Origin of the sequence: Microvirga sp. KLBC 81 (assembly GCF_003075415.1) — a bacterium.
GTDB lineage: Bacteria > Pseudomonadota > Alphaproteobacteria > Rhizobiales > Beijerinckiaceae > Microvirga.
The window spans coordinates 1-57,671 of record NZ_QDAH01000025.1; the positions used below are offsets into that span (position 1 = coordinate 1).

At 59.6% G+C, this 57,671-nt stretch carries 48 protein-coding genes (1 of these 48 running past the window's edge); 36 read left to right on the forward strand and 12 right to left on the reverse strand.

Going from position 1 to position 57,671, the window contains the following annotated elements; genetic code table 11:
* The coding region (locus DC522_RS16295; RefSeq protein ID WP_116529728.1) for an aldehyde dehydrogenase family protein at positions 1-1,071 on the forward strand (1,071 nt) is incomplete at its 5' end.
* A gap of 85 nt (positions 1,072-1,156) precedes the next feature.
* Positions 1,157-1,909 (forward strand): SDR family NAD(P)-dependent oxidoreductase, encoded by a 753-nt coding sequence (locus DC522_RS16300; protein ID WP_116529729.1) that lies wholly within the window; start codon positions 1,157-1,159, stop codon positions 1,907-1,909.
* Between the two features lie 169 nt (positions 1,910-2,078).
* Here the strand turns inward: DC522_RS16300 and DC522_RS16305 are convergent, their stop codons facing one another.
* The 4 genes from DC522_RS16305 to DC522_RS16320 all read right to left on the reverse strand — a co-directional run bounded on the left by DC522_RS16305 (position 2,079) and on the right by DC522_RS16320 (position 6,648).
* Positions 2,079-2,867 (reverse strand): DUF2189 domain-containing protein, encoded by a 789-nt coding sequence (locus tag DC522_RS16305; RefSeq protein ID WP_116529730.1) that lies wholly within the window; start codon positions 2,865-2,867, stop codon positions 2,079-2,081.
* A 144-nt stretch (positions 2,868-3,011) separates the two neighbouring features.
* Positions 3,012-3,962, reverse strand: coding sequence for a zinc-dependent alcohol dehydrogenase family protein (locus tag DC522_RS16310; protein ID WP_116529731.1), 951 nt, complete (start codon positions 3,960-3,962; stop codon positions 3,012-3,014).
* Between the two features lie 61 nt (positions 3,963-4,023).
* Complete coding sequence (locus DC522_RS16315) at positions 4,024-5,400, reverse strand: FAD-binding oxidoreductase (RefSeq protein ID WP_116529732.1); 1,377 nt, start codon at positions 5,398-5,400, stop codon at positions 4,024-4,026.
* Between the two features lie 48 nt (positions 5,401-5,448).
* The gene (locus tag DC522_RS16320; protein WP_116529733.1) at positions 5,449-6,648 is read right to left on the reverse strand and encodes a mandelate racemase/muconate lactonizing enzyme family protein; all 1,200 of its coding nucleotides are present in this window, start codon (positions 6,646-6,648) and stop codon (positions 5,449-5,451) included.
* Between the two features lie 442 nt (positions 6,649-7,090).
* On the opposite strand from DC522_RS16320, the gene DC522_RS16325 reads away from it, so the two are divergent.
* The 4 genes from DC522_RS16325 to denD all read left to right on the forward strand — a co-directional run bounded on the left by DC522_RS16325 (position 7,091) and on the right by denD (position 11,019).
* On the forward strand, positions 7,091-7,588 hold the full coding sequence (locus tag DC522_RS16325) for a TRAP transporter small permease (protein ID WP_116529783.1): 498 nt from the start codon (positions 7,091-7,093) through the stop codon (positions 7,586-7,588).
* Positions 7,585-8,868 (forward strand): TRAP transporter large permease subunit, encoded by a 1,284-nt coding sequence (locus DC522_RS16330; protein ID WP_116529734.1) that lies wholly within the window; start codon positions 7,585-7,587, stop codon positions 8,866-8,868. Before DC522_RS16325 ends, DC522_RS16330 begins: the two co-directional genes overlap by 4 nt.
* 36 nt (positions 8,869-8,904) lie before the next feature.
* A complete protein-coding gene (locus DC522_RS16335; RefSeq protein ID WP_116529735.1) occupies positions 8,905-9,915 on the forward strand; it encodes a TRAP transporter substrate-binding protein in 1,011 nt (336 codons plus the stop codon).
* A 123-nt stretch (positions 9,916-10,038) separates the two neighbouring features.
* The gene (gene denD, locus DC522_RS16340; RefSeq protein ID WP_116529736.1) at positions 10,039-11,019 is read left to right on the forward strand and encodes a D-erythronate dehydrogenase; all 981 of its coding nucleotides are present in this window, start codon (positions 10,039-10,041) and stop codon (positions 11,017-11,019) included.
* 48 nt (positions 11,020-11,067) lie between these two features.
* On the opposite strand, the gene DC522_RS16345 is transcribed toward denD, so the two are convergent.
* Positions 11,068-11,385 (reverse strand): hypothetical protein, encoded by a 318-nt coding sequence (locus tag DC522_RS16345; protein WP_116529737.1) that lies wholly within the window; start codon positions 11,383-11,385, stop codon positions 11,068-11,070.
* A 338-nt stretch (positions 11,386-11,723) separates the two neighbouring features.
* Between DC522_RS16345 and DC522_RS16350 the strand changes: the two genes are divergently transcribed.
* From DC522_RS16350 to DC522_RS16375, 6 genes are all read left to right on the forward strand, one after another.
* Positions 11,724-12,194, forward strand: coding sequence for an HU family DNA-binding protein (locus DC522_RS16350; protein ID WP_116529738.1), 471 nt, complete (start codon positions 11,724-11,726; stop codon positions 12,192-12,194).
* Between the two features lie 486 nt (positions 12,195-12,680).
* On the forward strand, positions 12,681-15,812 hold the full coding sequence (locus tag DC522_RS16355; RefSeq protein WP_116529739.1) for an AAA family ATPase: 3,132 nt from the start codon (positions 12,681-12,683) through the stop codon (positions 15,810-15,812).
* A gap of 5 nt (positions 15,813-15,817) precedes the next feature.
* Complete coding sequence (locus DC522_RS16360) at positions 15,818-17,092, forward strand: YcaO-like family protein (RefSeq protein WP_116529740.1); 1,275 nt, start codon at positions 15,818-15,820, stop codon at positions 17,090-17,092.
* Positions 17,089-18,471 (forward strand): TfuA-like protein, encoded by a 1,383-nt coding sequence (locus DC522_RS16365; RefSeq protein ID WP_116529741.1) that lies wholly within the window; start codon positions 17,089-17,091, stop codon positions 18,469-18,471. The genes DC522_RS16360 and DC522_RS16365 overlap by 4 nt, the downstream gene beginning before the upstream one ends.
* Before the next feature lie 44 nt (positions 18,472-18,515).
* Entirely contained in the window at positions 18,516-18,965 is a 450-nt protein-coding gene (locus DC522_RS16370; RefSeq protein ID WP_116529742.1) for a hypothetical protein, read from the forward strand.
* A gap of 17 nt (positions 18,966-18,982) precedes the next feature.
* On the forward strand, positions 18,983-19,465 hold the full coding sequence (locus DC522_RS16375; protein WP_116529743.1) for a hypothetical protein: 483 nt from the start codon (positions 18,983-18,985) through the stop codon (positions 19,463-19,465).
* Between the two features lie 6 nt (positions 19,466-19,471).
* On the opposite strand, the gene DC522_RS16380 is transcribed toward DC522_RS16375, so the two are convergent.
* Complete coding sequence (locus DC522_RS16380; RefSeq protein ID WP_116529744.1) at positions 19,472-20,680, reverse strand: hypothetical protein; 1,209 nt, start codon at positions 20,678-20,680, stop codon at positions 19,472-19,474.
* 303 nt (positions 20,681-20,983) lie between these two features.
* On the opposite strand from DC522_RS16380, the gene DC522_RS16385 reads away from it, so the two are divergent.
* Complete coding sequence (locus DC522_RS16385) at positions 20,984-22,861, forward strand: tetratricopeptide repeat protein (protein ID WP_245444233.1); 1,878 nt, start codon at positions 20,984-20,986, stop codon at positions 22,859-22,861.
* 147 nt (positions 22,862-23,008) lie between these two features.
* On the opposite strand, the gene DC522_RS16390 is transcribed toward DC522_RS16385, so the two are convergent.
* Complete coding sequence (locus DC522_RS16390; protein WP_133239298.1) at positions 23,009-23,194, reverse strand: hypothetical protein; 186 nt, start codon at positions 23,192-23,194, stop codon at positions 23,009-23,011.
* 289 nt (positions 23,195-23,483) lie between these two features.
* On the opposite strand from DC522_RS16390, the gene DC522_RS16395 reads away from it, so the two are divergent.
* The 13 genes from DC522_RS16395 (at position 23,484) to DC522_RS16455 (ending at position 43,514) form a co-directional block, all read left to right on the forward strand.
* Positions 23,484-26,189: an Ig-like domain-containing protein gene (locus tag DC522_RS16395; protein ID WP_116529746.1), complete on the forward strand. Its 2,706-nt coding sequence runs from the start codon at positions 23,484-23,486 to the stop codon at positions 26,187-26,189.
* A gap of 186 nt (positions 26,190-26,375) precedes the next feature.
* Positions 26,376-28,514, forward strand: a complete 2,139-nt coding sequence (locus DC522_RS16400; RefSeq protein WP_245444235.1) for a CHASE2 domain-containing protein — start codon at positions 26,376-26,378, stop codon at positions 28,512-28,514.
* A gap of 124 nt (positions 28,515-28,638) precedes the next feature.
* Positions 28,639-29,469, forward strand: a complete 831-nt coding sequence (locus DC522_RS16405) for a universal stress protein (protein WP_116529748.1) — start codon at positions 28,639-28,641, stop codon at positions 29,467-29,469.
* Between the two features lie 68 nt (positions 29,470-29,537).
* Positions 29,538-29,912 (forward strand): SPW repeat protein, encoded by a 375-nt coding sequence (locus DC522_RS16410; RefSeq protein WP_116529749.1) that lies wholly within the window; start codon positions 29,538-29,540, stop codon positions 29,910-29,912.
* Between the two features lie 39 nt (positions 29,913-29,951).
* Positions 29,952-30,248: a hypothetical protein gene (locus DC522_RS16415; RefSeq protein WP_116529785.1), complete on the forward strand. Its 297-nt coding sequence runs from the start codon at positions 29,952-29,954 to the stop codon at positions 30,246-30,248.
* A gap of 135 nt (positions 30,249-30,383) precedes the next feature.
* Positions 30,384-31,616 (forward strand): 3-methyl-2-oxobutanoate dehydrogenase (2-methylpropanoyl-transferring) subunit alpha, encoded by a 1,233-nt coding sequence (locus tag DC522_RS16420; RefSeq protein WP_116529750.1) that lies wholly within the window; start codon positions 30,384-30,386, stop codon positions 31,614-31,616.
* Between the two features lie 3 nt (positions 31,617-31,619).
* Positions 31,620-32,633, forward strand: a complete 1,014-nt coding sequence (locus DC522_RS16425; protein WP_116529751.1) for an alpha-ketoacid dehydrogenase subunit beta — start codon at positions 31,620-31,622, stop codon at positions 32,631-32,633.
* Position 32,634: 1 nt separating this feature from the next.
* A complete protein-coding gene (locus tag DC522_RS16430; protein WP_116529752.1) occupies positions 32,635-33,951 on the forward strand; it encodes a dihydrolipoamide acetyltransferase family protein in 1,317 nt (438 codons plus the stop codon).
* A gap of 4 nt (positions 33,952-33,955) precedes the next feature.
* Positions 33,956-35,353, forward strand: coding sequence for a dihydrolipoyl dehydrogenase (lpdA, locus tag DC522_RS16435; RefSeq protein ID WP_116529753.1), 1,398 nt, complete (start codon positions 33,956-33,958; stop codon positions 35,351-35,353).
* Positions 35,354-35,603: 250 nt separating this feature from the next.
* Positions 35,604-37,544 carry an autotransporter assembly complex family protein gene (locus tag DC522_RS16440; protein ID WP_116529754.1) on the forward strand — a complete coding sequence of 647 codons (1,941 nt, stop codon included), beginning with the start codon at positions 35,604-35,606 and terminating at the stop codon, positions 37,542-37,544.
* A complete protein-coding gene (locus tag DC522_RS16445) occupies positions 37,544-41,842 on the forward strand; it encodes a translocation/assembly module TamB domain-containing protein (RefSeq protein WP_116529755.1) in 4,299 nt (1,432 codons plus the stop codon). The genes DC522_RS16440 and DC522_RS16445 overlap by 1 nt, the downstream gene beginning before the upstream one ends.
* A gap of 238 nt (positions 41,843-42,080) precedes the next feature.
* Positions 42,081-42,731, forward strand: a complete 651-nt coding sequence (locus DC522_RS16450; protein WP_116529756.1) for a hypothetical protein — start codon at positions 42,081-42,083, stop codon at positions 42,729-42,731.
* A 462-nt stretch (positions 42,732-43,193) separates the two neighbouring features.
* Positions 43,194-43,514, forward strand: a complete 321-nt coding sequence (locus DC522_RS16455; protein ID WP_116529757.1) for a hypothetical protein — start codon at positions 43,194-43,196, stop codon at positions 43,512-43,514.
* Positions 43,515-43,795: 281 nt separating this feature from the next.
* Here DC522_RS16455 and DC522_RS37090 read toward each other — a convergent pair whose 3' ends face one another.
* Together DC522_RS37090 and DC522_RS16465 are read right to left on the reverse strand one after the other, a co-directional pair.
* A complete protein-coding gene (locus DC522_RS37090; protein WP_116529758.1) occupies positions 43,796-44,398 on the reverse strand; it encodes a PAS domain-containing protein in 603 nt (200 codons plus the stop codon).
* Between the two features lie 148 nt (positions 44,399-44,546).
* Entirely contained in the window at positions 44,547-44,780 is a 234-nt protein-coding gene (locus DC522_RS16465) for a hypothetical protein (protein WP_116529759.1), read from the reverse strand.
* 436 nt (positions 44,781-45,216) lie between these two features.
* On the opposite strand from DC522_RS16465, the gene DC522_RS16470 reads away from it, so the two are divergent.
* The 6 genes from DC522_RS16470 to DC522_RS16500 all read left to right on the forward strand — a co-directional run bounded on the left by DC522_RS16470 (position 45,217) and on the right by DC522_RS16500 (position 51,106).
* Entirely contained in the window at positions 45,217-47,862 is a 2,646-nt protein-coding gene (locus tag DC522_RS16470) for an EAL domain-containing protein (RefSeq protein ID WP_116529760.1), read from the forward strand.
* A gap of 571 nt (positions 47,863-48,433) precedes the next feature.
* Positions 48,434-49,096 (forward strand): response regulator transcription factor, encoded by a 663-nt coding sequence (locus DC522_RS16480; RefSeq protein ID WP_116529762.1) that lies wholly within the window; start codon positions 48,434-48,436, stop codon positions 49,094-49,096.
* Positions 49,097-49,421: 325 nt separating this feature from the next.
* Positions 49,422-49,526 (forward strand): hypothetical protein, encoded by a 105-nt coding sequence (locus DC522_RS35970; protein ID WP_245444237.1) that lies wholly within the window; start codon positions 49,422-49,424, stop codon positions 49,524-49,526.
* Positions 49,527-49,606: 80 nt separating this feature from the next.
* A complete protein-coding gene (locus DC522_RS35975) occupies positions 49,607-49,804 on the forward strand; it encodes a sensor histidine kinase (protein WP_165820187.1) in 198 nt (65 codons plus the stop codon).
* A 475-nt stretch (positions 49,805-50,279) separates the two neighbouring features.
* The gene (locus DC522_RS16495) at positions 50,280-50,726 is read left to right on the forward strand and encodes a CBS domain-containing protein (protein WP_116529765.1); all 447 of its coding nucleotides are present in this window, start codon (positions 50,280-50,282) and stop codon (positions 50,724-50,726) included.
* 86 nt (positions 50,727-50,812) lie between these two features.
* A complete protein-coding gene (locus DC522_RS16500; protein WP_116529766.1) occupies positions 50,813-51,106 on the forward strand; it encodes a hypothetical protein in 294 nt (97 codons plus the stop codon).
* Between the two features lie 174 nt (positions 51,107-51,280).
* On the opposite strand, the gene DC522_RS34860 is transcribed toward DC522_RS16500, so the two are convergent.
* Positions 51,281-51,418, reverse strand: coding sequence for a hypothetical protein (locus DC522_RS34860; protein ID WP_165820188.1), 138 nt, complete (start codon positions 51,416-51,418; stop codon positions 51,281-51,283).
* A 301-nt stretch (positions 51,419-51,719) separates the two neighbouring features.
* On the opposite strand from DC522_RS34860, the gene DC522_RS16505 reads away from it, so the two are divergent.
* From DC522_RS16505 to DC522_RS16515, 3 genes are all read left to right on the forward strand, one after another.
* Positions 51,720-52,154, forward strand: a complete 435-nt coding sequence (locus tag DC522_RS16505; RefSeq protein ID WP_116529767.1) for a hypothetical protein — start codon at positions 51,720-51,722, stop codon at positions 52,152-52,154.
* Positions 52,151-53,086 (forward strand): cation diffusion facilitator family transporter, encoded by a 936-nt coding sequence (locus DC522_RS16510; protein WP_205769656.1) that lies wholly within the window; start codon positions 52,151-52,153, stop codon positions 53,084-53,086. Before DC522_RS16505 ends, DC522_RS16510 begins: the two co-directional genes overlap by 4 nt.
* Positions 53,087-53,558: 472 nt before the next feature.
* Positions 53,559-54,893 (forward strand): hypothetical protein, encoded by a 1,335-nt coding sequence (locus tag DC522_RS16515; protein WP_116529768.1) that lies wholly within the window; start codon positions 53,559-53,561, stop codon positions 54,891-54,893.
* A 191-nt stretch (positions 54,894-55,084) separates the two neighbouring features.
* On the opposite strand, the gene DC522_RS16520 is transcribed toward DC522_RS16515, so the two are convergent.
* The gene (locus DC522_RS16520) at positions 55,085-55,552 is read right to left on the reverse strand and encodes a cupin domain-containing protein (RefSeq protein WP_116529769.1); all 468 of its coding nucleotides are present in this window, start codon (positions 55,550-55,552) and stop codon (positions 55,085-55,087) included.
* A gap of 221 nt (positions 55,553-55,773) precedes the next feature.
* Positions 55,774-56,166, reverse strand: coding sequence for a hypothetical protein (locus DC522_RS16525; protein WP_116529770.1), 393 nt, complete (start codon positions 56,164-56,166; stop codon positions 55,774-55,776).
* A 227-nt stretch (positions 56,167-56,393) separates the two neighbouring features.
* Here DC522_RS16525 and DC522_RS16530 point away from each other — a divergent pair, with 227 nt between their 5' ends.
* Positions 56,394-57,671: the 5' portion of an ATP-dependent RecD-like DNA helicase gene (locus DC522_RS16530; RefSeq protein ID WP_116529771.1), read on the forward strand. 921 nt of this gene lie beyond the right edge of the window; only the first 1,278 of its 2,199 coding nucleotides appear in the window; the start codon lies at positions 56,394-56,396; its stop codon lies off the right edge, out of view.

Here is a 57,671-nt window from a genome sequence, read left to right on the forward strand (position 1 = left end):
CCGGTCGGCGTGGTCGGCCTCATCACCCCCTGGAACTTCCCGATCGCCATTCCGGCCTGGAAGATCGCCCCGGCGCTGGCCTATGGCAACACGGTCGTGTTCAAGCCGGCTGAGCTCGTGCCCGGTTCCGCGCATGCCCTGTCCGAGATCATTGTTCGCGCCGGCGTGCCCGCGGGCGTGTTCAACCTGGTGATGGGCAAGGGCTCGGTGGTCGGCGAGGCGATGCTGCAGAGCTCGAAGGTCTCGGCCATCTCGTTCACCGGGTCGGTGCCGACCGGGCGCCGGATCGCTCAGACCTGCGTCACGGTTGATCCGATGAAGAAGGTCCAGCTCGAGATGGGCGGCAAGAACCCGATGGTGGTGCTCGACGACGCCGACCTAAAGGTGGCGGTGGAATGCGCCATCAACAGCGCGTTCTTCTCCACCGGCCAGCGATGCACGGCCTCCTCACGCCTGATCGTGACGGAGGGCATCCACGACCGCTTCGTGGCCGCCATGCAGGAGCGGATGCAGGGGCTCGTGATCGACGATGCCCTCAAGAGCGGCACGCAGATCGGCCCGGTGGTGGACCAGAGCCAGCTCGACCAGGATCTCCAGTATATCAAGATCGGCCAGGAGGAAGGCGCCCGGCTCGTGGCGGGTGGTGAACTTCTCAAGCGCGATGCGCCCGGCTTCTACCTGTCGCCGGCCCTGTTCACGGAGGTGGACAACACGATGCGGGTGGCACGCGAGGAGATCTTCGGACCCGTGGCCACCGTCATTCGGGCCAAGGACTATGACGAGGCGCTCGAGCTGGCCAACGACACGCCGTTCGGCCTGTCGTCGGGCATCTGCACCACCAGCCTGAAACATGCCGGCCACTTCAAGCGCCATGCGGAAGCCGGCATGGTGATGGTGAACCTGCCCACCGCCGGCGTGGATTACCACGTGCCGTTCGGCGGCCGCAAAGGTTCGTCCTACGGCCCGCGCGAGCAGGGCCGTTATGCCCAGGAGTTCTACACCATGGTGAAGACGGCCTACGTCTTCGACGGTAACGGACCCTACGTGCCGAAGACGAAGGGCAGCGAGTAAATTCTCGCCCAAGACCCTGGTATCGGGGCGTTGCAGGGCTCGTGCCCTGCAACGCCAAGACTGTCTCAGACGAAACGAGAGTTCCATGACCCAGACGATTTACGGCTCCTTGAAAGGTAAGACGATCCTCATCACCGGCGGTGCCAGCGGCATCGGCGAGAGCATCGCTCGGTCCTTCCATGCTCAGGGCAGCAAGGTCGCTATCCTTGACTACAATGCCGAGGCCGGCGAGGCACTGGCGAAGGAACTCGGCGAGCGGGCGCATTTCGAGCATAACGACGTGCGCGACATCCCGGCTCTTCAGGCGGCCATCCGACGCGCCAGCGAAAGGCTCGGGCCTATCGCCATCCTCGTCAACAATGCTGCGCGCGATGATCGTCACACCATCGATCAGGTCACACCAGAATACTGGCGCGAGCGCTTCGCCACCAACCTCGACCATCAGTTCTTCGCAGCTCAGGCCGTGCTGCCGGATATGGAAAAGGCGGGCGGCGGCTCGATCATCAACATGGGTTCGACCAGTTACATGGTGAGCGACGATTCCTTCGCGGCCTACAAGACCGCCAAATCTGCCGTGGTCGGCCTTACGCGCGCCTTGGCCCGCGAGCTGGGCCCCAAGAACATCCGCGTGAACTGCATCGTACCGGGCTGGATTATGACCCAGCGCCAGATTGATCTCTGGCTCACCCCTGAAGGCGAAAAGGAGCTGCTGAAGCGCCAGTGTGTGAAGCGCAAGCTCGTGCCGCAGGATATCGCCAACTTCGCCCTGTTCCTCGGCTCGGATGATTCTAGTGCCATGTCGGCCCAGACCTACCTGGTCGACGGCGGCTGGGTCTAGAGCACTTTTGGGTGAAGTGGCTCCGGTTCACCGTCGAGAAAGGCGGCCCAGCCAAAAAGAGAGCCGATTCCAGGCTAATGGAATCAGCTCTAGGACGGGAAACTCTATTGTCTTTATCAAAAGGGCCGGCATCATGTGTCGGCCTTCGTCGTGAAGGTCGTCTGTCCCTCTAAGCGACAAGCTTCCGATAGAGATGCCAAGTCGTGTAGCCGAGAACCGGCAGCACCACGAGCATGCCGAGGAACATCGGGAGTGCGGCAATGAACAGCAATACCGCGACGCACAATGCCCATCCCAGCATCGGGACCGGATTGCTGACGACCGAACGGAAGCTCGTGATCATGGCGGTGATGAAATCTACCTCACGATCCAGGAGGAGCGGGAAGGAGACGACGGTGATCGAAAAAGTGACGGTCGCCAGGACAGCACCGATCACATGGCCGACTGCCAGGAAGGCCAGGCCCTCCGGTGTCGAGAAGAAGACACCAGGAAACGATGATCCCGCGGGCAGGCCATGGAGGCCGAAGAACAGGGCAATCAGCAGGCGGACCTGATACATCCAGATGATGAAGATGAAGACCGTGACAAAGGCCATCCAGGAGATTTCTTTGCCTCCTTGGGTCAAAATGGCGCTGAAGACAGCGCGCCAACTCGGCTTCTCCCCGCGTTCCCGGAACCGGCTGACCTCGTAAAGGCCTACCGCAACGAAGGGACCGATCAGCGCGAAGCCGGCCGCAAGGGGATAGACCAGGTAAATAAGGTCCCAGAGGAGGGCGCATCCGAGGATGACCAAGCCTCCCGCAGTGTAAATCGCCCCGAAGAACAAGCCGAACGTCGGATAGGCTTGGAAGTCCCGAAGCCCTGCCGCGAGCGCATCGACCAGATCGTTGAAGCCGATGTGCCGAATGACCGGCTCCTGAGGCCGGCCTGATGTCACAGTCTGCTTATTCTCTGCCATTGATCCCTCCCATGATCCGTTCCGGATTTTTATTGGTTAGGGATAGATTGGCTCCGAACGAGAAGTGGAGCAAGCGCGCCAATGCGTTGACCAGATGGCGGGAGAATCGCCCGAATTTGAGCCGAGGATGTTCCCGTTAAATTTTCATCGTTCGACTTGAAGGATGATCTTTCCCCGCCCGTGCCCTGAGTCCAGTCGCTCATGAGCCTTTGCAACATCCTCGAGCGGAAGCACGGTATCTACAACGACCTTTGCCTGCCGGCGCTCGAACAGCGGCGTCATTTCACGCAACCTTGCGCCCTCTCGTGTCAGGAAGGTACCGAACAGCGTTTGGTTCTTGGTGTAGAGGGCGCTCAGGTCACCGTCGGGTGGAAGGATCGTAGCGATCCGGCCGAACGGTCGTGTCACCAGGGTGCTCATGGAGACATTGCCGCCAGCTGTGTCGAACGACGCATCGACGCCGCGGCTGGCGGTTCCACGCATGATCTGATCGGCCACATCGGCATCGTGGTAATCAATCGCCAAATCGGCCCCAAGCTCGTGCAGGGCAGGGTGATTAGCCTTGCTGGCCGTTGCGACGACCCGCGCCCCTGCGGCTTTGGCGAACTGGATGGCGAAGGAGCCAACACCTCCGGCGCCCCCGTGGATGAGCACAGTCTCGCCGGGCCTGACGTTCAGGCGCCGAACGATGGCCTCCCAGGCCGTGCCTCCCGCCAACGGAATCCCCGCAGCTTCGACATGGCTAAGGTTAGCAGGCTTGTGTGCGACGATTCTGGCAGAAGCGACCGTGTATTCGGCATAGCTCCCGTGGGGATTGCCGAAGATCTCAGGCGTGTAGAACACTTCGTCACCGACTCGGAACCCGGTGACACCGGGTCCGACTTCCTCGATGACGCCTGAGACATCGTAGCCGAGCACGGCCGGGAAGGGGATTTGAGCCCAGGAGCCCGCCTGTCGAATCTTCGCGTCAACAGGATTGGTGCCGGAGGCGACCACCCGCACGACGACCTCTCCCGGACCTGGAGCCGGGCGCTCCCGTTCCTGCAACTTGAATACGTCAGGACCGCCGAACTGGGTGATCACCATCGCGCGCATGCTGCTTTCCTCTGCGTGTCAGATGCTTTGAGGTCTCTGTTGGTTGTACGGGTGGTGTTACTCAGAGCACCCGTCCCGGGTTGAGGATCCCTTCCGGATCGAGGATCTGCTTCATCTTGGCCATCAAGGCGAGCTCAGGCTCGGTTCGGCTTCGATTGAGATAGGGCCGCTTGATGCGTCCAATGCCGTGCTCGGCCGAGATCGAGCCGCCAAGTCTGGAGACCATGTCGTAGACGAGGTTCTGGACGCCTTCCTTGGTATCGCTCGTCATGTCCTTGATGGCTACGTTGATGTGGATGTTGCTGTCGGCCACATGACCGAACACGACCCAGACCGCATCCGGATATTGGCGGGGCATCTCTTGGCGCAGATGTTCCACGGCCTCTGTCATGCGATCGAGAGGCACGCTGACGTCGAAGCGAATTTCCTCCGGCAGAAAGCGCCCATACTCGTAAGGCGTTTCACGATAGGCCCAGAAGCGGTTGCGGTCGGCCCGCGATTGGGCGACGACAGCATCCTTGATAAGGTCCTGCTCGTAGAAATCGCTCAAAAGCGTGGAGAAGGCTTCGCTTCCTGCGGGCTCTTCGCCCATATCGGCTTCGATCAGAAGCGTCAGGTCATGGTCTTCTTCGAAAGCTGGCGACAGGCCGCAGATCTGTGTCGCGACCATCATGAATTCCCGCCACATGGCCTCGAAGACGAGCAGGCGTCCCGGATAGGATTGCTGGAACCTGCGCAATACCGCGAGGGCATCATCGAAGCTGCTGACGGCGCACAGGGCCGTTTGCACGCCTTGTGGCTTCGGATGAAGGCCGATCACGACCCGGGTGATAACGCCCAAGGTTCCCTCGCTGCCGATGAAGAGCTGCGTCCAATCGTATCCGGCATTGTTCTTCAGCATCTTGTTGAGCGAGCGGACGACGGTGCCATCCGCGAGCACCGCTTCCAAGCCGAGCGTGTTGCGTCGGGCCATGCCGTAGCGCAGCACTTGGTTGCCGCCCGCATTCGTGGCAATGTTGCCACCAATGGTACAGCTGCCGCGCGCGCCGAGATCAATGCCACAGAGAAAGCCCGCATCCTCGGCAGCCTGCTGCACAACGGCGAGAGGGGTGCCTGCAAGAGCCGTGAGTGTGGCGCTGGCCGGGTCGATCTCCTCGATGCCGGTCATGCGCTCGAGAGACAACGCAATTTCACCGCTTTGGGGATGAGCGCCGCCTGCAAGGCCAGTCAATCCGCCTTGGGTAACCACCGGCTGGCGGTGTTCATGGCAGATCCGTAGTGCTGTCGCGACATCTTCCGTGGTCTGGGGAAGAATCAAGGCCTGCGGGGCAACGGGCTGCAAACCGCTCGCATCGGCATGGTTGCGGGCAGGGATGTCGGCCCCAAGACGAACCTGGGGTCCGAGGGCGGCGACGAGGGCTTCAATTACATTGCTCATTGAATTCACACTTTGAAACTATGGAGCGTGCATTCGGGCCGGGCACGATCAGGAAGCGTCCGTCATGCGCACGATGGCATCCGGCCGTTTCCAGAGATCCGGCAGTAATTCAAGCCCGAGACCCGGCTTCATGTTCACTGTCACTTCTCCGTTGGAGACTGTCGGCAGCTCCGTCACGAGTTCGGTATACCAGCCTGTATAGAACGCGCGGACACTTTCCTGGATCAGCGCGTTGCGGGCATGAAGCGAGAAATGGCAGGAGGCAGCATAGACGACCGGGCCTGTGCAATCGTGAGGGGCCACCGGGACATGCCAGGCTTCCGCCAAGGCTGCGATCTTGCGGGCTTCCGTGAGACCGCCGCACCAAGACAGGTCGAGCATGGCTACGCCGGCAACTCCGGTCTCAAGGTACTCCCGGAAGGCATGTGTATAGGACAAAGTCTCCGAGGCGCAGACCCAGGCTTTCGAGTGCTGCGCGTACTCCTTCAGGTCACCGATATTGTCGAGGCGGAAAGGATCCTCGTGCCAATAGGTGTTGAACTCCGCAAGAGCTCCGGCCAGTTTCTTGGCCATCGGTAGGCTCCACAGGGAGTGGAACTCCACCATGATGTCCATCTTGTCGCCGACGGCCTTGCGGATCTTGGCAAAGGGTTCAAGCGCGGTTCGTAGCTCGTCAGGTGAAATGTCATAGCCCTGACTGCGCTCCGCGGCGACGTCGAAGGGCCAGATCTTCATCCCGGTGATGCCCTGCTCCAGCAGCGAGTGAGCCAAGTCGTCGGCATGATGCAAAAAGGCTTCAAGATCCTCGTAGTCTCCCTCTGCCTGTCCAATGCCCCAGTTCGCCACTTTCTGAGCGCGGCTGTCGCGAATGTATCGGTAGCCGGCGCAGGTGTTATACACCCGGATCCTGTCGCGCGAGCGGCCGCCGAGCATGTCGCAGATGGGCTTGCCGTGCGCCTTGCCGAAGATGTCCCACAGGGCGATGTCGATGGCCGAGTTGCCGCGGGTTTCCACGCCCGCCGAGCGCCAGCCGAGATAGTTTTGAAGATCGCGGTTGATGCCTTCGATCTGGAGCGGATCGCGGCCGATCAGCTTCGCCGCGACGGTTTCGTGGATATAGGCTTCCACCGCCGCAGCCCCCATGAAGGTTTCTCCGAGGCCGATAAGTCCTTCATCCGTGTGGAGGCGAATCCAGACAATGTTCGCGAACTCCTGGAGCCGAATGGTTTCGACGCGGGTGATCGTCATTGGATCCTCTTATGTCTAATTCTAGACCACGGTGGCGAGCAGAAGAGATTGGCTGCTCACTTGTTGTGCAATCCATATGCACGTGACCTCCATGATATCCACCGACGCGAAGAATGCAGGCAGGTAGCCATAAGTATAGTATGAAACAAAGAAACATCTCGTGTGGCTCTCATGGCGGCTGTGCCATACTAGGCAAGGGGATTGCAAAGAGGAGAGGGTGAAACCTTCTGTGGAAGCCTTATCCTGGAGATCCTTGCGTAAGATGCGCTCATCTGCTCAAGATGCGCTCTCAGACGGATGCTTGAGCACGGGAACATCTTCGCCGGCGGACTGACTTGAATAATCACCCCTGGCGAACAGAATAATAGCGAACCGGCAAAGCAGGTTGGGAGGAAATGTGAACAGGGTCGGGGCCTTCTTCTTCAAGGGCTTGGAAGGAATCATGGTCCTTCTGTTAGCCAGCATGGTTGTCATGGTCTTTGGCAACGTCGTGCTGCGTTATCTCTTTGATACGGGCATCGACATTTCCGAAGAGCTGTCGCGCTTCTTCTTTGTCTGGTTGACCTTCATCGGCGCCGTGGTCGTTGGACGCGAGAACGCGCATCTGGGTGTTGAGACCCTGGTGTCGAAGCTTGGCGATAATGGCCGCAAAGTCTGCATGGTCCTGTCCGATCTGTTCGTGATCCTATGTTGCGCCGTCTTCTTTTGGGGAACCTGGCTGCAGGCCGAGATCAACGCCTCGAACTATGCCCCCATTACCGAAATCTCCATGCTCTGGGTTTATGGCATCGGCTATTTCACGAGTCTCGGCTTAGGAGCGATGGCTCTGTTCAGAATTCTGCGCGTGCTCACCGGACGTATCAGCGAGCATGAGCTCCGGGCGTTTGCCGGTGATTACAGTGATGATGAAGCGCATGCCCTGAGGGAGCGTCTCGAGTGACGATCGTCGTTTTTCTCGTATCCCTGCTTGGGGCCATGGCACTCGGCATGCCGATCGCCTTCTCACTCATCGTCTGCGCGCTTGCTCTCATGCTTTGGCTCGGCAATTTCGACAGCCAGATCGTGGCGCAGAACCTGATCATCGGCGCGGATAACTTCCAACTCCTCGCGGTTCCGTTCTTCCTGCTCGCCGGCGAGATTATGAATGTCGGCGGCTTGTCGAAGCGCATCGTCAATTTCGCGCTCGCGTGCCTGGGGCATATCCATGGTGGGCTTGGCTATGTCGCTATCGTCGCAGCGCTGATTCTCGCCGCCCTGTCAGGCTCGGCTGCCGCGGATACGGCGGCGCTCGCGGCCATCCTGATCCCGATGATGCGCAATGCTGGCTATGATATCCCGCGCTCTGCCGGCCTCATCGCCGCTGGCGGCATTATTGCACCCGTGATCCCGCCGTCCATCGGCTTCATCGTCTTTGGCGTTGCTGCCAACGTGTCGATTTCGCAGCTGTTCCTGGCGGGCGTCGCTCCCGGCGTGATGATGGGGCTTTCTCTCGTCGTCGCGTGGTGGATCGTCAGCCGGAAAGACAAATTGAAGACCACCCCTCGAACCACCATGCGGGAGCGGGGAAAGGCCTTTGTCGATGGCTTTTTCGCTCTCCTCATGCCCGTGATGATCCTCGGCGGCATCAAGTGGGGTATTGTTACGCCGACGGAAGCAGCTGTGCTGGCGGCCGTCTACGCTCTCATCATAAGCATGTTCGTTTATCGCGAGCTGAAGCCGTCCATGCTCTATGGGATCTTCCTGACGGCCGCCAAAACAACGGCCGTGGTGATGTTCCTCGTAGCGGCGGCGCTGGTTTCTGCCTGGCTCATCACCCAGGCGAATATTCCGGCGGAGATCGGGAGCCTGATCCAGCCGCTCATGGGCAATAAGACCCTGCTCATGTTCGCGCTGATGTTCCTGGTGGTCATCGTGGGCACGGCGCTAGATTTCTCGCCGACGGTGCTGATCCTAACGCCGGTCCTGATGCCTATCGTCAAGCAGGCGGGCATCGACCCGGTCTATTTCGGCGTCCTGTTCATCATCAACAATGCAATCGGGCTGATCACGCCGCCGGTGGGCATCGTGCTCAACGTGGTGAGCGGAGTCGCCCGCGTCCCGATGGGAGCTGTGATCAAGGGGGTCAATCCTTTCCTGATCGCGCAGCTCATAGTGCTCGTCCTGCTCATCATCTTCCCAGACCTGGTGATGGTGCCCCTGTCATGGCTGCGGGGGCGGTGAGCAGAAGGGAAAGAAGAACCGAGAGAGGAAACTATCATGAAGACATTGAAATTCGCACTCGCTGCAGGCGTCGCCATGACGCTCCTGTCCGCAGTGCCGGCCGCCGCGCAGTTCACGGAACGCAATATCCGCCTGTCCAACGGCGTGAATGAGGATCATCCCAACGGCAAAGGCGTCGAGAAGTTCAGAACCTGTCTCGCCGACAAGTCCGGCGGCAAGCTGAAGGTCCAGGGCTTCTGGGGCAACGCTCTCGGCGGTGACCTCCAGGCGACCCAGGCCCTTCGTTCGGGCACGCAGGAGATGGTCGTCACCTCCAGCTCGCCGCTCATTGGTATCCTGCCGGATCTCGGCGTCTTCGATCTGCCGTTCCTTTTCGCCAACGAGAAGGAGGCCGACACCGTCCTCGATGGTCCGTTCGGGAACTACATCAATGGTAAGCTCGAGACGGTCGGCCTCGTCAATCTGGCTTATTGGGAAAACGGCTTCCGCAATCTCACGAATTCCCGCCGCCCGGTGGAGAAGTGGGAAGACTTCAAGGGCCTGAAGGTCCGCGTCATGCAGAACAACGTGTTCCTCGACACGTTCAAGAACATGGGTGCGAATGCCGTGCCGATGGCCTTCGGCGAGGTGTTCACGGCTCTCGAAACCAAGGCCATCGACGGCCAGGAGAACCCGTTCGTGACCATCGACACCTCCAAGTTCTACGAGGTGCAGAAATACCTGTCGGTCACCCGCCACGCCTATACGCCGTTCCTGGTGCTCTATTCCAAGAAGCTGTGGGACGGGCTGTCGAAGGACGAGCAGGCGGCCCTGAAGGAATGCGCCGTCGTTGCCCGCGACGAGCAGCGCAAGGCCTCCCGCGAGCTGGGTCAGGCCTCGCTCGAGAAGATCAAGGGTGAGGGAGTCATCGTCAACGAGCTCAACGAGCAGGAGGCCAATCGCATGCGCGAGCAGGCTAAGCCTGTATGGGAAAAGCACGCCTCCACCATCGGTCCGGAGACCGTGAAGATGATGCAGGACGAACTGGATAAGATTCGCAAAAAGTAAAGCATCCCGATCCAAGTCACACGATACTGCCCGGGATGCTGACGCCCCGGGCAGTTTACCTGTCCTTTCCTTCTGACCCGGGTGCCCGTGTTACGCCGGATGTTTTGAACGAAGTTTTTGATCATGCAGATTCTTATTCTCGGGGCGGCCGGCATGGTCGGCCGCAAGCTTACCGAACGACTCTTCAAGGAAGGGCAGCTGAACGGGCAGGCGATCACGCGCATGGTCCTGCACGACGTGGTGGAACCTCAGGCGCCACAGGCTCCCTTCGAGATCACGACGCTCACCTCCGATTTTTCCCAACCAGGTGAGGCGGAGAAGCTCGTAGCAGGCCGGCCCGACATCATCTTCCATCTCGCCGCCATCGTGTCCGGCGAGGCCGAAGCTGATCTGGAGAAGGGCTACCGGATCAATCTCGACGGGACACGCTATCTGTTCGATGCTGTTCGGCATATCGGCGATGGTTATTACCCACGCCTTGTTTTCACATCCTCTATCGCGGTCTTTGGTGCTCCGTTTCCGGAGGCGATCGGTGACGAATTCTTCCTCACGCCGCTTACCAGTTACGGAACACAAAAGGCCATCGGTGAATTGCTGCTGGCCGATTATACGCGGCGAGGCTTCTTCGATGGCATCGGCATCCGTCTGCCTACGATCTGCGTCAGGCCGGGCAGGCCCAACAAGGCGGCCTCAGGCTTTTTCTCGGGCATCATTCGCGAACCCTTAAGCGGACAGGAGGCCGTGTTGCCTGTGCCGGAGGATGTGCGACACGCCCATGCGTCGCCACGCTCCGCCGTTGGCTTCCTCATGCATGCGGCTACCATCGATACTGCGAAGATCGGTCCCCGGCGCAATCTGACGATGCCGAGCGTCTCGGTGACCGTAGCGGAGCAGATCGAGGCCCTGCGGCGCATTGCGGGCGAGAAGGTGGCCGCGAGAATCCGCCGTGAGCCCGATCCTGACATCATCCGCATGGTGTCGGGATGGGCGCGCCGCTTCGACGCCAGCAGAGCCGAGAGCCTCGGCTTCCAAGCAGAGAAGAGCTTCGACGAGATCATCCGCCAGTACATTGAGGACGAACTTGGCGGCAAGATCGTGAGCTGACGGCTGCAGTGGCGGTGCCATGATAAGCGCCACCCAGCCAGCGTATGCTCAGCAGTTGGTCTCCTGCTTTGTGGTCGTGCCCGTCACATCGGTCTTTTGCTGTGTGGTCGTCGAGCATCCGACAGTTCCTGTCGTGCCAACATCCCGATGTTCAATGGTGACATTCTGCTGATCCGGGCCGGATGCCGCGCCACCAACGGCGCCGCCGACGCCAGCCCCAACTGCTGCTCCAACGGGTCCTCCAACTGCGGCACCAGCCGCGCCACCGGCCGCCGCGCCCGCTGCGGCGCCTCCGGTCTCTGCCATGGCCAGCGTTGGGAATATCAAGCTCGCTGCAACGAGAGTGACTTTCATGCTGATACGCATCGGTGCTTCTCCATGTGAGCCAACCGCGGACTGCGTTTCCTGCTCACTTAACGGCAGTCGCATCAGTGCGTTTCAGCTTGGCTTGTCCGGTGCAGTTGGTGATTCTGACCTCCGATGGGAAGGGGCTCCGGACAATAGCGGCGGAAAGGCCTATTGGGGCCTGATCGGTGGTATCTTGGCGGGCTCTACTGGCCTGTAACGACATCGATCAAGGTTATTGACGTGTTTTTGCGACATTTGCCTTGTGGAAACACGATTCTGACAACTTGGAACTTTGTTCCCAAGCACTATGCAGATAATGCTATTTAGTATGCACGTGGCCTCGAAAGGAGTTTCCAGTGGCAAAAGCAGCAACGAAGAAAGCGCCGGCCCGCAAGGCCGCAGCTACAAAGACCGCAGCAAAGAAGACCACCGCCAAGGCGGCAGCTAAGGCAGTTGCCAAGAAGCCCGCCAAGGCGGCCGCTTCCAAGACCACGGCAAAGGCTGCCGTGAAGGCCGTGAAAAAGGCAGCCAAGGGGCCGGCGACAACGAACGGTATCCTGACGCTGCGTCACATCGCTGAGGCGTTGTCCGAGATGCACGAGCTTCCGAAGCGCCAAGTGAACGAGATGATGACCCAGGTCATCGACTTCATTGCCAAGAGCCTGAAGAAGGGTGAGAAGATCCGCCTCACGGGCCTCGGCATCCTGCAGGTTCGCAAGCGCGCCGCTCGCATGGGCCGCAATCCGCAGACCGGTGAACCCGTGAAGATCAAGGCTTCGAAGAAGATCGCCTTCCGCGCTGCGAAGGACCTCAAGGAGTCCATCTAAGCCTCAAGGCAGCGGTGCTGCATACCTGCCGCACCGCTGCCATACCGAGCTGTTCCTGCATACACCATTGCTTCCTGCAGTCAGCGGCCCATGCCGACGATAATTCCTGCTGATCAGCTAGGCGAAGCTGTACTGGTTCGTTCGGCCTGGAGGCCTCGAGCCCTTAAATGAACTTTAAAGAAACTTTGGCTTCCGAGCGGCTATAGCACTCCCGAGCTGGCTTCGATAACTCCGCCGGCCTCTGAGTTTTCCCTAAATCTCAAGCTCTATCTAGAGCATCGTGCGGAACCGCAGGTCCGCGTCAGCGAAAAGTGGATCCGGTTTTCCGCTCAAATGATGCGCTATCTCTAGAAGGGAGCATCGGATGGGTCCCAAAAGTGCAAATCCACTTTTGGGTCCGATGCTGTAGACGGCTCTGTGAGAATGAGCCGCCTGACACCTCCTGAATGAATCGTGCTATATTGCGCTGCAACGGGGTCGCAGCGGATGCCACAGCACATCCTATCGGCGCAATTGGCGAGTACGGCCGAGAGACGGCAGGTCACTGCGCTCGCGTATGATCTCGTCGGCTCTACCCGCCTTGCCGAGCGGCTTGATCCGGAGGATATGCACGAACTCCTCCAGGGCTTCCACCGGATGTGCACTGCCGCCGTCGAGGAGTTTGGGGGCAAGGTCAACCGGTACATTGGCGATGGTGGGATGGCCTATTTCGGCTATCCAACGACTTATGAGAATGCGGCCGAGCGGGCCATCCAGGCGGGCCTCGCCATCATAGAAAGATGCGCTCATCTCAGCCATGCAGAATATAGCGGCAGGATCGCATTGAGCGTTCGCGTCGGCATCGCTACGAGCAAGGTCGTTGCGGGCGACATGGCTGGGGATCGGGGCTTCGGGACCGATGAGGTCGTTGGCATCGCGCCCCATCTTGCTGCCCGCCTTCAGAGTGCGGCAGCACCGAACTCCGTTCTTGTCAGCGAAGCGACCCGTCGGCTCGTCGGAACCATGTTCCGCTTCGGGCACCGTCAGGACCTGCAGCTGGCCGGTTTCTCCCAATTACAGCAGGCCTGGACTGTCCTGCGAGCCCGACGTCCACAAACACGCTTCGAAGGATTCCATTCACGGGGTGATACCCCTTTTCTCGGAAGGGATGCCGAACTCGCAGTCATAGCGGATCGGTGGCAGCGCGTGCAAAACCGTCAGGGGCAAACGATCCTCCTCACCGGCGATCCTGGCATCGGCAAATCCCGCGTTGCAGCCGAAATTCGCGCAAGCTTGGGTCACGATGCCGCTCTCGTGCTCAGCTTCCAGTGTTCGCCCCTTCATGTTTCGACACCGCTCCATCCTGTTAAGGCATCCCTCGAACGGGCCTTACTGATGCGCACGGGGCGGCTGCATCATCTTCCAAAGGGGAGGCTGAGCCGCCTCCTGAACCTTCCTGTGCCGCCCATGCCGGACGCGGCATCCATCCTCATGGGCGTCCTGTTCCCGCACCAGGAGGGGGGGATCGAGGCCAAGCCACATGACAACGCCGAACAGATCAAGGAGGAGACCTTTACGACCCTGCTCGAGATCATCGCGCGCCTGACCGGCCGTGGTCCTCTTCTTATGATTGTCGAGGATGTTCAATGGATCGACCCAAGTTCATTGGAGCTTCTCGACCGTCTGATTTGCAAAATCGTTGACCTACCGGTGCTGTTAACTGCGACAGCACGCCCGACCTTCACGGCACTTGAATCCTCTGACACCCGGCATCTGACGAGAATTGAGCTATTACCACTGACGGAGAACGCGGCAACTGCTCTTGTTGAGCACATTGCCGGCTCTTCCCATGTCCCGGCTGCGGAACTGGAGCGCATCATTGACCGCTCCGAGGGTAACCCCTTCTTTCTTGAAGAATTGACGCGAACGTTTCTGGATCAGAAGGAGACAAAGGATCGAGAGCCTAGTATGGGTCATTCCGGCGAGTTACCGATATCTCTCATGGATGTCCTTTCTGCTCGCCTCGACCAGTCCGGTCCCGGTAAGCAGATTGCGCAAGTGGCAAGCGCAATCGGACGCAGGTTCCCGCACAGTTTGCTGCAACAGGCAACGCAACTCGACGAGGAGGAGCTCAATGCTGGTCTCACCCGATTGTACGAGCGCGGCGTGATCGCTCCCGAGCATGACGTGCCGGAGCATTCGTACAGCTTCAGGCATGCGCTTCTACAGCAATGCGCCTATGACAGCATGGTGAAGGCTACTCGTCAGAAAATCCACCGACGTCTGGCCCACATTCTGGAAGCGGCCTCCGCCGAGCCTGAAATTCTCGCGCGTCATTACACTGAAGCCGGCATGCCCCTGGAGGCGATTGCTCAGCTCCGGCTCGCGGGTCGGCGTGCTGCGTTACGCTCCGCTAATCTGGAGGCTGTCGATCTTCTGACGCGGGCTTTGTCCCTCTGCAACGAACTCGAGCCCGGGCAGGAGCGGAACGAGACGGAACTCGACATCTGCCTTGCTTTCGGTCCGCTCCTGATTTCGACCGTTGGTCCCGGTGCCGATGAGGTCCAGGAACTCTACAGGCGGGCCATTGCGCTTTCAGACAGTCGTCCGACCGATAAGCGTCGCTTCACGGCTTACTGGGGATGGTGGCGCACAGCTCCAGACTTCAAAGCCATGCGTGAACGCGCTGATCAGTTGTCAACCATCGTCCAAGATCTTGCCGATCCCCATTTGGCCCTTCAGGCCCATCACTGCCAATGGGCGACACTCTTTATGCTCGGGGAACAGGAAAGATGCTGCGAGCACATCAAGGAGGGACTGGCCCTTTATGATGCAGTGGAACATCGGCACGACGCCATTCTCTATGGCGGTCATGATCCAAAGGTCTGTGGCTTAGGCGAGCAGGCGTTGTCCCTTTGGTTGCAGGGATACCCCAGACGTTCACTGGCTATCATCAAGGCTTGCGCCCGGCATGCTGCCACGCTCGATCATCTGGCCAGCAAGACCCATTTCGAAGAGGCTGAACTCAATCTCCTTCACTACCACCGCGACGTGGAGTCCGTGAAGGGCCGAGCTGCACGCATGCTTCATTTCGCGGAGAAACTGAGCTTCCGGGACATTGCCGCGAAGGCGGAGATCTTCGGTGGATGGGCGGCATCGCTGAGCGGCGATCTCACCGAAGGCATTGCGTCAATCGAGCGCGGTCTCGAGACACAGAGGATCATCGGCACGCAGGAGGACTTCCCCGCCTATCTGGAGATGCTTGCAGAAGCCTGCGCACTTGGGGGTGAGTTTTCTCGCGGGCTTGAGGCGATCGAGGAGGCCATCAGCATCGCAAACGAAACCGGCTTGCGCTACTGGATCGCGGAAATCCTACGACGAAAGGGCGATCTTCTCTCTTCCCTAGGTCGAAAGGAGGAGGCTCTTCGCTGTTATGACGAGGCTATTGCGGCTGCAAAATCCCAGAATGCGAACGCCCTTCTCTTGCGTGCGGCGACCAGCCGAGCGACTGCTCTCGCAGACACAGACTTGAGAGCTACGGGCATTTCACTTCTCAAGACTGCTCTTGCGAGAATACCCGAGGCAACACCGACACGGGACAAGGCCGTGGCGATGGATCTTCTAGCCCGGCTGCGGTGAATTTCATGTACAAGACCTTCGCCGTGACAGTCAACGAAACCGGAACTCCTTCGAGGAAGGCGGCTTTGTCGAAGGTCTATTGTTCAGGAACCCATCGCGCAGTCGAGCCAAGGGAGACCCTGGACCGGTTGGGTCGCTTCTATGGCGCGTTTGGCATTACCCGTGTCGCGGATATCACGGGGCTTGACTCCATCGGGATTCCCGTCGCGGTCGCTACTCGTCCCGGTTCACGCTCGAACATCACGTTCCAAGGTAAGGGACTGGATCGCACAGCAGCGAAAGTCTCCGCCGTCATGGAAGCTGTTGAGACCTGTTGCGCGGAGCGAATTTCTGGCCCTCTGGTCTGGGCCAGCCCAAGTGAGATGCGGCAAGCAGGTCGACACATCGTGGATTTCAGTCATCTCAGCTTTCGCCTGGGGGCGCGCTTCTCGGCAGAAACCCGCATTCTGTGGTTCGAGGGGCAGCACTTAATCGGTGGAGGGACCTGCTGGCTTCCATTTGAGAGCGTTCACACCAATTTCACCCTTCCGGCGCCAGCTGGCAGTGGCTACTTCGTGGCAAGCACGAATGGCCTCGCATCGGGAAACGATCGTCGTGAAGCGCTCGTCCATGGCCTCTGCGAGCTGATCGAGCGTGATGCGCAGGTTCTCTTCTCTCTCGCTTCGGAGGGCATCGACAGCCGGCGCCTCGATCTCACGTCGGTTGACGATCCGGATGCAGCGGCTGTGCTGTCACAGATCTCGGGGAGGGGCTTCGTTGTCGCCGTATGGGATCTAACGTCAGATATCGGCCTCGCGGCCTTCAAGTGCCACATTATGGAGAGGCACGGTGGTCCAGGCCTCATGCCGTTGCCTGCCGAAGGACATGGGTGTCACCCCGATAAAAGGGTCGCACTCATGCGAGCGGTTCTCGAAGCCGTTCAATCCCGTGCCACGATCATCGCGGGCAGCCGAGACGACGTGGGTCCTGCTCTTTATGCGCGGTTCGATGATATGGCGGATCTGGCCCGCTGGCGTGAACGCCTCGGCTCGGATGCGTCAGCCTGTAGCTTCGGCAATGTTCCCCACGCCTATCATGCGACTGTGGATGAGGACATCGACCACATCGTTGAGCGCCTCCGGAGAGCAGGGCTCAACGACGTCATTGTCTCCGACCTTCAACCAGACGAATCTATTCCAGCCTCCGTCGTCCGTGTCGTCGCGCCGGGTCTTGAGGGGCCTCTTGATCCTGGTGTCGCTCTGGGACACCGCGCCCGCGCTCAAATGGAGCGGATCTCATGAGCGTGGTTGTATTCTGCGGCCCGACCATCTCGGCTGCCGAGGTCCATGAACAGATCAACGCGATCTGCCTCCCACCGGCCAAGCATGGCGACATCCTGCGGGCAGTGGAAATGTCACCGAAACCGCGCGTGATTGCGATTATCGATGGATTCTTCCGAACCGTTCCGGCTGTGCGGCACAAGGAAATTCTTTGGGCTCTCCATCAGGGCGTTCATGTTTTCGGTGCCGCCAGCATGGGGGCCCTACGGGCAGCGGAACTCTGCGAATTTGGGATGGTGGGTATCGGCTCCATCTTCGCTGACTATCATTCAGGCCTGATCGAGGATGATGACGAGGTGGCCGTAGAGCATGGGCCGGCCGAACTCGGCTTTCTGCCGCTCAGCGAAGCGATGGTCGACATCCGGGCAACGCTCGACGCTGCTCTGCGCGGTCGCGTCATCGGTCAAGAGATGAAAAACCATCTCATCGATCTGGCGAAGAAGCTGTTCTATGCAGATCGGTGCTGGCCCGATCTCATCAGTCGAGCCCGAACTTCGGGACTCGACAGCTCGGAACTCGACGCCTTTGAAGTGTGGTTGCCGATCGGCCGGGCTAGTCGCAAGCGTAGAGATGCGTTGGAGATGCTAGCCGAGGTCAGTAATTTTATTGCAGCTGATCCTCCCCCATTCAAAGCAAATTTCACATTCGAACGAACAGAAGTCTGGGATTGCGATCACGAGGCCGCTCACAGTCTTCCGCAGGTTATTGGAAATGGGGCCAATACGCTTCTGGTGCAGGACATTCTCGACGAGCTCCGGTTGATCCCGGGCGATTATGCACGCGTAAAGCGGGAGGCGCTGGCCCGCGCCCTTTCGATCCGCGAAGCGCGCAGACAGGGGATCGATGCCGGTCCCGACGAAAAGGAGAGGGCACTCCGAACATGGCTTCGCGAGCGTCGCGCAGGATTGCAGCGGGCTCTCGAAGACAACCGGCTTGGTGATGCGGAGTTGGAAACTTTCCTCAACGAGGAGGCGCTCGTCCACTGGACGGAAGCAGCGTTGGAGCAAGTCGTTCAAAGCAACCTTCTCAACACGCTGCGCTCCCGTGGATGGCTTGCTGCTCTCATCGAGCGTGCCGAGGCCAAGCAGCTTGCGCTTCGCGCCCTGGGCAAGGAAGGAGCAACAACGCAAACGAGTGGCATATCCCCCACTGCTCTGCTCGGCTGGTTCTGGCGTCAGACGTTCCCTGGACAGATTCAGATGGGGCCCTCAGAGACACTGGCGCAAAAGATGGGATTCGCTGAGGTATCCGAGATGAATAGGGCGCTTCTTCGGGAGTATCTCTTTCGCAAATACAGCGAAGAGCATTGTATTCCAATAAGGAGTAGCGGCTTGACTTGAGGTTGATCTTACCCTGACATAGTCGAGCAGCAGGAGAGGCGTCAATGACCAACTTGGTCGAAGTCACCCAGAGCAGACCTGTCCCAGCGAGCTACCAGTACAGTCCTGCACGCATCACGCTATATGGCGTTCCCATCTTGGCACTGGAGTTGGGTGACCAGGGAACGATCATTTGCACTCCTGATCCTCCCCATCCGGACCAGACATTGGCTCTGATCTATGGCTTCTGTTACCAGGGGCATTGCTATTCCCTTCCTGAGCCGGTGATCGTCCTCGTCCGAGGGACTGGACGAGCTGCTGATGGCTGCGGATGGGAGAACCAGGATTATTTTGCCTGGGATGTCGACAAGTCTAACCAAACCATCCAGCTCCAAGCTCGCGGGGACTCGTTCGAGGAATTGATCCTCAATCGCAATCTCAACACCACGAAGCAGCCGATCGCCTATTCGATTGCTCATCAAATGGCACATCGGGGCGGCAAGCTTTCCGAATAAAGCGTGGAGATGCTGCGATGACAAGCGTGTTCGGCTTCTTCTTCGGCAGGTTGGATGAGGGGCGTCGGTTCACGAAAATTGTCAATGTTCCAACGGGTATCACCAGTGTCACTGCCCGGAAATTCAGGGTGAAGCTCGTCAGCCCGCCGCCTCAAGACCCGGATGAAGATTCTCTTTATGCGGAGGTGTCCGCAATCATACGTGGGGCCGAACATGCAATTGAGCGCGTCATATACTCGGAGTACCAAGATTATCACGACTTGAAGCAGGTGCCCCAATTGCCTGAAAATTTCTGTGAGGGAAACGTGAGAGGAAAGAAAGTGGATCTCTACGCTTGTCTTCCGGAATACGAGGTTTGCGATGAGGATTGGGAGGCCGAGCCGCTGGAAATCTCTCCACCTGTTTCTTCCGTCGGATTTCTGGTCGAGATAGATCTTATCATTTGCGATCTCCCGGTCGGGACGAGCATCAGGGGCGTCGTTGCCCTGAGCGATAGGTGAGCTTAGTCATCGGAACTCAGGTGCTCTCACTGACACATCAATTCCTCTCCATTGAAAGATTGCCCGGATTTCGTCTTGGTGACGCTCTCCCGCGATGGTCCGACAGGCATCCAGGAGCGCAGCTCCGAAGCTTTCGAACGTCAATTGATCGGGTGTGATCGCCTGCCAGGCCGAGACGAGGCAGTGTCCGAAGATATCGCGCGCCTCCATGAGGGCGGCCTTGAAAGCAAAGTGCCGGTTTTCGTAGCGGCGTGCAAAGGTTTCTGAGACCTGGCCGGCCCATTGTTCATGGGTCTTCGTTTCAAAAGTCCGTGTCCACAGATCCGGCGGGATGAGCCCACGGTACTCGAGTTCCGCCGCATACAGATAAACGATGATATCGAAGCACGCACCGGTGAGGGGGCGCGATAGATCATGGGGCTCCGGAGACACCTCCCACATTTTTGCACTATTGCTCGCTATGCGGATCTGCTTCGTCTCCGAAATTTCGGCCAGGCGGTTGAGTTCGTTGAGTGTATAGATGTTGCCCCGACAGGCCCGCAACAGCCTGTCGAGAACGGAGTCGAAATGCAGGAGGCCGATCAAGGCCGTGACGTCGGCGCAAGCCTCATGGAAGGCGCGGAATATGAGCGGCATCGGTCCGGCGGCGGGAAATCCCACCATTGAGAAGACGATGGTGTGTCCTATCTCGTGCGCGATGACGTCGAAGTTGAGCCCATAAGGGTGGATCACACCTTCGGTCGAGGAAAGCCTGCCAAACTCGATATAGCCGTAACCCGATTGAGCATTGTCCCAATTGATCAAGGGAATGATCTCAAGGCGCGGATAGTCTAGACGGAACGGCCATTCGATCCTCCGTCCCAGATAACTTTCGAAGATGTCGAGGACACGGCGCACAGAGCCGTACATGTGAACCGCGAGAAACTCGCGGGAGCCGGGAGAAAAGTGGGCGAAGTGCCCATTCGCATCCGGCTCGACGGGAGCACGAGTGGGACCATAATAGGGAGGGAGATAGGGAAATGCGTAGGGCTCATCCTTGTCGATGGCGTCGATGACATACATGCGATCATCTGCCGGTCCCGGCCCGATGCTCCCGGCGGGCGGCGACAGCCAAACGACTTCAGGCTCGGCAAACCCAGCCAGAAAAGGTGCCTGTGGAAAGAGGCGTACGCGTGTTCCGAATTCCCGGTCTCGATCAGCGTAGTAAAGCACCATAGCGAACTCGAGGTCGGCTGGTTTCGATCGATTGCGACAGAGTGGTCCCAAATCACCGAACATGCAACTGCTCCGGTTCGGATCACAGCTCCAAACGGAAATGTGCAGTTCCTTCTATGGTCGATCTGGAAGGCGGTCCTTTGACGCGAGCGGGGCTTTTCGTCTTTAGGTCTCGCTCAGATGGCTACGCATTACCCTCCAACATGCTTGCTCCAGAACCTTCTGAGACTGTGAGATAGGTCACAGACCCTCGCTTGCCGCAGGAGCATACTGGAAAGGTACTCCAGCAAGGGGAGGTCCGTGATGACCTATATTGCGAAGCGTCTGCGTCTCCTGGCGCGCATCCGTCTCCTGACCACCACCGCAGCAGCCGCCCTTGTTGTTGCAACGTCGGCAGCGGCTTGTCCTCTTGGCGATCACAACTCTCCGAGAGTGAAACTTCTTCACAGAATGCCCCATGCAGGGCACGCGCTGCCGGTGTCGGGAGTGAAGATTGCGCAAGCAGATCACCAAGCCCATTCTCAACCGCCGGCGCGGAATGAACTCGGAGCCTATAGTCGCGACCTCCCCAAAGGAGCAGCGGCCCCAAGCGCCGAGAAACGTCCTCCTGTCTACGAAAACCTCGGCCGGTTTACATGGTCGGCAGTCGGTCCCTCAGCACAGGAGGCACGAGCCTATTTCGACCAGGGCTACCGCCTTGGCTGGGGTTTCAACCATGCCGAAGCAGCCCGTGCATTCCGGGCAGCACAGGAACTCGATCCCAGTTGCGCCATGTGCCTCTGGGGAGAGGCATGGGTGCTCGGACCGCACATCAACTATCCCATGGATGCCGATGCCAACGCCCGCGCGCTTGTCGTGCTCGAACAGGCCAGACGCCTTGCTCCAACCGCCGGTGAATTGCAGGCTGCCCTTATCGATGCCCTTTCGCGGCGTCACTCTTCCGATCCAATGGCCGACCGCAAAGCGCTGAATCAGGCTTATGCCGATGCGATGGAGGCCGTTCAGGCCCGCTTCCCGGAGGATCCGCATGTCGCGCTTCTGACCGCCGACGCGCTCATGAATCTCAACCCGTGGGATTACTGGACGGATGAAGGGCGGACGCCAAAAGGCAAAACCGCGCGGATGGTCGAGCTCATCGAAGGTGTGCTCGGCGATCGGGAGATTGGGGATCTTAAGGCCGATCCTGATCATCCGGGAGCCATTCATCTCTATATTCATGCCGTCGAAGCCTCTGACAGGCCGGAACGCGCTGCGCCGCACGCTGCCCGATTGGCGGCATTGATGCCTGGAGCCGGGCATCTTGTGCATATGCCAAGCCACATCTGGTACCGCCTGGGTCGTTGGCGTGAGAGTTTGGATGCGAATGTGCAAGCTGCCGCCGTGGATGAGGCGCAGCTCAAGCAAGGTGGCGCAAGCCTGCTTTATTCTGAGGGCTATTACGCCCACAACGTCCACTTCGTGATGGCCTCGGCCCTCATGGGAGGCGATGGCGGGACAGCTCTTGCGGCGGCTGAGAAGCTCGCCGGTCTCGTATCGGATCGCACCAAGCGCGAAGTGCCTTGGACACAGCCTATCGCGGCAGCGCCTTATACGACCCAGGCGCGCTTCTCAGAGCCAGAAAAAGTGCTGTCTCTGCCGGCACCGGATGGGAACTTCCCGTTCGTGCGCGCTTCATGGCACTACGCTCGCGGCGTTGCACTGGCACAGCTTGGGCGGGAGGAAGATGCACGTACCGAAGCAGCGGCAATCGCAGAGCTGGCGCGCGCATCTGAGATCATGGCAATGCCGGATGTCGGCGTGCCAGGTCCGGACGTACTCGTCATTGAAGGCAAGGTGATCGAGGCGCGGATCGCGCAGGCTAAGGGCGATCATGCGCAAGCTGCAGCGCGCTTCGCGGAAGCGGTCGTGATCCAGGATCGACTGCCCTATATGGAGCCGCCCTTCTGGTATTACCCGGTGCACCAGTCCCTCGGAGCAGCCTTGCTGAAGCAAGGTAAGGCCGAGGAGGCGGAAACTGCCTTCCGCGTCGCGCTGCAGCGCTCGCCCAACAACGGGTGGGCCGCCGCGGGACTGCTTCAAGCCGCCGAGAAGCGCGGTGATGATGCGGTTGCCGAGGAGGCGAGGGCTCTTATGAAGAAGAACTGGTTCGGCGGAGACACACCTTCGCTTGATCGCCTCTGATCCCGATCCTCACGGTCATGGACCGGAGCTTCATTTGTCTCCGGTCCATGCACATGGTTGCGCTTGATGCGCAATTGACGTCGATGCATAGAAAGGGGTGAGCGCAATCTTCAGTGTTGCAGAGTGGCCAGTGAATTAAAGGCTTAATCATCGACTTCGTTGCCAGCTTGGCTGTATTTCCAACGTCATGTGCAGACCCGGATCGTCGGGATTGAGGTTGAGCTCCTTCGCCTCTTTGTCCGAAACGCCGTCGTTGCGCAAGCCCCAGACGAGACCGGCGAGACCTGCCGTCACATCCTCGGGAACACGGAGCGCCTTGCTGACCTTACGCACGGCGCTCCGGCCACAGAACAATTCAGCTTCGGTTGCGTCGCCTAAGCCTCTTCATTGTCAGCGCCACGACATTGGTCGAGACATTTTCTAGAAGGTTAATTTCTCGATGCGAACGGCTGCTCAGTATTCAAAGATTTCATAGACGCGACTATGCAACTCGCATGCCAGCCGAAAATACTGATATCTCGTTGCGCAGTCGTAGGGCTACCTGGATCCAGCTCATGAGACTTCATTCCGGTAGGAATGTTCCGGTGAAAGGATTATCATCGTATAAACCGAGGGCTCGGCCGTGTTGCAATCCGCGGTTACCAGTGTCTTCGATATCCAAATCGATGCCGCGGAAGCGTCGAGCCGTCGTGCCGATGCCGAGCCGTCGATTCTTTTTCCTGATCGGAACCTCCTTTTCACCGCCGAATTCAGAAGATCGGGAGCCGATCTCGTGCTCATAGGGCACGATATGACAGCGGTCATTCTCGGCTACTTCACCCATGAACGGCACCTAAGCCTCACGACACCCGACGGTGCCAGCCTGACAGGCGCAACCATCGAGGCCCTTGCGGTTGCCGGAGTGCCGGAACAATACGCGCAAGCAACCAACGTGGCGGCCACACGAGTGCAGATTGGCCGGGTGGAGAAAGTTTCCGGATCCGCGACTGTCCTGCGAAATGGCATTCCTGTTGAACTGCACCTTGGCGACATGGTCGCCAAAGGAGATGTCGTACAGACCGGATCGGACTCGACGCTGGCGATACGATTTAGTGACGGCACAGTGTTCGGCCTTTCTTCCAATGCCCGCATCGTGCTCAACGATATGGTGTACGCCGCGGACTCGACTTCAAACTCGGCGCTGTTCACCCTTGTTCAAGGTGTCATCGGGTTCGTCGCGGGGCGGATCGCCAAGACCGGTGACCTGAAGGTTGATACGCCCGTCGCCACCATGGCGATCAGGGGAACTGCCGTTCAGACTGAGATCTCTGCATTCAGCGGAGTTACGAAAATTTCGCTTCTTACCGAGCCGGACGGCTCCGTAGGCTCGGTTCTTCTCCTCGACAAGAACAACGCATTACGGGTGCTGACTTCGGTATCGGACCCTCGAGCCGCGATACTTCTCACACCCGTCGGTGCCTCAGACCCGCAAATCACGCGAATCGCCAAAACGGCTGACGATTTCCGCGGTGAAAGCGATTTCGTGAGGGATCTCTTTCAGGTTTTTTCACCCCAATCTCAGAGGAGGGGCAGCAGCGACTTCGAGGATACACCGATCATTCCGGTAAACCTGCCAATGTCGATAGACCTGCCCGACCTCATGCTGCTTGACTTCAGACTTTTGACGCCGGAGCGTGCGGCCGCGCGCGATCAGCCCATTCCAGCCGCCACTTTCGTACCGGAGCAGATCCGTGGCGCGGCGATCGAGGACGGCCCCGTTGCGCAGATCGGTGCCTTGGTAGAAACCGTCACTTCGGCGGACGGTGCAACACCTCCACTCGTAAGCGTGCCGGCATCTTTGCCGCCGGGCATCAGATACATCGAGAGTTCACGAAGTTTCTTTCTGGACCCCTCGCATCCTGCCTATCAGCATCTGGGAGAGGGGGAGATCACGACAGTTGCCGTCAATTACAGTCTAGTGATTGACGGGGCTCGCATTCCAACAACGGTCTCATGGACTGTCACCGGACGGAACGATGCTCCCGTTGCGGAGAATGACTCAGTGCGCGCTGTGGGTGAGGTGGGGAAGACGATCCTGGCCTTGCGCGCCAATGACCGCGACGTGGACGGAGATTCACTTCAGATCGTTCGCTGGACAAACCCGCTCGAAGGTGCCCTTTCTCTCGACGCGTCCGGGAATTTGGTCTTTTATCCCAGCGGCGATTTTCAAGCGCTCAGCGCAGGTCAAACCGCCACTGTCTCTTTCACCTATACGGTCTCCGACGCCAAGGGAGGGACCGATACCGCAAATGTCACTCTGAAAATCGCCGGCGCAGGGGTATTTTCATCTCGCCCGAAGTCTGCTTCGGCGAGCGATATTCTCGAGTTTAACAATCAGCCGGTCGCTCTCACGATCACGGCGCCGTCTGCAACGACGACGCCAACTGCGGCTCTGGATCTGACCATCCGTCTTGGTCCGATTGTGCAGCCGCAAATGAATATCCTGTACCTCATAGACGTTTCGGGCAGCACATCTGGACGGTTCGAGGGGCAACCGGTTGGCGACCTGAATGCCGATGGTCGATCCAACACCGTTCTGGATGCGGAAATCGCTAGCTTGGTCACGCTGACCGAGCGGATAAGCGGACTCGGTTTTTCTCCTACTGACGTCGCGGTGACAGTGATTCCCTTCAACGGCAATGCCGACCCGACTACTGGTTCTGGCGACAATCAGCCTGTGACCGCAGCCACCTTCAACCTCGCAGGCGCAGGCGAGAAGATGATCGTCAATTACCTGAGGGGCCTTGACGCAGGCGGACAAACAAATTTCGCCGATGCTCTGCGAGCGGCCAACGAGAGATTGCAGGGCTTGGATCAGGGCAACGAGAGGAACATTTTGTATTTCCTCTCCGACGGGGCCGGACAGGGCTCGGTCGAGGCCGAGCTTGCGAGATTGAACGATGAGTTTGGAGCGAGGATCGCCGCGTTCGGCATTGGAGAAGACGCTACTCTCTCTCGGCTGAATATAATCGACAACACAGGTGGAGCCTCGCGACTGACATCGCCGGATCAGATCGAGACCTCCGTTCTCGGATCGCGAGTTCCCAATGGGGTAATCGCCGATCTCGACGTGTTCGTGAACGGCAGGGAGATCGCCGAGATCGGCCGTGAGGATTTGGTCCCGAGGCCCCAAGGCTTTGCGCTGGATGCCACGATCGGAGATCTCGAACGGCTTGCGGGCGGTCGGAACACGTTAGCGGCCGTTGTCACCTTCGCAAGTGGAGAGGTGTTGAGGGCCGAGCTGACCATTGCGGGCGCTCTTCCCCACTCCACTGATCTCGATCTGTGAGGCGGAGATGCCTGGGCCGTCGATCGTGTCCGACATCCTCAACGACGGCCCGATTGGATATCAGGAGCCATCGCATCGTAATGGGAATAGGAGTCATGACTTCCCGGCATGGACCCATGGCCTAGCGGAGCGTTGGCCATGATCGCTCTTCTGAGAAGCATGCGGCGCTTCGGAGTGGGACGGGTCGTGGGTCTCCTGCTTCTTGTTGAGCTGCTGGCATTGCGGGTTTGGGATCCTGGTCCCATTGAAGCCCTTCGCCACAAGTCCTTCGACATCTACCAGCTGATATATCCGCGCGTCGCCGGCCAAGTCCTTGTCTCAATCGTAGATATCGACGAGCAGAGTCTTCGCGCCCTCGGGCAATGGCCGTGGCCGCGCACGGTCATGGCCGACATGGTCTTGAAGATCGTCGAACGGGGCGGAACCGTCATCGGCTTTGATGTGCTATTTCCTGAACCGGATCGTAGCTCGCCGGAGATCGCGGCCGAAAATTTTCAGGGGCTGGATCCCGACATGCGGGAGAAACTTCGGCGCCTGCCCGGTAACGACGCTGTCTTCGCTGAGGCCATTCGGGCGTCCAAAGTAGTGCTTGGGCAGTCTGGTTATCGTGTTTCGGGAGCCGCACCGACCACAAGGCCAGCGTCTCAGTCGGGAATTGCAACACTCGGTCCAGATCCCCGGTCATTCCTGGTAGATTTTCCGCGCTTGCTGCGGAATCTTCCTATCCTTGATGACGCTGCTCAAGGACACGGCATTTTCTCGATCATCCCCGAACTGGATGGTACTGTCCGTCGCGTACCTCTCATGGCAGTCGCCGATGGAGTTGTTGTTCCGTCGCTTGCTCTAGAAATGCTTCGTGTCGCCACAGGGTCAGGTGTCACTCTGATAAAGACGGACGCGAGCGGCGTCCGAAGCGTAGGCATTCAGAACCTCGATATCCCGACAGACGGCAAAGGTCGTGTCTGGATTCATTTCTCGCGGCACAATCCTGGCCGATATATTTCTGCCATCTCCCTTCTGCAGGGCCGGGTGTCCTCCGACAGCCTTGCGGGCAAAATGGTACTGGTCGGAACCTCAGCCGCAGGTCTTCTTGATCTCAAGGTCACGCCAATTCACCCTGCGCTTCCAGGCGTCGATCTCCACGCCCAGCTCCTGGAGAGTGCTCTCACGGGATCAACCTTGAGGCGGCCGAGCTATACGGCCTTTGTCGAGCTCTCTCTAGCAGCTCTCCTGAGCCTGATCCTGATTGCACTGGCACCAAGGGTGAATGCCGGAACCCTCTTCGTGCTCGGCGGCACAATTGCCGCCGTGACCCTGGGCCTGTCATGGTATTGCTTCACCGTTCTCGATCTTCTGATCGACTACACCTTTCCGTTGATCTCAAGTTTTCTGGTCTATGCGGTTCTGGTCTGTACGAATTATGTCACTGTTTCGGCAGACCGCTACCGGATCAGATCCGCTTTCAGCCAATATCTCTCACCTGATCTGGTGGAGCAGCTGGCAAAATCGCCGGAAAAGCTGACCCTCGGCGGAGAGCAGCGGGAATTGACGGTTCTGTTCTCGGACGTTCGTGGCTTCACGTCGATAGCCGAATTGTACAAGGATGATCCACAGGGATTAACGGCGCTGATCAATCGGCTGTTCACCCCGCTCACGCGGGACATCATGGATCGCCATGGAACGATCGACAAATATATGGGTGACGCAATCATGGCCTTCTGGAACGCGCCGCTCACCGATCCCTCCCACGAGCTGAACGCATGCGAAGCTGCCCTCGCGATGCTAGACAGCCTCCGAGAGCTCAATGAGCAGCGTCAGCGTGAGGCCGGTGGTGATCAGTCGGTCCCGCCACTTAGAATCGGGATTGGCCTGAATACCGGTCTGTGCGTCGTTGGCAATTTTGGTTCTGATCTGCACTTCAACTATTCTGCATTGGGCGACGCAGTGAATTTGGCGTCCCGGCTTGAGGACCTGACAAAGCAGTACGGAGTTCCCGTCATCATTGGGGAAAAAACGGCTTGGGCAGTTCACAATCGGTTCCCCGTTCTTGAAATCGACCATATGCAGGTGAAGGGAAAGCGAGAGCTGGAGCGGATCTTCACAATCGTGGGACGCGCCGATGCGACCAACGGTTCGGATTTTGTGACGTTGAACGAAAGAAACGGCGCCATGCTCGCCGCATACCGCAATCATGAGTGGCAGAAGGCCCTCGAGATGATCCTCCTCTGTAGGGAGCTAGGAAAGCACTTCGGGCTCGATGACTACTACGATCTCTACATTCAACGGATCCGCCATCTGATCGATGCTCCTGCATCGTCTAATTAACCAGGATTCATAGCTGAGCAGGGACGGCGACGATTGCGCTGGTCAACCTAAAGAGCAGGCATGCGAAATACTTGATTCCGTATTATTATAAAGCCATAGGTCAGAGATTACCGAGGTGGTTATCATGAAAGCCATCCTGGTTCCGGTTGAGCCACATGCGTCTATCCGCTCTGTTCTTGACGCTGCATTGTTAATAGCAGGTCGGTTCGGGAGCCATATTGAAGGGCTGGCGCTCGGCCCTGATATTCCTGCCAGCATCGCCTTCGATGTCCCAACCAGCTGGGCCATTCTCAGCGAGAAGGAACAGCGTGATCTCGTGGAACAGTCCCGACAGCTGTTTGAGGGCTTCATGCTCTCCTGTGGGGTCCAGCAGGCCGGCGTAGCGGACGAGGTGTCTTGCCGCTGGCTGGGGCGGCAGCTGTTCGGAGATAGCTATATCGGCAGCTTTGGCAGGGTGTTCGACCTCATTGTACTTGGCCAGCCTGGTTCCCGTGACGAGCCACCGCGACTGGCTACGGTTGAAGCGGCGCTGTTCGAAAGCGGACGACCCATTCTGCTGGTTCCACCCGCAGCGCCGGCATCGATCGGCGAAACGATTATGATCGCATGGAACGGCAGCACAGAGACAGCCCGCACTGTCGCGCTCGCGATGCCTCTCCTGGCGCAGGCCAGCCAAGTCATTGTCCTGACGTTGGAGGGTTGGGGTGCAGATGGCCCTTCCGGTGATGAATTGACCAGCCGCCTTCAGAGAAACGGCATCAAGGCTGAAGCCGTGACACGCAGTATGAACACGCATTCTCCGGGCGAGGAAATCTTGGAACAGGCAGCTGCATTTCACGCGGATCTGCTCATCAAGGGCGCCTACACCCAGAGCCGTTTGAGACAATTCATCTTCGGCGGGGCGACGAGCCATATCCTTGCCCATGCAAGAGTGCCAATTCTGATGGCGCATTAGGAACGTAATAAGCCTACCAAATGCCTCTGATGGTTTCACGGGAGTAGCTGCTTACAGAGGAGGATAGGATGAGTACCGTCAACGACCATACTGACACGACCTTCAACATTACGAATGTCGCGCTTGGTGTCATTCTGATTGCAGCTCCATGGCTGCTTGGCTTCACAGATGAGACTTGGGCTGCGCGCAATGCTTGGCTCAGCGGAGGAGTCGTGGTTCTCCTGGCGCTTCTGGCCTTGCTCCGGACCTACGATTGGGAGGAGTGGCTCAACGTCATAGCCGGGCTTTGGATCACAGCTTCGCCATGGCTTCTGTGGTTCGAGGATGTCGTCCCTGCGCGGTGGACCCATGTCATCATTGGCCTCTGCATCATAGTGTTCGCAGCGCTAGAGTTGCGCCACCTCTATCTTGGGCCGAAGGATATGATGACCTCGCAGAGGTAGGAGAGACACCACACTCGTCAGCGAACAATGGAGGCATCCATGTATGTCGTCATTCGCAAGTTCAGCCACATGCACTCCGTGCCTGAGGCGGCGCGGCGTGCCGAAAGCGGGATCGGCCAGATCCTGCGGCAATCTCCGGGATTCCAAGGCTACTATGTGTTCGACGGCGGCAATGGCGTAGGCGGATCGGTGACCCTGTTCGACAGTCGGGACAACGCTCTTGCGGCCAACGAGAAGGCCCTGTCATGGATCCGTGCAAGCTTGGCGGATCTGGTTCAGGGGGAGCCGGAAATCACGGCTGGCGAGGTCCTGGCTGTGGTCAAACCTCAGGAATGAGATAGAGCCGGCCGCAAGGTTGGCCATCGAGCGGTTTGAGGCGCCGGCCGTCGAAGGCGCGTTCCTTGGAAACAGCCACGCCTATAGCCGAAGGGTGTTTCGTTCCTAGTTTTGTCTATGGGAGAACGAAACGCCATGAATGACTTCCGACCCTTGACCCTCCATGTTCCGGAGCCAGCCGTTCGTCCGGGAGGAACTCCTGACTTTTCCAATGTGAAGATTCCCAAGGCCGGGGCCGTGCCTCGGCCCGAGGTGAATGCGAATCCGGAAGACATCCGCGACCTTGCCTTCTCTATTATCCGCGTCCTTAACCGGGCTGGAGAAGCCGTCGGACCATGGGCGGGTCTCCTGAGCGACGAGGAGCTCGTCGAGGGCATGCGGAACATGATGACGCTTCGCACCTTCGATGCGAGGATGCTGATCGCCCAGAGGCAGGGCAAAACGTCCTTCTACATGCAACATTTGGGCGAGGAAGCTATCAGCTGCGCCTTCCGCAAAGCGCTCTCGTCCGGGGACATGAACTTTCCGACTTACCGGCAGGCTGGGCTCCTGATTGCCAGCGGCTATCCTATGGTCGACATGATGTGCCAAGTCTACTCGAACTCGCGCGATCCGCTAAAAGGCCGCCAGCTTCCCGTCATGTATTCCTCGAAGGAGCACGGATTTTTCACGATCTCGGGCAATCTCGCGACACAATATGTCCAGGCGGTAGGCTGGGCGATGGCATCGGCGATCCGGAACGACACCAAGATCGCAGCGGCCTGGATTGGTGATGGTTCGACGGCGGAGTCGGACTTTCACGCCGCCCTTGTCTTCGCCTCCACTTATAAAGCGCCTGTGATCCTCAATATCGTCAATAATCAATGGGCGATCTCGACGTTTCAGGGCATCGCGCGGGGCGGTGCAGGAACCTTCGCGGCTCGGGGATTGGGCTTCGGCATCCCGTCGCTCCGGGTCGACGGTAATGACTATCTCGCTGTCTATGCCGTCGCAAAATGGGCCGCAGAGCGTGCCCGCCGCAATCTTGGACCGACACTCGTCGAATACGTGACCTATCGGGCCGGAGCGCATTCGACCTCTGATGATCCTTCCGCCTATCGTCCCAAGACGGAATCCGATGCCTGGCCTCTCGGTGATCCTATCATCCGCTTGAAGAACCACCTGATCGTGCGCGGTGTCTGGTCCGAGGAGCGCCACAAGCAGGCGGAGGCTGAAATCCTCGATACCGTGATCGCTGCCCAGAAGGAGGCAGAAAGCTACGGCACGCTTCATGCCGGTGGAAAGCCTTCAGCGCGGGACATGTTCGAGGGGGTCTATGCGGAGATGCCACCGCATCTGCGTCGGCAGCGTCAGCAGGCGGGAGTGTGAGCCATGGCCCGCATGACGATGATCGAGGCTATTCGCGATGCGATGGACGTGATGATGGCGCGTGACGACCGCGTCGTCGTCTTCGGAGAGGATGTTGGCTATTTCGGCGGCGTCTTCCGCTGCACGGCAGGCCTTCAGCAGAAATACGGCAAGACACGATGCTTCGACGCCCCGATCAGCGAGTCCGGCATCGTCGGCACAGCCATCGGCATGGCGACCTACGGTCTTCGTCCCTGCATTGAGATCCAATTCGCCGACTACATGTATCCGGCCTACGATCAGATCGTGTCCGAGGCCGCCCGCCTGCGCTATCGCTCGAATGGTGAGTTCACCTGTCCACTGGTTATCAGAATGCCGACTGGCGGCGGCATTTTCGGCGGGCAAACACACAGTCAAAGCCCTGAGGCGCTGTTCACCCATGTGGCGGGCTTGAAGACCGTCGTGCCGTCGAATCCTTATGACGCCAAGGGCCTCCTGATCGCTGCCATCGAGGATCCAGATCCGGTCATCTTCCTAGAGCCGAAGCGGCTCTATAACGGCCCCTTCGACGGTCATCACGACCGCCCGGTCACGCCCTGGTCGAAGCATGATCTCGGAGAGGTCCCGGCGGGCCACTTCACCCATCCTCTCGGCAAGGCATCGGTCGTGCGAGAAGGTTCAGCCATGACCGTGCTGGCTTATGGCACGATGGTCTATGTGGCTCAGGCGGCCGCGGCGGAGACGGGTATTGACGCGGAGATCATCGACCTGCGAACCCTGGTTCCTCTCGACATGGACACCATTGCGACGTCCGTCAGGAAGACGGGGCGCTGCGTGATCGTCCACGAGGCTACGCTCACATCAGGGTTTGGTGCGGAGCTGGCTGCCCTTGTCCAGGAGGCGTGCTTCTTCCAACTCGAGGCGCCAATTACACGGGTGACCGGATGGGACACGCCTTATCCCCATGCGCAGGAGTGGGACTATTTCCCTGGACCTGCTCGCGTCGGGCGTGCTCTCGTCGAGACGATGGAGGCCTGACATGGGTGAGCACGTCATCAAGATGCCTGATGTCGGCGAAGGAATTGCCGAGGCCGAACTCGTCGAGTGGCACGTGAAGGTAGGCGACCTCGTCCGTGAGGATACGCTGCTGGCCGCTGTCATGACCGACAAGGCGACGGTGGAGATTCCCTCTCCGGTCGAAGGCGAGGTTCTCTGGCTGGGCGCCGAGATCGGTGACGTGGTCGCCATCGGCTCGCCCCTGATCCGTCTGAAGGTCGAGGGCGAGGGCTCAGTCGCATCGTCGGCCGCGGTCGAGGAGGAGAAGGACGAGATGCCGGCGCAGGTTGCTGCAAGCAAGCCGGTAGCGGTCGAGCCACCTGCGGAGCCCGGTGCCCCAGTCCGGCTCATGACGCCACGGACACCTGGCGAGGTGGCCCGGAACCATGGGCTGAGAATGCCCCGCCCAGCCGTTGCGCGGGCAGAGGGTGAAAAGCCGATCGCATCGCCGGCCGTGCGCCTGAGGGCACGTGAGGCGGGAATTGACCTGCGGCAGGTACCCGGCACAGGTCCTGGGGGGCGCATCACGCATGAGGATATCGATGCCTTCTTCGCACACGGGCCGCAGGTAGCTCGTGGGCCGGGCCTCACCCCAAAAACGTCCGTCGAGCAGATCAAGGTTGTCGGATTGCGCCGCAAAATTGCGGAGAAGATGGCGATCTCCAAGTCGCGTATTCCTCACATCACCTATGTGGAAGAAGTCGACGTGACGGCGCTCGAGGATCTGCGGGCGTCGCTCAATGCAAACAAACGTTCCGACAGGCCGAAGCTCACCCTGCTGCCGTTCCTCATGCGGGCCATGGTGAAGGCGATCGCCGAGCACCCACATCTGAATGCGCTCTACGACGACGAGGCCGGCATCGTCCACCAGCATGAGGGCGTGCATATCGGCATCGCGACGCAGACCGCCTCCGGTCTCGTCGTCCCTGTCGTCCGGCATGCGGAAGCACTCGATCTTTGGGGCTGTGCCGCCGAACTGAACCGGCTTGCAGAGGCTGCGAAATCCGGCACGGCGACACGTGAGGATTTGAGCGGATCGACCATCACGATCACGTCGCTGGGCGCGATGGGCGGCGTCGTCACAACGCCAGTGATCAATCATCCCGAAGTCGCCATCATCGGCGTCAACAAGATCATGGTGCGACCAGTGTGGAATGGATCGGCCTTCACCCCTCGAAAAATGATGAATCTGTCGTCGAGCTTCGATCACCGGGTCATCGATGGCTGGGACGCAGCCGTCTTCGTGCAGCGCATCAAGACGCTTCTGGAAACGCCAGCGATGATCTTCGTGGAGGCTTGAACCAATGAAAGACATGTCGTGCAAGCTCCTCGTCATCGGCGCGGGACCGGGGGGCTATGTTTGCGCCATCCGCGCCGGGCAGCTTGGAATGGATACGGTGATCGTCGACACCAGAAAGCCTGGCGGAACCTGCCTCAATGTCGGCTGCATCCCCTCAAAGGCACTCATCCATGCGGCCGAGGAGTACGATAGGATTGTTCACTTCGCCTCTGGCCGGAATCCTCTCGGGATCACGACAATGAAACCGGGAATTGATCTTGCCCAGACCGTTGCATGGAAGGATGGCATCGTCAGCCGCCTCAACAGCGGCGTGTCAGGCCTGCTCAAGCGGTCGCGGGTGAAGGTGGTCGAGGGCTGGGCACGCTTCCGCGATGGCAATACGGTCGAGGTGGAGACGGAAACGGGACGGCAAATCATCCGCGCGGAGAATGTCGTGATCGCAACAGGATCGGCTCCGGTCGAGCTACCGAACCTGCCCTTTGGAGGGCCGGTGATTTCTTCGACTGAAGCGTTGGCGCTGACTGAGGTTCCAGAGAAGCTCGTTGTTGTCGGGGGAGGCTATATCGGCCTGGAGCTTGGGACTGCCTTCGCCAAGATGGGCGCACAAGTGACCGTTGTCGAAGCGCAGGCTCGCATCCTCCCGCAATACGATGCTGAACTGACCCGCCCCGTTGCGAAGAAGCTGCAGGCTCTCGGCGTTAACGTCATGACCGGCGCGAAGGCAAGAGGCGTGACGAAAGGAGGCAGCGCACTCCTGGTCGAAAACGGAAGTGGGGCCGAGACGTCGCTCCCTGCGGACAGGATCCTCGTTACGGTTGGACGGAGGCCGGTCACGCAGGGTTGGGGACTTGAAGAACTCGTCCTCGATATGGATGGGCCATTCATTCGAATTGGGGATCGATGCGAAACATCAATGCGGGGGATCTATGCCATCGGTGACGTCACCGGCGAGCCGATGCTGGCTCATCGCGCCATGGCGCAGGGCGAAATGGTGGCCGAGATTATCGCCGGCCATAGGCGCGTGTGGGATAAGCGGGGCATTCCAGCCATATGCTTCACCGATCCCGAGATCGTCACCGTTGGCCTGACATCCGACGAAGCGGGCAGGGCCGGGACAGAGATTCGAGTCGCGCATTTCCCCTTCTCGGCCAATGGTCGCGCGATGACGAGGTTGGGAGAAGACGGGTTCGTGCGCGTGGTCGCCCGGGCGGATAATCATCTGGTGCTCGGAATTCAGGCAGTGGGGCAGGGCGTATCTGAACTGGCCGCGGCCTTCGGCCTGGCAATCGAGATGGGAGCGCGCCTCGAAGATATTGCAGGCACGATTCACGCGCATCCGACCCAGGGAGAAGCATTCCAGGAGGCGGCCCTGAAGGCCCTAGGACGTGAGCTTCATATTTGATGTCATCATGACAGTCAGGCCACCCCTATGGCTCGATAGGTCCTTCAGAAACGCCTTATGCCTACGCTCCTTGAAATATGGGCTTCGCTTCGCTTGAAGTGGATTGTGGCGAACCGCAGGTTTGATCATCCTGGATTCTGCCTTATTTGACCGCAAAGTCTTGAGACGCGGCGAAGGTTCATTTTGATAGTTTGTAGTTAGGGTGCTCGTGGCGCAATCGGTATGGTCGGGAACCAGGAAATATACCTATTTGGGAATCCTTGCTGGACTGTTGTCCGGCGCGGTATCGATCCCGCAGGCTGTTGCCTTTGATTTCTTCGGCCTCTTTGGGCGGAGGGATGAGACTCCGCCGCCTCCGAATGCGGACACGCTGCCTTATTCTCTCGATTTTGCAGTCACAAGCAGCGATAGGAAAATTGTAGAGATCCTTAAGAATGTTTCGACGCTTCAAAGCCTGAAGAGCGATCCACCTCCGGATGCGGATGCTCTGGTGCGCCGGGCGGAAGCAGATCTGCCTCGCCTCAACGATGCGCTATGGGGAGCGGGCTACTACAATGCTCGCATCGCTATCACGGTCGCAGGCGTTCCCCTGACACTCCAGACCCTGCGTCCTGAGGCTGCTATCCGTGCAGCAACAGTCTATCGGTCGCGGGCGCTCGTGCCTGTCCAGGTTGCAGTCGATCCCGGATCTCAATTCGTCCTCCGGAATATCACCGTCCTAGATGCAAGGACCGGGCGCCCGTTTCTCCCGAATGAACTGCCGCCACGCATCGTCAAGATCGAGCCCGGCGATGCGGCGCGCGCGGCCGACATCGTGGCGGCCCAGGCGCGGATCGTCGATCATTTCCGCGCCCAGTCGCGGCCCTTCGCCAAGGTGACCGGGCAGAACCCCGTGGTCGTTCATCCAGCGCAAGTCATGGACATCAGCCTGACGGTCGACCCGGGACCTCAGGCGGGTATCGGGAATATCACCGTCCGAGGCGCAGAGAATGTGGACCCTGCGGTGGTGCGCTCATTCATCTACACCGAACCGGGCGATCCGTATTCGCCCGCAGCACTCGCCTCGATGCGCAAGTCTATCCTGAACATCGAGGCGCTGTCGTCCGTTCGCATACGAGAGGGAGAGACGCTTGATACCTATGGCAACCTGCCTCTCTTCGTCGACATTACGGAGCGCCAGCCTCGTGTCATCGGTGCCTCGGTGCAATACTCGACAACCGACGGCCCGGCGGTCCGGGCCTATTGGGCGCACCGGAATTTGTTTGGAGGCGCCGAGCGGCTGAGATTTGAAGGCAGTCTTTTCTATCTTACGGAGAACGGCGGCCGTCTGAATGACGACGAGGAGTTCGATTGGGATGATCTCGGAGGCCGCTTCCGCGCGAGTTTCCTGAAGCCAGCGCTGTGGGGGACGCGCAACGACTTCCTGGCCGAGGCTTTGGTCGAGCGCGACCGCACGGAGGGCTACACAAGCCGCCTCGTCAACGGAACGGCGGGTATTCGCCATCGCTTCAGCGAAACCTTCTCAATCCAGGGCGGCATTGAGTACGAGAGGGGGCAGGCTTCGGACGTTCTCGGGCAGGTGGACTACACCCTCGTCGGCTTTCCGCTTTCCGTCACCTACGATTCCACAGACAACACGCTTGATCCCACGCGCGGCATGAAGCTGCTGGCGTCCGTCACGCCTTACCCGGATTTCCTCGGCTCGTCGGTCTCCATGACGATCGCCAGAGGGACGGCCTCGGCCTATTGGTCCATCGATGATGAGTCCCGCTATGTGCTCGCAGGCCGCCTTGGTCTCGGCTCGATCGTCGGAGCAGACCTTGAGGAGATTCCGGCCAACCGGCGCTTCTACGCCGGCGGTGGCGGTTCGGTGCGCGGGTTCGGCTATCGCACCTTGAGCCCGACATTTTTAGGGGAGCCTATCGGCGGGCGCAGCCTGCTCGAGGCTTCTCTGGAGGCGCGCATCAAGGTCACCGATACGATTGGCATCGTGCCTTTCGTCGATGCGGGAACCGCCTTCGAGTCGAGCTATCCGGATTTCGACGAGACCATCCGCGTCTCGGCAGGACTGGGTCTGCGCTATTACACCGGGATCGGGCCGATCCGCCTCGACGTCGCGACGCCTCTTCGCCGCGAGAGAGGGGACGACCGGTCCTTCGCCATCTATGTCGGAATCGGACAGGCGTTCTGATGATCAAGCTGCGCCGCCATCTCGCTCTCTTCGCCATCGCTGTGATCCTGGCTCTCGGCGTTCTCTGGACTGGCTCGCCCAGCCAGGCCCAGACCGACCAGAGCGTTCTGGCCAATCTGATCTCGCGTTTGCTGTCGACGCCCACCACACGCGTCAGCATCGGCAGCATCGAAGGCGCGTTGTCGTCGAATGCTGTGATCAGGGACGTGCGAATCTCGGACCGTAACGGCGTCTGGCTGTCGCTCGATCGTGCGCGTCTCGTCTGGACGCGCACGGCGCTGTTGCGCGGTCGTCTTGAGGTCAACGAGCTGCAGATCGACCGCCTGCAGATTCCCCGCAAGCCCGTGTCGACGGAAGAGGAGGAGGCCGCCGTTTCCGAAGAGCCGATCCTCCCCGAACTGCCTGTAAAGGTGATCGTGGAGAGATTTACCCTGCAGGAACTTGCTCTCGGAGAGCCAGTGCTCGGGACGGCCGCGCGACTCTCGGCGCAAGGCTCGGCCGATCTCGGCGATCCGTCCGAAGGACTCAAGCTCGACTTCGCTGCGCAGCGTCTCGATGCGCCCGGACGCCTCTCAATCAATCTCAATTATGTGCCACAAACGAACCGCCTTGCGCTCGACCTGTCACATCGGGAGCCGGCGGGCGGCATTGCCGCTCGTCTGCTCAACCTGCCTGACCTTCCGCCGGTCGATCTCAGGCTAGCGGGCGAAGGTCCCTTGAGTGGGTTCATCGCGCGGCTCGATTTTTCCGCCGGCGCAACCATTGGTGCTGCAGGCACGACAACCGTGAGGCGAGGCGGTGCGGGCTACGCTATCGATGCCAATCTCGCTGCACGGATCGAGGGGCTTTTGCCCGCGCCGGTTGCGCCTGTCTTCTCGGGGACGACCCAGTTGCTGGGGAACGTGGCAATCGGTGATGACGGCAGCCTACGGTTCCAGCCCGTTCGCATCACCTCGAATGTGGCCAGCTTCGACGTGGCGGGCACCGTCAGCGCAGATCAGGCTCTCGATCTGAGCGTGCAGGCCCGCGCCTTGCCGACCGATGGTTTTATGACCCGTGCGGGCGACGCGGAGATCCGCCGCCTCGACTTTGACGGCACCGTACAGGGAACCATGACGGCTCCTCGCATCAACGGCTCTCTCGACGCCGCAGGAGTGCGGCTGCCGCAGGGATCACTGGACGCTATCCGCGCCCGTATCACCATGACTCCGGTGAGCGATGTGGCGATCCCTGACCGTTTCTCCTTCACCGTCGATGCAAGAGCCAACGGCATCCAGCCTTCCGACAGGGCGCTTGCCCGCGCACTGGGTCCAACTTTGTCGCTAATGGCCAATGGCACAATCGACCGGGATGGCATTGCCAGCGTCGACACGGCAAGCCTCGAAACATCCACCGCCCAAGCCGGCTTTACCGGTCGGATCGGTTCGACGGTCCTGGACGGCAACCTCGACGCCAAGATCCCGACGCTTGCTGCCTTTTCCGGCGTTGCCGGCCGGACACTGCGTGGCTCTGCATCACTTCAAGCGAAACTGTCGGGCAACCCGCGACGGGCCGATATCGCGGCAACGGTCGAGGCCAACCTGCGGGAGCTTTCGACAGGGACACCTTCGCTCGATGGCCTTCTCGGCCGCTCGGTGACCGCGAACGGTATTGTGCGCCGAATCCCGGGTGGGTTCGCCTTCGAAAACTTCCGTGTCGATGGAGCGCATCTCGATGCGCGCGCGGACGGTCGCGCCACGCAAAGCGCAGCCGACCTTGGACTTGATATTTCCATCGACGAGCTCAGGCATGTGGACCCGCGCATCAGCGCGGGTCGAGTGGATGTAGCGGCGCGTCTGTCGGGCTCTCTGGAAAAGCCGGATGTGAGAGCGACCGCGACATTGGCCGAGGTGCGTGCGCTCAATCGGCCGATCCCGCGCCTCGTAGTCACGCTGGACGCGAAGGATGTGACGGGCGCCCTCGATGCCGCTCTCAATCTCGAGGGGCAGGTGGGCTCAAAGCCTGCGAGCGGCACCGTGCATCTTGTCCGACCGGCTGAAGGCGACTGGCTTCTGGACCGGATCAATGTGAATGTTGGCTCCGTCTCGCTGAACGGGGATCTGCGGATTGCCTCTGATCGGTTGGCGCAGGGGCGGATCTCTCTTTCCGGACGCAATTTCGACGATGTCAGTCCGCTGCTGCTCACGAAGCTCGATGGATCAGTCGAGGCTGACATCACGTTCAAGGCCCTGAACGGGCGCCAGGATATCTCGATTGCCGCAAGAGGCTCTCGCATGGCCGTCGCTACCGTGACGGTGCAGGACTTTAATGCGCGGCTTACCGTCTCCGATCTCTACGCGCGTCCCATGATTGACGGCACCATTCAAGCCGATGCGCTGAGTGTGGCCGGGCAGGCCTTCACGACGGTGCGCCTCACTGCGGAAGGCTCGCCAAACGCATCGAATATCACGGCCTCTGCGGTGGGACAGGGCTTCGATCTCAATGCCCAGGCGCGCGTGGTGCCAAGCGATGCAACGCGCATCGAACTCGCGAGCTTCACGGCGCGGCGTGGAGGCAGACGCCTCGCCCTGGCGCAGCCCGCCACCATTTCCCTGCAGAACGGCACGGCCACCGTCGATGGTCTGGTGATAACATCCGACCAGGGACGTGTCGCCGTGTCCGGTAGCATGGGTGATCGGCTCGATCTGTCGGTCGATATCCGAAACCTGCCCCTGCAGATCGCCGAAATCGTCGCTCCCAATCTCGGCCTTGCAGGCACCGTGAACGGAAGCGCCACAGTGCGAGGGGAGGCGAGTAATCCAAGCGGAACCTATGATTTGAGAATCGTGGGGCTCGCAATTTCGGAAACCCGCCAGGCCGGTCTGCCGCCGCTCACGGTGACGGCACAGGGTCGGATCGCCGACCAGCGAGCGACGATTGATGCGGACATTGCTGCGGGACGTTTTGGAGCGCTGAAGCTCTCGGGCAGCGTCCCTCTCGATCTGATGGATGAGCTTGCTCTGAAAGTATCGGGGAGAAGCGACCTCGCGGTGGCGAACTCGTTCCTTTCAGCGAGCGGTCAACGTCTGACCGGAAGCGTGGCGCTCGATCTGACGATTGCCGGCCCGATCTCTGAACCACGGGTTCAGGGCGCAATCGCGCTCGCCGGCGGCAGCTTCGTCGATTCACTGCAAGGAATCCAGCTGAACGACATCAACGGACGGTTTGCTGCACGTGGTCAGACTCTCGTCATCGAGCGTCTGAGCGCCCGCACCCCGAATGGCGGATCACTCGCGACCAGCGGACAGGTGACCATTGATCCTGTTGCCGGATGGCCTGCCGACATCCGCATCACAGGCAGCCGTGCCCAACTCGTTTCGAACGAGATCGCAGACGTGAGCGCCGACTTGGATCTCGCGATTTCCGGGCCGCTCACGAGCAGGCCGCGCGTTGCCGGCCGGGTCGATATCATCACGATGAATGTTTCCGTGCCAGACCGCCTGCCGACGACCTTTAGACCGTTGCCGGGCACCAAGCACATTCAGCCACCCCCTGCGGCTGCGGCGCGGCTCGCCTTGGCGCGCAAGCGGCAGACCGTCAGTTCGCGCGGGCGTCCATTCAGTGCCGATCTTGATCTCGTCATTGCAGCACAGAACCGCATTTTTGTGCGGGGGCGTGGGATCAATGCCGAGCTTGGGGGCGATCTGCGCCTCCAGGGCACGTCCCGGGATCCTGTTGCCATCGGTGCGTTCGAGCTTCGTCGCGGGCGTCTCGATCTTATCGGTCGCCGTATCGATCTCGTACGGGGGCGGCTGGATTTCACAGGCGATCTCACGCCGTCGCTCGACTTCCTGGCTGAGACGCAGGCGGGTGACGTGACGGCCCGCATCGCAGTGACTGGACCTGCCTCGCAACCTGAATTCGCCTTCAGTTCCAGCCCCGATCTGCCGCAGGACGAAGTGCTCTCGCGCATCCTGTTCCAGCGTCCCTCAGGTGGCCTTTCGGCGGGCCAAGCGCTACAGCTCGCGCAGACGGTGGCACAGCTCTCCGGAGGAACCGGGACGGAAGCCTTCGAGAGCCTGCGCCGCTCGCTTGGTGTCGACAGCCTCGACATCACTGTCGATGCCTCCGGTGGCCCTGCTGTCGGTGTATCGCGTTATATCAGCGACAATGTCCGCGTGGGTGTCAGGGCAGGCGCGCGACCTGAAGAAAGCGGCGTCACGGTCGATGTGGATCTGACGCGGCGCCTCAAAGCGCAAGGCGCCGTCGACGCCGAGGGTGGAACCTCCGTCGGTGTTGGCTTCGAGTGGGAGTACTAAAGAGACGCTCTCGGTCCAGAAGAGCCCGCACGCCAGCGAGTGCCGAATTATGCTTCAGGAAATGCTCAAGAGCTCCATGCGATGCGGCTATTCTATCTTTTGGTATCCTTGGCAACGAAGAACCGCTGAAAGCATTATTCTTAACAATAGCTAGCTCGGCTGCGGATCCGTGAGCCAAAGCAGCTTAGCCGTCGGCTGGGTTGGTGACTCTCTTCCCTTATCGCGGGAGGATGGGGCCATGGTGAGGATTTTAATTTTGAGCGTAGCATTTGCCCTGATTGCCTCCGAGGGGGCGGAGTGCGCCCCAGCCCGGAAGCGAAACACGGCAGCTCAGGAACGAACGTTACCAAAACAAGTGGTGCAGGAACAGGATGAGTTCCGGTCGTGCGATGTGGCTGTCCGTGAGTTCGTTCAAGGACAGAAAGAGGCTGCGGCACTTCCTGTCAAAGAGGTCAAGGTTGATGGATTGAGGATGACGCTGAACTTCGTCCACCCCTATGGTGAAAGCGGAGACACTCCACCCAATCTTTCGTTCACAAGAGGGGAGTCTATTGAAGAGCGACGGAATGCCTTGAACGAAGCAAAGCAACGAGCTCGGACACTGGGAGAAGCGGCTAAAACCGGAAATGTCTGGTACGTCATCGTGCTCAGGAAGGAGGGCAGCGCGAGTGATGAGCGCCGTAGCCCGACGAGTGCTCCTGCGAGCGAAGGTCACCAATCTTTTGCCGATGCTGTTGTAATGGCCAGCATCGAAGGCAGGTGCATAACCGTGTCTCAGTATCAGGCGCTTCCCCTCAACATCCTGAGTGAAGATTTGCGACAGGTATTAGGTCAGCAGAATCGGGAGGCATCGCCGACTGACAGTCCCCCGCTATCGCCTCCATCATAATCTACATCAAATGCCGCACGGAAGGCGTGGGTGTGGACTGACGAGCGAGGAAGAAGGAGCGTCAAACACGCTCAAAGGAATATGCGCTCCGCGCGATTATAGGGTTGAGTGCTACGAGCATATGCTGTGGCTCTGCGCCTGGCTTGATGCTGATTTTGCAGCACTCGTCATGGCTGCACTTAATCATTCCAGTTTACGACTTGTTAGCTTTTCAGGCGCAGCCTTCTTCTGTGCCGAGTTGGCACGGTCATTGTTCTCCTGGAACCGGCCGTGAAAGGCGGCCCACCTTGAGCGCCAGGTGTGTGGCGCTCTTTCTTCGATGGCCCTGTCACTGACGACGGCGTAGTTGGGCCAGATTGAACGAGACCGTCAGTCATTTCACAATGACGGTCTACCAGTGAGGGCCCTGAAGGTACCCTCGCATGCATAGCGCACATCGAACGGTACAGAGAAGGAAATACCATGATTTTCCGTATTGTAACCGCTACTGGCCTCATGCTTGTCGCAAGCCATGCCATTGCAGCGCCATCCAAACCCAAACCTGCCTCGGCCTTGGTCATCACAAACGCCCGCGAGGTGCCTGCGACCGACATTGCTATCGGGGCCAATGGGCAAACCGTGAGGATTAAGAAACCCTTGGCTCCTCGGGCAAAGACCACTCTCAAGCTACCGAAGATGACCGGCTGCCAAGTGGCCATCGCAGCGACCTTCCCGGACGAGGCTTCGGTCGAGATGGATGAGTTCAATGTGTGCGAAGACAACACCATCCGCCTGACTGATTGAGCAGACACTTCGCGTGCTTATCCTGGCACGGTCGGTCCCCGAACCAGTCGCTGCGGCGACCTTCCCCAGAGCGCCCTAAATGGGCGCTCCTTGTTTTGGATAAATCTTTACTTCAACGTCGGCTAGAGCATCGGACGTGAAAAGTGGATCTGCACTTTTGGGATTGATCCGATGCTCCCTTCCATGATGAGCGCGTCATTTGGAGCGGAAAACAAGGGCCACTTTTCGCTGACGCGGACCTGCGGTTCCGCACGATGCGCTAGCTCGCCGGCGGTCTCGCATTAGGCCCGCGCCCACTCGGTTCGATCATAGCCCTCCACAAAGAGGCCCTTGACCTGTCCCGCTTCATCCTCGATCGGGCGGTAGACAAAGTCGATGATGTGCTCCTCGAGCGGAGCACTTGGCTTGGGCTGAACCATGACTCGCATCATGCGGCCAACGAACGTTTCCCTGGTTTGATACACATGGTCCAGCAGTTCGTAATAGCCCTGTCCACGCAGCTCCGGGAGCGCCTCCCGGACGGGTAGGCCGACAAGGTCTCGGTGGCCGACAAGTCCGAAATAGGGATTGTTGGCGCCATCAAAAGTATGTTCGGGGCCTCGTAGAATAGTCCGGAAAGCCCGGCAGCCGGGGACAGCCAGAACGCTGACCTCCTGCGAGTGCATGAGAAGCTCGCGTGCGTTGCCAAGTCCTCGCGCTACGACGAGAGGGGGAATGTCATGGGAGGTGGTGATGTTCCTGTACTCGTTGAGCGCCTCGACGGCGGCGCGAGCCTCGCGCCGAAATCGCTTCTTGAGCACCTCAGCCTCACGCTCCCAGTCCTGTGCACCTTCGAGGACATAGTAGAAGGCTTTGGCTACAGCCTCGATTTCATCCTCGGCCATATCCAACCTCAAGACACGTAAACTGCATCCGACTTTATCCAGAGTAAGCAGACTATACTCGAAAATAGGTAGTCCTTTCGGATTGTGAATGGATCCTTTGAATGAAAAATTCTGCTTGGTGCGGCGCAAAATCTCGCAAGTCCTGTCGTCAATCCGTGTCGGGGCAGTCTGCGGGTGTCTGCTCTAGCTCCTCCAAGCCCAACCTGTCCGCACTCTTGCCCTTTGAGGCCCGATGAAGCTCAAGAGTTGCGATGGTCAGCCGGGCCAGTTCCCGGTGCTGCTCTGATACTACCCCGAGGTCTTGTTCCGGGTTCTCTGGAGAGGTGGAGCGTCGCGCCCGGGCAATGGCTCTGGCAACCGCCTCTACTTCATCTTCGATCATCGCAGGTCCTCAACCCATGGCTTCAGTGGCAACAACTCGGAGCATTGGCCTGAAGCAGCGTCCCCAAGCCAGCAGCTAAGCTTACTGCAGTGCAGAAACTTCGCCTTCGCATACATTAATGATGTCGACCCTCTAGCACCGCCTGCAGGGAACTCGATTGATCCTGGTCAATGCGCGGTCGTTAGAGGCTTGAGGGAGGGGGAAGCATTGTCAGGCTGCTCCCTCAACGCCGCTTCAGCGACAAACGGAGAGACTGTTGGAAGTGGGCAGCAGAGCCTGGTGTTCTTCCGGTATGAGCAGCGTACGTGTTTGGTGTCCGAAACGCGCGGTTCTATTGAAGGGGTAAGAATAGACCAAACAGCCTAGTCGACAGCCCGGAAGCCGTGGTTCAAAAAAGATCTCCACCTGCCGTGAGCCTCAGAACTGCGAAGACAGCATGGAATTGAGTGATACCGGAGTTCCTGGACAAGCAGGTAACGCTTCTCGCGACAACCGGGTGGATGCGCTTAATCCGGAATGGCCAAGAGATGAGACGGTCTATCGCCATGCTGTGGAGCTAAGTCGGCAGGTCCCATGGATCTCGGACCCTGAAGGGAAGATCCTCTATGTCGGCCCGGGTTGGGCCGATTTGGTCGATATGGCCAAGGAGGAATTACTCGGGTGTGGCTGGATGAGGCTCGTTCACCCGGATGATGTAACGCGGGTCGTGGAGACCAGGCGGGCGACACTGGCCACGGGAGAGCCTTACGAGTGCGAGTACCGGATCAGAGTCGTCGACGGCAGCTATCGCTGGTTCCGTGTCCGGGCGGGAGCCCAGCGCAACGAATCCGGCTTCATAGTGCGGTGGTACGGCACCATCGAGGATGTCCAAGACCGGAAACGGGCTGAGTTGATCCATCGGGGGCATGCCCGCGTCCTGGAGATGATTGCCGCTGGTCGTCCCCTCCAAGACATTTTGGAGGCGCTCTGCCATTTGGCCGAGGAGCAGATCCCCGGCACCCGGTGTTCCATTCTACTGCTGGACCGGGAGCGGCAGGTGCTCTGTCTCGGGGCAGCACCGAGCCTTCCGGCCGCCTATAACACCGCTATCAATGGTTTAATCGTCCGATCCGGGGTGGGCTCCTGCGGAACTGCTGCTGCCGAGCGCCGGGATGTGATCGTCACGGAGATCGCCTCCGACCCGCTCTGGGCGGACTGGCGGGACCTTGGGTTGTCACATGGGCTGCAAGCCTGCTGGTCCAAACCGGTTCTCACGCGCTCCGGCGAGGTGCTGGGCACCTTCGCCTTTTATCACGATCAGCCGCGCGTCCCCAGCAAGGGAGAGATGGCTCGTATTGACGCCGTGCTGCACCTGGCGGCTCTGGCCATCGAGCGGCAGCAGAGTGAGGCTGCGCTGCGTGAGAGCGAAGAGCATCATCGCTACTCGGTCGAACTGAATCCGCAAATTCCCTGGACGGCCAATCCGCAGGGCAACATCCTCGATGCCTCCCTCCGGTGGCACAAGCTTACAGGGATGTCCGTTGACGAGGCACTAGGTTCCGGGTGGATGAAGGTGCTACACCCCGATGACTTGGCGCGGACACAGGAGCGGTGGCAGCACTCCGTGTTGAGTGGCGAAGCGTTCGATACGGAATATCGCGTGCGCTTGGCAGATGGGAGCTATCGCTGGTGCCGCGCTCGCGCAGCGGCTCGCCGGAATGACGAGGGTCTCATCATCCGTTGGTACGGGACGCTCGAGGACATTCACGACAGGAAGGTTGCTGAGGAGCATCTCCGCCACGCTGCCTACCACGACGATCTGACGGGCTTACCCAACCGCAGGCTTTTCCACGAGCGTCTCCAGCAGGCAGTCGGCGAGGCCGTGAACCGACAAAGATCGGTCGGGCTGATGCTCATCGACGTTGATCACCTCAAGCGGACCAATGACAGATATGGCCATGACGCCGGGGATGCCCTCTTGAAAGTGCTCGGCTCGCGATTGCAGCGGGTCGTTGGCGCCATTGACACGGTTGCCCGTCTCAGTGGTGACGAGTTCGCCGTCATTCTTCCGGATGTGGCTGACGAGGCCCAAGTTGCTGCGATGGCAAAGGCCGTTCTGGCCCAGATGCAGGAGCCTCTCAGGCGTAACGGCAGTACGCTCGACTGCCGCATTAGCATCGGAGGGACTGTCGCTATCGGAACTCACATGACTCCGGAGCAGCTTCTGAAGCAGGCCGACCTTGCTCTGTACCACTGTAAAGGCACCGGACGTGGCACGTTCACGATGTTCAACCCAGCTATGCGTGAGGAGGCGCAGAAGATCGCCTCGGCCCTGGAGATTGCCAGTAAGGCGGTGACCTTCGGCTGGATTGAGCCCTTCTATCAGTCCAAGATAAGGCCAGGCTCAGGCACACTGGGCGGCTTCGAGGCTCTCTTGCGGTGGCGTCATCCCAGCAGGGGAATTCAATCTCCCGCCGCGCTTGCTCCTGCCCTTGACGACGCCGACCTCGGGATCGCCATCGGCGAGCGCATGCGCTTTCGGGTTTTTCAGGATATGCGCAGCTGGCTCAATGCTGGGCTCGATCTCGGCCGGATTGCCATTAATGCTGCGGCCGTCGAACTCCGTCGCGGGGACTATGCCGAGCGTGTCCTTGAGGAGTTGGGCTGGACTGGCGTGCCGGCGAGTTGTCTTGAAATTGAGGTAACGGAAAGTGTCTTCCTGGATTCTGATTCTGACATGGTAGAGCAGGCGCTTCGCACTTTGAGCGCGGCTGGCGTCACGATTGCGCTTGATGATTTTGGAACTGGCTATGCGTCGCTGGCCCACCTGAAGCGGTTTCCGGTGGATGTGATCAAGATCGACCGTTCGTTTGTGAGCAAATTGGAAATGGACGCGGGGGATGCTGCGATTGTCAGGGCGGTTCTAGGCCTGGGCCAGAGCCTCGGGATCAAGGTCGTCGCTGAAGGTGTGGAAACGGCCGCGCAAGAGGCGCTTCTCCGGGAACTGGGCTGCGATCTTGTGCAGGGATATCACTTCGGTCGCCCGATGCCTGCCCAAGATGTGCCTAAGTTCATCACGTCGCGGAGCAAGGTCAAATCTTGACTACAGCATCGGACCCAAAAGTGGATTTGCACTTTTGGGACCAACCCGATGCTTTCTCCTTAAACAAGAGCATCGTCCGGGCGGAAAACCGGATCCACTTTTCCGCACGATGCTCTAGTGAATGCTCCCCGCGGCAACCGACAAACTCGCCAGCAACTCCCAAATGTCCGAACTTTACTGAACAGGCGTCATCAAAACCGTATGGCCTGCAGCATCTGTCACCTCGAAGTGCATCTGGCCAAATGGCCGCCTCCCTCGTGAATTCGTCTACACTTTGAATGACTTCCATTAGTAATGAAACGCTGTCTGGAAGTTCAATGCCATTCTGATATTCGATCAGGCCAAGCTCGTCTCGGATATGCAAATAGTATATTCCGATTAGGTACTCGTCATCTGATGTGTCATCGCTGCGCTTCATCTTTGGTGCGCCGACAACGCGCTAATGCCTACTTGGCAAGACAGCCTAATCGGCTGCCCGCGCTGTCCTAGGCCATTTGGTATAAGGAACCGGCGCCCTATCAGTCGCATTTTCCGGCTAAGCCTTTGGAAGTACTCCGAAAGGGTGTTTGTTATGGATAAAGCTGGCCATATTGCATTGATAGCTGATGATGACGAGTACTTCCGGCTGGCGCTTCAGACTATCTTGGCAGACCAGCTCGGGTTTTCCAGCATCGTCCAGGCAGCTTCCCTTGACGAGGCCTTGGAGCAGCTCTCCCAAAAGCCTAGTAAATCGCTGGCCTTGTTTGATTATTCTATCCCCGGCATCAAGAGTGCTGCTTGCCTAACTGCTGTGCGTGACTGCTTTCCCAACCTCCGGTTGGCAGTCCTGTCAATGTCCCAACAGAAGCAGGATATCCTTGCAGCTCTGAATGCGGGTGTTCACGGCTACTTGCCGAAGACGATCAGTCCGGCTCAGCTGGTGTCGGCCCTGCGGTTGATCATGGACGGCCTCATCTATGTTCCGCCGTCAGTTGCGTCGATTGCACCTGCCTCAGACGGGGTGCAGATGCTGAAAGCTGTGACTGAGAAGAGACTGCCGATCGAAAACCTGACCCCCCGGCAGAGAGAAGTTCTCGAGCTTCTGATGCAAGGCAAATCGAACAAGGAGATCGCGAAGAGCCTGAGCCTTGGCGAGGGAACAGTCAAAGTTCATATGGCTGCGCTGTTTCGGGCATTCGGAGCACGGTCGCGAGCGGCGGTGGCGGCGGCTGGCTCACAGTTGCTATCCGGCTGATGCCGCAACGTCCGATCAGCGCTCAACACGCATATGCAGAAAGTCGTGAGTCTGCTCTTCCGGAAAATATCCGCTTCCGCCGTGTTCGGAATATCCCCCCTTAAGACACCGAGCTGACCTTATCCGGATTTCCGGATGGGCGGCGTGAGCAGACCTTTATTCAGTCCGCTCTACTTCCCAATCTGACCCTGACCGCATCTCGAGACCTGCATCGGCTCATCGGCATGATCGTAGAGGTCCGGGACATCAGGGCCGAGAAGGTGCAGGAGCACAGCGGCTTCTGATTAAGGAATTCGATCATCGGGTGAAGAACACATTGGCCACTGTGCAGTCGATTGCGGCGGAGACGCTGCGCAATGCGCCCTCAAGGAAGCCAAGGAGGCGCTGGAGAGCCGTCTTTAAGCGTTGTCCCGCAGGCATGACGTCCTGACGCGAGAACTGGGAAGATAGCAACTTATACGAAATTGCTGCGCAGGCGGTGAACTCTATTCGAGCAGGGTCGATGACCGCTTGCATCGGAAAGGGCATCAGGTTCGTTTGCCGCCGCGCATCGCTCTTTCGCTTGCCGTGGCGTTCCAGGAACTGGCAACGAATACAGTTAAGTATGGTGCCCGCTCGACCGCCTGTGGCGAGGTTCGCGTTGCTTGGTCTGCGATCCTGCAGGAGATGGAGCGCTGGGAAGACCAGCACGGACAGGATGCAGCCTGAATGAGCAAGCCTGGCAACAACAATGAACCTGAGCACTGGGAACTAACATAAGTTAAATCCCGTTCGAACGTTATGACGCCGGGCGGATCCAGAGATCCTCCTGTCGTGCTCGTGCTTGCGGACGAGCCGCTGGGGCGCATGGTTGTGGTCGATAAACTGGAGGACGTGGGCTTTCGCGTTCTGGAGGCGGCGAGCGCTGACGTAGCCTTGGTGGTGCTGGAGATGCATTCCAAAGAGGTGCCTGTGCTGCTCACCGACGTGGACATGCCCGGCCCGTGGCTGACGAGATCCCTGACGATGGCCAGCTCTTGCCGGAGCGTTGCCGCAGCGCCACTCTCGTGCGGTACATTGCGGAGACGATGCAAACCCACGAGGGCCATAGGACCGGTCCGAACGCGTCATGAGAGATCTCGCCCAGTGAGAGGCGAGGGACGATGAACATGAAACTGACGGGGGCGCCTGTGAGGAGGAGCTCATGAGAGTCAGTGAAGTTATGACACGGGATGTGCGCCTGATCGAACCCACCCAGACGATTCAGGATGCGGCAAAGCTAATGTCTGAACTGGACGCCGGCATCATGCCTGTGCGCGAGGGCGACCGCTTGGTTGGCATGATCACCGACCGGGACATCACGGTTCGGGCTGTTGCCCAAGGTAGGGGACCAGACACACCTGTCCGGGAGATAATGACGGACGAGGTGCTGTATTGCTTCGACGACGATGAGACCGACGCGGTGGAGCGCAACATGGCCGACATCAAGGTCCGGCGTTTGCCTGTGCTCAATCGCGACAAGCGTCTGGTTGGTATCGTCTCGCTCGGAGATCTGGCGGTGAGTGATAAGGCTTCTAAGATTGGAGCCGCAATGGCGGGCATTTCGCAGCCTGGCGGTCAGCACAGCCAGACCGGAGGACCACGCACCTGAGTTGGGATACGGGAGGGGTCCGTCTCTAGTGGCCCCTCCCCAGTTCAGTTCTATTCAGGCGAAACAGTTGGGTCGGGAGATGCTCAATGATCTGGGCCCGCAGGATCATCGACCCGGCCGAATGGAACGAGGTCCAGGATCAGTTCGAAAACTTATTCGTGAAGCTGGGTTGCCCAGGTCAGATGATGCTGGTGACTGCCTCCGGCCCGGGCCCGCCCACGCTCTTCGCCAGCCTCCCGAATTCGGTCCTTCTGAGCGCATTGACGGGTTTCGAGCGGATCACGGACAGCGAGCTTCCAGCCGAAGCTTCGCTTCTCGTCGGCCATCACCACGCGTTCGAGAAGCGCTTCACGTATCCCAAGTGGAAGCCTCCAGGCTAAGGGTCGCCGCGTATTTCTGACGTGGACCAAGCCGGAGGTTATCCGCTGAGCGGCTGACGCTGCCACATCGTGCGGAACAATGGATCCGGTTTTTGAGCTCGAACGATGCGCTCCTCCAGAGAATGAGCATCGCATCGATCCCAAAAGTGGATTCCACTTTTCACGTCCGAGGCTCTAGTGCTTGGTGTCCGTTCGCGCCTCGACGATTTCGCTCACGACCCATTTTGTGGACTTGGCCGTCACACTTCCTTTGGGCTTCTCTTTCTTCGGCTTCTTCGCTTCCCGGTTACCATACTGTTCGCGGTGGGCCATGACCTCCTCCTACATCCAGGATCGTCTCAAGGATTCGGTGGGTTGCACTGTTGAACTATACCACACCCGGGAAGCAGCTGGGTGTGGAGGGTGCTGGAAGCACAGGGCGGCCTTTTGCGGGTAACCACGTAATCCAGGCTTTCAACGGCACAGCCCGGAAGCGGCTGGGACACGATCCTCCCTCGGTCCGATGCTGCCTCACATCGGAGGGTTCGCGTCTGGGTGAACCAAACCTTGGCCCTTTCGTTCAATCATTGATGAACCAACTTCGGAGACGTGACCCGGGATCATGAGACCTTGTGTGCTGATAGCGTTCCTTGTTGGATCCACGCTTGCCGGATGCGATCTTCCGCGCGACCCAGAGGAGACTCTGGAAGCGGTGAGAGGGCAGGAACTGCGCGTGGGGGTTCTCAAGTTCGGTGAGAACGCCGAGAAGGACCGTCCCATTGTCGAGCGACTGGCCGCCAGCCTTGAAGCGAAACTGGTCTATGTGGAAGGTGACGCCCATGCTCTGTTCGAGGACCTGAAGCGCGGACACCTCCACTTGGTGATCGGCGGCGTGCCGGAGACGACACCCTTCGAGAAGGAACTTGGGCTGTCCAAGCCGGTCGGGCCGTTGCACGGCGCCCGTGAGGAGGAGGACCGTGTCATTGCCGTCCGCCCGGGCGAAAACGCCTTCCTCCTGCGGGTGAACCAAGCCATTGAGGCCGCGAAAGCGGGAGGAGCGGGGTCGTGAGCGAGACGCGTCCCAAGCTGCCGGTCGATGTTGAAAAGGCGATGAGGCGGGCTGAGCGCCTGGCGTGGCTCAGCATCGTGCTCCTGAGTACGATCATCCTCGTCATGGCTGCCGTGATGGGCGGCAGCCAGGCCATGCAGACAGCCTGGGTCGAGGATATGCTCAGCCTTCTGCCGCCTGTCGTGTTCCTGATCGCGCTCAAGCTGGAGAGGAAGCCAGCCACGGAGAAGTTCCCCTTCGGTTTCTATCGGGTGAACTCACTGGCCTTTCTGATCGCAGCGGGAGCGCTGACCACGATGGGCGCGCTGCTGCTCTACGAGGCTGCCTCGACCCTGATCAAGCAGGATCACCCGACCATCGGCTCGTTCCAGCTGTTCGGTCAAGAGATCTGGCTGGGCTGGGCCATGATCGCCGTGCTGGTCTACTCGGTGATCCCGCCGGTCATCCTAGGACGGCTGAAAAAACCCGTCGCGGCCAAGATCGCCGACAAGGTGCTGCACACCGATGCCCTGATGAATGCCGCCGACTGGCAAACTGGGCTGGCCGGCATCCTCGGCATCCTCGGTGTCAGCTTTGGTCTCTGGTGGGCGGATGCCGTAGCGGCTGGCTTCATCTCATTCTCGATCCTGATGGATGGTCTGAGGTCTGTGCGGACCTCGGTTGTCGAGCTCATCGATGGCGCGCCGCGCAGGATGGACAGCGGTAAGATCGATCCGCTCGTGAATCGGGTGACGGACAAGCTGAGGGCCGAACACGGTGATGTGAACATTCAGGTGCGCGAGACCGGCCGCTACATGCGGGCGCTCATCGAGCCGTCCGACCGGCCGCATGTCTCCGGCGAGCGGGCAAGGGCACTGATCGGCGAGGAGGATGCCTGGCGGCTGATCGAGGTAGCCGTGGAGCAGCGGGAGGATGAACCGAACCGCACGTGACCATGCCCATCAACGCAGATCGCTCCAAGCCTGTCTCCGCACTGACGAAGACGAAGATGATGACTCGGGTCGAGCTGATCGTCTCGGCTGGATTGCGGAAGTTTTATTGAGTTTCGGAAAAAAGCTGACTACATACCGGGCTCGTTTCCATTCGAATATTTTTCCATGCACCGGCAGCCAAATTTCATCAAAACGCATTGGTCGGCGTGGCAAAGCAAATGCTTTGCCAGCAGGCCCAGTCTGCTGGAACATGAACAGGAGCAGCGATCCAGTTTCGGATCCGGACCCTCGCCCCAAGAGACACGCTCCGCACCAATCGGCACCATGTTCTTGGTGCTCTTCCCCTCACAGTCGGCTTGAACGTTCATCGTCGCCGGCTCTACCCGGCGACCTCCTTTCATTGCAGATCCCCATTCGGTCGTGATGCAGGATCGCCGGATCACAGCCTCGCTGAGAGAAGGAGAACCCTGCCGTGAACAGGGTATGGACTGAAGAAGAACTCGATATCCTGCGCCGTGACAGGGCTGCGAAAGTGCCGGTCCCCGTGACAGCCGCGAAACTCGGAAGGCCGGTGCCTGCGACCTATGCTAGGGCCCGTCTGATCGGCACTCTTGTGCAACCCCATCAGCCCTGGGACGAGGCGAGCGTAGCTCATCTGCGCGAGCTGGTATCAGCCGATCCGCCCATGACGGACAAACGCATCGCGGAAAAACTCGGGAGAACCGTCACCCAGATTCGCTGGAAGATGCAGGACCTCGGGTTGATCGGCGTCAGGGATCTCTCAAAGCTCGCAAAAAACACGGCCTCCGAAATGATCAGGCCCAAAGCCGCGAAGCCCCTGAAACAGGAGCCTGTCCAGGATACGAAACCTGCACCGCAGAAGAGGATTTCTGCCATACCGGCAGCGGTCCCAGCACGGGCGACGGCTGCTGCGCTCACGGTAGTTCCCGCTCCGACGGCTCCTGCGCCGATCGACCCCCGTGCAGCGCTCGAGCGCGCGCTCAAGCGTCTTGAGGCCACGCTGGCCGAGCGCTTGAAGAACTCAGTCGCGGAGGCGGAGGCCGGCATGGTGCGGGCTGCCATGGACGCCATCGCCGAGAAGCGCCGGATCGACCAGCACCTTGCTGATCTCGGCAAGCGGATCGACGATGCTCAAGCCGAGGGCATTGCAAAAGCGGAGCGGGTGAAGGCGGAGGCGATAATGGCCGAAGCCGCCGCGTCATCCGAACGTAGGACCGATGATGTCGCGCTCCCGATCCGCGAAGGCGAATCCCCCCTGGAGAAGCCAAAGCGCGCGGCCGCCAAACCTGCCATCAAGAAGCCTGTCGTGCCTGCGGCGCAGGGTGTGTCTCAGGCTGCAGCGCCTCGGCAGATGAAGTCACCTGCATCGCCTCCGACACCGAAGATCGTCGTGGTGGAGACATCCATGGCGGCTCGTCCGGAGTCAGGCGCAGACCCAGCCCCCGCCCAAGTGTCTGGCCGGGGCGGTTGGAAATCCGTGCGCCGGGACCCGGCGCGCGTCATGGCTCAGGCCAAGGCCAAAGCCAAGGCGACGAACCGAGCGGATGCCGTCGATCTCGCCCAGGCAGCTCAGGCTGCCATCGAGCGTTTCATCGCGGAGCGTGGTGTCACGAAGACGGAGACGAATGGCATTCAGACTCTTGTCTCCCGTCTTCAGGCGCGCGGCTATATCGTCGTGCAGGACGGCGACGGCTGGGTCATCGACCAGCGTCGTCGTATCGTCGGCGAATCTGCTCTCATTGAATTTGCAGAGGCCCGCGGCATCTCCCTGGATGTGGCTGCATGATGAAGCAGGGCGTGCTTCATCCGGCAGCCCCAGGTAAGCTCACCGGAACTGAGACAGCATCCGGCGTGAGGTCTGCTGTCACATGCATGGCCTTGACCCATTTACCAAAGGTAGGGGGCGCTGGACATACCTGGAGACAGCCTCCCCAATCATGGCTTCAGTCGACAGGGATCTGGGGCAGATCGCATTTTCTACGACAGGGGCGGGCCGACGAGTTCTATCCCAAATTGCCGGCAGGCGCGGGCAAGGGCCTCAGCCTGCTCGGGCGTGGGAGGGCCAGATGGGTCGGGCAGTCCCTCTCTCTCGGCTGGGCGTCCAAACGCACGGATGAAGTTCTCGAACTCGCCTCGTGTGATCGTGAGCATGCGGGCCTCAGCCGACTCGACCCTGTAGGTGTGGGGAATGCCCTTGGGCGCAAGTAGGATCTCACCCGCTCCGGCCCGGCGCTCCTGATCGCCCACGCGATAGCGCACGTCGCCTTCGAGCACGTGGAAGACCTCGTCCTCATCATGGTGGATGTGCAGAGGCGGAGAGTCTCCCTGTGAAGCCCGATGCTCAAGCACGGAGATGCCGTCCGAACCTTCACGTGCCGAGATGCGGATGGTGACGTGGGTGTTAAGAAACCAGAGGCTTCGATGATCAGTGGCGCCGCCGTCCACGTCTAAGCTCTCCCTCGCAGCATACGGGAGAGCTTAGAGCATCGTGCGGAAAAGTGGATCCGGTTTTCCGCTCTCAACGATGCTCTCATTCAAGGAGAAAGCATCGGATGGGTCCCCAAAGTGCAAAGCCACTTTTCACGTCCGAGGCTGTAGCGTATCGGCGCTCTGACAGCGAACAAGGGAAATTCCGGGGATCAGGAGGCCTGCTGCTGAAGGAGACGTCAAGTCACCGACGATTGCAGGATTCCCCCAAGGTTCGCACCTGCGCTTAGGCTATTCGACTTCCGGGCCCTCACTTCCGCCTTCAGCCTCTCTTTCTCAGCCTGTAGAGCTTCGTTTCTCTCGACGTGCTCTCGGTTGGCGCGGGTCAGTTCCTTATTCTCGTTCCGAAGATCAGCAATTTCAGCTTTTAGCTCGTTCCGCTCAGCAATGACGTTCTCCTCGCGCTTGGCCTGCGCCCGCCGATCGCGAATTTCTCGCTGCTGGTCAGCTATCTTGTTTTGCAGATTCCTGATTTTCTGCTCGGCTTTCGCGAGCATCCGCTGCATACCCTTCACCTCTTGCTCAGTCTCGCTGCGCTCGGTGAGCTTTCGCCTTGTTCCTGTACTAATCACGGTCCGGTTTGCCTCTCCTGCACGATTGTCGCAAAAAGAACAAACATAGAACGTACTGGAGGTCAAGGAAATGCACGATTTTGCTGCTTACCTCCGGCTTCCTCATAACGGCTCCCGTGCCTGTGCTGGCTCATCTGAGTGGGAAGAGGGAACGGAGGAGAGCGAACTCGTGAGCAAGGCCGTACTAGAACAAACCCGAAGAGGCTGGGAACCTCCCGGCAAACAGCATGAATCAGATGTTCCGACCGCCACAGGCTGATCAGAAACCTGTTCTGGAGACCCTCGCGGGCTCGGTCGAACGCGTCACCTTCCATAATGCGGAGAACGGCTTTGCTGTCCTGAAGGTGCATACACGAGGCAAGCGGGACCTTGTGACAGTGGTCGGTCACACCCCTGCGGTTTCGGCAGGAGAATGGATTACGGCGAGCGGCCTTTGGATCAGCGACCGCACCCATGGGCTTCAGTTCAAGGCTGAGGTCCTCAAGACAACCCCGCCAACTGGCGTCGAGGGCATCGAGAAGTATCTTGCCTCAGGTCAGATGCGCGGCATCGGGCCAGCGATGGCAAAGCGGATCGTGGCAGCCTTTGGCGAGAATACCTTCGAGATCATAGAGGCCAGTCCTGATCGTCTGACGGAGGTGCAGGGGATCGGTCCCATGCGGGCCTCCCGCATCGTGGCAGGCTGGACCGAGCAGAAGGCCGTGAGGGAGATTATGATCTTCCTGCACTCGCATGGCGTCGGCACGGCACGAGCGGTGCGTATCTTCAAGACCTATGGCTTTGAAGCAATTCAAGTCATGACCGAGGACCCGTATCGTCTTGCGAAGGACGTGCGGGGAATAGGCTTCAGAACCGCCGACTCCATTGCAGCCAAGCTCGGGATGGAGAAGACGGCTTCACAGCGCATCCGGGCCGGTATCTCGTTTGCACTTCAGACCGCCACGGACGAGGGACATTGCGCTTTGCCGATCGAGGCTCTGACCCAGCTGGCTGAGCGGCTCCTTGAAGTCGAACGAGAACTGATCCGGACAGCAATCGTCGAGGAGCTTGCCTCGGGAGAGGTCGTTTCCGATACGATCGGCGCTGAAACCTGCCTTTTCCTGAAGGGGCTTTACCTGGCCGAGCGGGCCATTGCCTCTCGGCTGATCGAGCGGGCGTCCGGTCCACCACCATGGCCCGAGATCGACCTTGAGCGAGCCATTCCATGGGTCGAGGCCCGCACGGGCAAGGCGCTGGCGACGTCACAGCGGGAGGCTCTAAGGCTGGTCCTTCGCTCCAAGGTGGCAGTCGTGACTGGCGGTCCCGGAGTCGGCAAGACGACTCTTCTCGATACGATCCTGCGCGTCCTGGTGGCCAAGGGCGTCAAGGTGGCGTTGGCGGCTCCGACTGGGCGAGCGGCGAAGCGGATGACGGAGCAGACCGGGCTGGAGGCGAAGACGATCCACCGCCTTCTGGAGATCGCCCCCGAACACGGCGGCTTCTCGCGTAATGAGGAGAACCCGCTC

Bases quoted from the DNA above. Each gene is read 5' to 3' on its own strand.
- DC522_RS16300 (WP_116529729.1), top strand. From the start codon at position 1,157: ATGACCCAGACGATTTACGGCTCCTTGAAAGGTAAGACGATCCTCATC.
- DC522_RS16305 (WP_116529730.1), bottom strand. From the start codon at position 2,867: ATGGCAGAGAATAAGCAGACTGTGACATCAGGCCGGCCTCAGGAGCCG.
- DC522_RS16310 (WP_116529731.1), bottom strand. From the start codon at position 3,962: ATGCGCGCGATGGTGATCACCCAGTTCGGCGGTCCTGACGTATTCAAG.
- DC522_RS16315 (WP_116529732.1), bottom strand. From the start codon at position 5,400: ATGAGCAATGTAATTGAAGCCCTCGTCGCCGCCCTCGGACCCCAGGTT.
- DC522_RS16320 (WP_116529733.1), bottom strand. From the start codon at position 6,648: ATGACGATCACCCGCGTCGAAACCATTCGGCTCCAGGAGTTCGCGAAC.
- DC522_RS16325 (WP_116529783.1), top strand. From the start codon at position 7,091: ATGGTCCTTCTGTTAGCCAGCATGGTTGTCATGGTCTTTGGCAACGTC.
- DC522_RS16335 (WP_116529735.1), top strand. From the start codon at position 8,905: ATGAAGACATTGAAATTCGCACTCGCTGCAGGCGTCGCCATGACGCTC.
- denD (WP_116529736.1), top strand. From the start codon at position 10,039: ATGCAGATTCTTATTCTCGGGGCGGCCGGCATGGTCGGCCGCAAGCTT.
- DC522_RS16345 (WP_116529737.1), bottom strand. From the start codon at position 11,385: ATGCGTATCAGCATGAAAGTCACTCTCGTTGCAGCGAGCTTGATATTC.
- DC522_RS16355 (WP_116529739.1), top strand. From the start codon at position 12,681: ATGCCACAGCACATCCTATCGGCGCAATTGGCGAGTACGGCCGAGAGA.
- DC522_RS16360 (WP_116529740.1), top strand. From the start codon at position 15,818: ATGTACAAGACCTTCGCCGTGACAGTCAACGAAACCGGAACTCCTTCG.
- DC522_RS16365 (WP_116529741.1), top strand. From the start codon at position 17,089: ATGAGCGTGGTTGTATTCTGCGGCCCGACCATCTCGGCTGCCGAGGTC.
- DC522_RS16370 (WP_116529742.1), top strand. From the start codon at position 18,516: ATGACCAACTTGGTCGAAGTCACCCAGAGCAGACCTGTCCCAGCGAGC.
- DC522_RS16375 (WP_116529743.1), top strand. From the start codon at position 18,983: ATGACAAGCGTGTTCGGCTTCTTCTTCGGCAGGTTGGATGAGGGGCGT.
- DC522_RS16380 (WP_116529744.1), bottom strand. From the start codon at position 20,680: ATGGTGCTTTACTACGCTGATCGAGACCGGGAATTCGGAACACGCGTA.
- DC522_RS16385 (WP_245444233.1), top strand. From the start codon at position 20,984: ATGACCTATATTGCGAAGCGTCTGCGTCTCCTGGCGCGCATCCGTCTC.
- DC522_RS16405 (WP_116529748.1), top strand. From the start codon at position 28,639: ATGAAAGCCATCCTGGTTCCGGTTGAGCCACATGCGTCTATCCGCTCT.
- DC522_RS16410 (WP_116529749.1), top strand. From the start codon at position 29,538: ATGAGTACCGTCAACGACCATACTGACACGACCTTCAACATTACGAAT.
- DC522_RS16415 (WP_116529785.1), top strand. From the start codon at position 29,952: ATGTATGTCGTCATTCGCAAGTTCAGCCACATGCACTCCGTGCCTGAG.
- DC522_RS16420 (WP_116529750.1), top strand. From the start codon at position 30,384: ATGAATGACTTCCGACCCTTGACCCTCCATGTTCCGGAGCCAGCCGTT.
- DC522_RS16425 (WP_116529751.1), top strand. From the start codon at position 31,620: ATGGCCCGCATGACGATGATCGAGGCTATTCGCGATGCGATGGACGTG.
- DC522_RS16430 (WP_116529752.1), top strand. From the start codon at position 32,635: ATGGGTGAGCACGTCATCAAGATGCCTGATGTCGGCGAAGGAATTGCC.
- lpdA (WP_116529753.1), top strand. From the start codon at position 33,956: ATGAAAGACATGTCGTGCAAGCTCCTCGTCATCGGCGCGGGACCGGGG.
- DC522_RS16445 (WP_116529755.1), top strand. From the start codon at position 37,544: ATGATCAAGCTGCGCCGCCATCTCGCTCTCTTCGCCATCGCTGTGATC.
- DC522_RS16450 (WP_116529756.1), top strand. From the start codon at position 42,081: ATGGTGAGGATTTTAATTTTGAGCGTAGCATTTGCCCTGATTGCCTCC.
- DC522_RS16455 (WP_116529757.1), top strand. From the start codon at position 43,194: ATGATTTTCCGTATTGTAACCGCTACTGGCCTCATGCTTGTCGCAAGC.
- DC522_RS37090 (WP_116529758.1), bottom strand. From the start codon at position 44,398: ATGGCCGAGGATGAAATCGAGGCTGTAGCCAAAGCCTTCTACTATGTC.
- DC522_RS16465 (WP_116529759.1), bottom strand. From the start codon at position 44,780: ATGATCGAAGATGAAGTAGAGGCGGTTGCCAGAGCCATTGCCCGGGCG.
- DC522_RS16470 (WP_116529760.1), top strand. From the start codon at position 45,217: ATGGAATTGAGTGATACCGGAGTTCCTGGACAAGCAGGTAACGCTTCT.
- DC522_RS16480 (WP_116529762.1), top strand. From the start codon at position 48,434: ATGGATAAAGCTGGCCATATTGCATTGATAGCTGATGATGACGAGTAC.
- DC522_RS16495 (WP_116529765.1), top strand. From the start codon at position 50,280: ATGAGAGTCAGTGAAGTTATGACACGGGATGTGCGCCTGATCGAACCC.
- DC522_RS16500 (WP_116529766.1), top strand. From the start codon at position 50,813: ATGATCTGGGCCCGCAGGATCATCGACCCGGCCGAATGGAACGAGGTC.
- DC522_RS34860 (WP_165820188.1), bottom strand. From the start codon at position 51,418: ATGGCCCACCGCGAACAGTATGGTAACCGGGAAGCGAAGAAGCCGAAG.